This window comes from Mojavia sp., assembly GCF_059505145.1.
In genome coordinates this window covers 1-57,671 of sequence record NZ_JCACKA010000036.1, presented here as the reverse complement: position 1 = coordinate 57,671, position 57,671 = coordinate 1, and the positions used below count along the sequence as shown (strand labels likewise).

The following is a 57,671-nucleotide window of genomic DNA, read 5'->3' as shown; positions in this document are numbered from 1 at the left end:
TACAGCAAAATGCGATTGCCTGATTTGTTGCACATGTGATACCAGTAATGCCAAGTTTGCCGATAGAACCGTACATGGCAACTAGCAATGTTTTTGGTGGTAAAAGTTGTGCTGAGCTATTAAGTAGTCCCTCCTCAGTAATGTGGGTTTGGGCATACGTAACTATTCCGTCATTTAGATCTCCAATGACAAGCCACGGGATAGTACCGTTCACATAGAAACGTGGATTAGTTCTCTTGGGGGTTCCTCCACTACCCCAGTTGCCGAGATCCTCAAGCGGAGTCATGATCCACCCATCTGGAAGCTCACTCATGCTTCAATCTCCTCACCCAACTCCTCTAGAATTTCCTGCAATTCTGTCAGAGCAGCTTCCAGTTCACTCATCGCTTCTTGTACAAGCAACTCTGGTTCGGTGAGTTTGCTATTATTCTCTTCGTTTTCATCCTTAAGCCAAGCAATATACAAGTTTTCACCGCGTTTGGCGATCAAATCACGGGTAAATCTTCTAAAACGCCCTTGCTCGCCAGTATCTACACGCTTGGCAAGACTTTCTGGCATACCAAGAGGGTCATCGCCAAAGGCAACTTCAAACTCGGCAAAGTGCTTACGTGTAAGTTGAGTTCGCTTGCCAAACTGCGATATGTTAGTACGCAGATCGTATACCCAAACTTCTTGGGTATTACCGTTTTCTTTTTTACCACGTGTGAAAAACAGCACGTTAGTCTTAACACCTGGAGCATAAAAAATACCACTTGGTAGGCGCAAGATGGTATGTAGGTTGCACTTTTCCATCAATTCAGTGCGAATCTGCTTACCGACATTGCTGTCAAATAACACACTGTCTGGAAAAACTGCCGCAGCACGACCACCAGGCTTGAGACCACCATAAATGTGTTGCAGAAAGCAAAATTGTTTATTACTGGTAGAAAAAGTGAAGTCTTTGCGAGTAGGTAGACCACCCCCTTTCTTGGAGCCGAAAGGTGGATTGGTAAGGATCAGCGTTGCTTTCGGCAATGCTTCTCCCTCTGGCGAAAGCGTATCGCCGTAGCGGATACCTGCCCCTTGCGGGTCAAACTCTAGCCCATGCAGCATTAGATTCATTAAAGCCAGACGGTGCGTGTCCTGCACATGCTCCATACCGTAGAAGGTATTGCTACGGTACTTGCGTTGCTGTTTTTCTGTCCAGATATCCGGGTCACTGTTTTCGCGTATGTAGCGATTGGCGGCGATTAAAAAACCGCCTGTTCCTGCTGCGGGGTCTTGAATAACATCCTTCAACGTAGGGCGCATAACATGCACCATACTATCGATCAGCGGACGGGGTGTAAAGTACTGACCAGCACCGGATTTCTTTTCATTAGCGTTCTTCTCCAGCAGCCCTTCATACACGTCGCCCAATCCTTCTTGCCGGGCGCTATACCAGTCAAGCTTGTCAATCTCAGTAACTAGTGTAGAAAGTGTATTGGGCTTGTTGATAGAGGAATTGGCGTTGGCAAAAATTTCTTTAACAAGTGTGGAACCGCGACTACCAAGGTGGATCAACAGCAATTTGTAAAAATCCAGACGCTCATTTGCTGCCTTGCCTTCCAGATCGTCCCACCGATAACCCTCTGGAAGCAGGTTTTCAGTGCGGGTCTCTTTCGCCATCTTCAGAAACAGCAGGTACGTCAGTTCAATAACGTATTGGTGATACGTCACGCCATCATCTTTGAGGACGTTACAGAGATTCCAGAGCTTGGCAATTAGGTCGTAGGTCGTGGTACTCATAAGCGAAAATTTATCTTACCCCTAAGGGGTATCTGCTGCGTCAACTATTTTTCCAGCAGTTTTTGTGATGGCTTTCGATGACACTTAATCTTAGTTACAAATCACTATATTGCCGCCATTTCTCTGAATTTGTAAACAGAGTGAATCTATAATAATTGTTTCTCGTAGTAGCAATCGCTCGTGACCTTGTAGAAACAGTTCGCTGCAACGTTATTATCGACTGGACACATAAAGCGTTTAACTACATTTCCGCCCATTAGTCAAGCTTTTACTTCGGAAATACGACATCCACCAGAAAAGCAGGAGAAAGCGATGGTGACAGTGCTGCAACAGGCAGAATTGCTGTGTAAAGATTGGGCTGCGTGAGGGGGCAAGAGTGCGATCGCCCCAGTAAAAATATAAGGATGTCAACACACGAAAAATCGTTGGTGTTTATATTGGCGATCGCAGTTGTGAAGGAGCAAAAGGTACTTATCCAATTTAACTGCTAACTTATGATAAATGTCGTATAACCATACAAAAATCACAGACTGAACCGATCTAGGAAAGCAATTGTCTCTTCTCTTCTAAACTCCTTTAAGCATAAATCTTTATTTATACTAAACTTCTATAACTTTAATTCCAGACTAAAATTACCGAACAATATCTTGCCCAATTCCTTAAAATCTGACCCAAACAGCTGGGATACAGTAATCTTCGCCTTCTCGCACACAGGAATAATCAACTTCACCAAATGATAAGGTTGACTTTGATTTCTTGTTGAGGCTATCCTCAACGATTCCATGATTCCCCCTAAATCTCCCAATAACTTCACATCCTTTCCAATTGCTTGTTCAAACACTAACAAAATCAATTGTAATTTTCGGGTTAACTCAATCGGGATGGGTTTATATCCTAATTGGGGAGTAAGTGTAATTAATTCGCTAATTCCTTGAATATTAATTTGATATTTCTCTATTTCCTCTTCGCCTTTAATTTCCTGTCCTAACCACCCGTAACAACGAGAGCAAAATCCCGCAGGTGAAAGCCTAGCCATCACAGGTAAACGCGAACCACAATGAGGACATTCTTCTATTAATCGCTGTTTGTGAATCAAACAAAATTCTACATCCTTAAATGACCATAATAATGGTTCATAAATAGTTTTGTTCTCCTGCTTCCACTCTTGCCAACAACAAGGACACCAAGCGCGATAGTTCCGAAATAACCCCTTGTCATAAATCATTCCTTTCCAGCTTAAAAGGGTCAAAAAGCGTAAATCCTGACGCATTGTTAACTCTTCTAAGACAGTGACTAACTTTCCTGTCATTTCTCGCATTCCGTTGATAGCAGGTTTAGCGTCGCTATTTCCTAATAGGTGACTTAGATTTTGTTCTAATAGCTCAGATTTATCCTCATCTTTGAGAATAAGTGGCGCAATTTCTCCCATAACGAGCTTTTGAGAGCTTAAACAATGCGCCTGCGCTAGACGATGGAGATAGCTACTAAGACTTTCTGCATAGGGAGCTCCCACAGCCACAGGTTCAAGAGAAAATAACCGACTCCGTTGCGGGATTTCTGGAGGTTTTAGGTTCCAATTTTCTGAGTAAATAGTCATCCCTCTGGGATTAACCTAAAGGCTAGTATTTTAGTTTTAACAGCCAAATTTCAGGAATTAGTTTCCGATTCACTTTTAACCTCAATGCCGTAATTAACAAAGAGAGCGGAGACAGATATCTCCAAAGCTGCCGCTAACTTAACAATATTTTTTAACGAAGGGTTACGCTCTCCGTTTTCGATACCTGAGATGTAGTTGCGGTGAAGCCCTGACTTTTCAGCCAGTTCTTCTTGGGATAAATCTAGCTCTCGCCTTCGCCGCCTAATCGCTTTGCCAAAGCGGTACTCAATACTGAAGTGTTTCTGTGTCACAAAACAATACTGAAGCAGTATCGCTGTTAAATCTACCTACTATCAGTGGTTTTTTGCACACTATAAGTGTTATAAAGTTAAGCAGTATAGCATCAGGTAAACAAGTTCCTAACTTTATGGTCTGATTTTGATAGATTCATAAAATCAAGCGCAAAGCGCTTAGTAAGGACTATATGAAAGAGCAATTTGAACAATGGGTTGCTTGCCTTCAAATATCCGAGGCAGGGCAAAAAATTATTGAGAAAGTCCGCACATCTGAACCATCCCGCCGGGTTGGTGGCGGTAGTAAAAATGTTTCGGGACGCTACCCTAGTCGCAAGATGGGAGTCACGATTCAATTTGAGTCTCATCGAGTTGAACTGCCAATTATCTATCAGTTAGAACATGATGAAGATGTTCTAGAATTCTACGATCAACCACCGCAAATTAAACTTGACTATCAAGCAAGTAACGGACGTAGATTAGGCGTTTTACAAACCCCAGATTTCTTTGTCATCCGAACTAATTCGGCTGGTTGGGAAGAGTGTAAAACTGAGCAGGATTTGAAAAAATTAGCAGAGAAAAACCCCAATCGTTACTTTTGCTCTCAAGAAGATAATCAATGGCATTGTCCGCCAGGAGAAGTATATGCTAACCAGTTTGGGCTTTATTACCGCATTCGTTCAGATAGAGAAATAAACTGGGTTCTGCAACGTAATTTGCAATTTTTAGAAGATTACTATCGCTCAGAATCCCTAGCAGTGGAAGAAACAATTGCTCAATCATTACTTGCAATTGTGTCATCTCAACCAGGAATCACTTTAGCAGAACTACTCAATCAGCCAACAGGAGCTAAATCTGACGATATTTACACCTTAATTGCTCAAGAGCAAATCTATTTTGATTTAAATGCTGCACCACTTGCTGAACCAGAAAGATGTCTCATCTTCCGTGACGAACAAACTGCTAGTGCTTATAGATTAATGGTTGAGCAGCCAAGTGTACATCTTCCGGCTATCTCTCCTGTAATCAATCTTGCCACTGGAACACCTGTTAGTTGGGACGGCAAAGGTTTAAATATCATCCATGTTGGCGAAACAGAGGTTATACTTAGCGCAGAAAATAATCAGTTAATTGAACTCAAGAAAGCTATATTTGAGAATCTGGTTCGCCAAGGAAAAATCACAAGTCTCCAAACACCAGAAAAAACAGCTATTAGCACAGAATCTTGGCAGCGATTTTATCAAGCTAGTCCTGAAGACCAAGCAGAAGCTCTTGAACGCTACAGAACTATCGAACCTTACTTAAACGGACATCCCCCAGAAAACGAAACAATACCAGCCCGTACCATTCGTGACTGGAAAGCTAAATATCTAACTGCACATCAAAAATACGGTTGCGGCTACATTGGGCTTTTGTCCCATCGCAGTGTCAAAGGTAATCGTCAGCGCAAGCTGCCGGAAGACACCTTAGCAATTATGGAGAAATTTATTTTAGAAGACTATGAAACGCTTAAACAAAAAAGAATGTGGGAGGTTTACGGGGCTTTAGTTCGAGCTTGCGAACAATCTGGTGTAATTGCTCCGAGTTACAAAGCATTTACTAAAGAAGTAAAACGCCGTACTGGTTACGAACAGACGAAAAAACGCCAAGGTCGGCGTGCCGCTTACCAGCATGAATCCTTCTATTGGGAACTTTCCCAAACTACCCCAAGACACGGCGATCGCCCCTTTGAAATTGGGCATATCGACCATACTCAGTTAGATGTAGAGCTAGTTTGCTCCCGTATAGGTCGCAATCTTGGCAGACCTTGGGCAACATTTTTAGTAGATGCTTACTCACGGCGATTGCTGGCAGTTTACCTAACGTTTGATTCACCCTCATATCGTTCTTGCTTAATGGTGCTAAGAATTTGTGTCAAGCGTCATGGTAGACTCCCACAAATTGTAGTCGTAGATAACGGTACAGAGTTTCACAGCGTTTACTTCGAGACACTACTAGCTACTTTTGAATGTACAAAAAAGCAAAGACCCCCAGCCAAAGCTCGTTTTGGTTCGGTTTGCGAGCGCCTATTTGGAACTTCCAATACTCAATTTGTCCATAACTTACTTGGTAATACACAAATAACTCGTAACGTCCGCCAAGTCACCAAGTTAGTTAACCCTAAAAATCAAGCTGTATGGACACTTGGTTTACTTTATGAATATCTTTGTGCTTGGGCTTACGAAGTTTACGATACAGACGAACATCCGGCACTTTTCCAGAGTCCGAGGGATGCGTTTGCTGCGGGTATGGCGATTGGTGGTAGTCGGATTCACCGCATGATTCCTTACGATGAAAACTTTCAGATTCTTACCCTACCTACCACCTCAGAGGGAAAAGCAAAAGTTCAAGCAGGACGCGGCGTAAAAATTAACTCAATCTACTACTGGTCTAATAGTTTTCGCGATCCGCAAATTGAAAATACCTCTGTTCAGATAAGATATGACCCGTTTAATATTGGTATCGCTTATGCCTTTGTTCGAGGACAGTGGGTACAGTGTATTTCTCAATATTATGCAGAACTCCAAGGTCGCTCAGAAAAAGAATTGAAGTTAGCTAGTGCTGAGTTACGCAAACGCTCCTCTAATCATGGACGACAATCTCAAGTTTCAGCTAAGAATTTAGCAGAATTTTTAGCATCGGTAGAGGCACAAGAAGCTCTACTAGAACAGCGTTCCTATGATGCAGAAGCTAGGGAAGTCTTTAGGGTAATTGAGGGCGGAAAAGCGACAACAAGCCGTAACGAAAAACCAAAGGTTATTCAAGTTCCTTTTGAAAATACTGATACTCAAGTGGCTGAAGATGAAGCAATCGTCCCAGAAACACTTGTAGTGTATGAGGAGTTTTAATTATGACACCAACTACTGGATTTCCGCTTGAACTCCTCACACGACCTGCTCCAGAAAGGCTTGCTTACTTTGAGAATTACACCGTAGCGCATCCTCGACTTAAAGAAGTCTATGAAATTCTCATGCGAACGATTGCCGAACCAGCAGGAGCTTCATTTATCTTTGTTTACGGTGCTAGTGGTGTTGGTAAAACAACTTTGCGACTCCGCGTTGAGCAGAAATTAACAGAACTAGCATTACCTAAACTGGAAAGCGATCGCAGTCGTGTTCCTGTTGTTGGTGTTGAGGCTGTAGCCCCAGAATCGAGAAACTTCAACTGGAAAGATTACTACACACGCGCCTTAATCGCCTTAGAGGAACCCTTAATCGATCACAAGTTTGATTATGGTGTGCGTGGTATCTCTCGCGATAATTTTGGAAAAATTAATGTTGAGTCGAAAGTAGTTGCACCTGCTCTACGCAGAGCTTTAGAAAATGCCCTCATCCACCGTCATCCAGACGTATTTTTTGTAGATGAAGCACAACATTTTGGCAAGATGGCAAGCGGATACAAGCTACAAGATCAATTAGACTGCCTTAAATCTGTGGCAAATATGACAGGCATTTTGCACTGTCTATTAGGAACATACGAACTACTTACATTCCGTAACTTGAGCGGTCAACTCTCACGCCGTAGCGTCGATATTCATTTCCGCCGTTATTGTGCTGACAATTCAGATGATGTACAGGCTTTTAAAAGTGTATTGTTGACTTTTCAACAGCAGATGCCACTTGCAGAGCATCCAGATTTAGTTACTCATTGGGAATATTTTTATGAACGTACATTAGGATGTGTTGGCATACTGAAAAATTGGCTAACACGCGCTCTTAAAGATGCTCTGGATCGGGAAGCAACAACAATCACTCTCAAAGACTTACAAAAACGTGCTTGGTCGGTTGCTCAGTGTCAGAGAATGTTCAAGGAAATTCAAGAGGGCGAACGACAATTATCTGAAACAGAAACAGATATACAAAACTTACGCTCTGCATTAGGACTTGGCGCAAAACCAATTGTGCTACCCGAAGAAACCCCAAAAACTACTCGTCCGCCAGGAAAGGTTGGCAAACGCAAACCTAAAAGAGATCCCATCGGAGTGCAGCAAGATGTTAGCTAGTGTATTAGAAACATACGAATCTTGGGATTTAAAAAAGCTTTCTATTCCATCTCGTAGTCGCTTGTATCAATTACAGCCTGTTGGTATTGGCACTCCATTAGTGGAAAGTTTAACTGGTTATATATCTCGGTTAGCAGAAGCTCATTGTGTTAATCCAGGGGTTTTAATGGAGAAGCAACTCGCAACGCTTGTTAACAAAGAGTATGGAGGTGCCAATTTACACAGAATATATAATTACACTACCGCACTCAACGGTAGCGGTGTCATGGCAAAGGACTTAGTTCAAGCTCTACAGAAATTAACGCTCCGTGACGACTTATGCTTTCTTACTTTACTAACTTGGGACAAACTATTCCCTTCTAGAAATTTACTACGCTCTGTTCGGGCTTGGTGTCCGAGTTGTTATCAAGAATGGTATGAGAAAAAACAATTAATTTATGAGCCTTTACTTTGGTCGCTAGATGTAGTAAAAATATGCCCCTATCACCACCATCAATTAATTTGTGAGTGTCCTCATTGTCATCAAAAAAACACTACGCTAGCTTGGCGATCGCAACCAGGATATTGTTCAAAATGTGGAGAGTGGTTAGGACTGATTCTATCCCAAGAATCAGCTAATAGGAATGCTTTGAAAAAAAATGAGCTAGAGCAGAAAATATGGTCTGCTAAGGCTCTTGGAGAATTAATTGCTGCTACTCCATATTTGAATGATGCTCTATCTCCTACTACAATCGCTCTCACTCTATCGAAGTGGGTTGAGCAAATTGCAGAAGGAAATATAGCTGAATTCGCTCGTCAGATTAATGTTCCCAGAAATACAGTTTGGCTATGGTGTAAAGGTAAAAATTTACCTTCTCTTGAAGCACTGACAAATATTTGTTACTGTTTTGGAGTATCAATTCTAAGCTTTTTGACCGAAGAAAATAATAATTTATCTCTCTCAAAGAAATTGGGAGCAACGGAAGCTAAAACTACATTAAGAACAAGGAATAAGCCATTTAATGCTGAGAGAGTCAAATTCTATTTAGAAGAGCTACTCAAAAATGATGAGTCTCCTCCTTTATCTATGGAGGAAGTTGCTAGGCAGTTAGAAGTTAATAGAAAAACGATTTACAAACATTTTCCAGATTTATGTCGTGCTATCTCTGCCAAGTATGACAGCTATCAGAAAGATTACCATAAGAAAATAATAGAGGAATGCTGCCAGGAAGTGCGACTAGTTGCTTTTGAGCTACATAATCAGGGTAAATATCCTACTGAATCTGCTGTTTCAGAGCTAGTTTCCAGACCAGGGTACTTCCGATACAAAAAAGTTAGATTAGCTCTTAGAGAAGCGAATCGCGAACTTGAGTTATGAAGCTTAAAAATTACCCAGAAATTGGAACCATAACTTTGCCGCCTTCTACTGGAACCATAAGCTTGCCATTGCGGCAAAGTTATGGGTAAAGTCACAAAATTTAATGCGGGATAGTAGTTATTAAGGGATGGAGCTAAGCGGGTTCGAACCGCTGACCTCTGCAATGCCATTGCAGCGCTCTACCAACTGAGCTATAACCCCTTGAGATGCGTTCTCTAGTATGCCTTAATAATTAATAAATTGTCAAGATATTTGACTAAAATCTAATTTATAATTGCTGCCACTCAGAACTAAATACTTAGTTATTTATTTAAGATACTTGAAGCAAATAGCTCATACAATGCCCCATGAGAAAGTACACTACTAACATGGCAGCAGCAGCAAGAGCCACCAATGTACCAGCTAACATGAGTGAGAATTCCTTACTCTCGAAAGCTTTTTCCATTAGGTGCAGCGACCAAGCTACCAGCGCTACATCAAACAACAAAATAGGAATCAACATATTTTTTAATATATATTAATAGTAGTTAATTTATATTAACACTGTTTTTAGGAACTGTCTCTGACCATAGATAGATGTGCATAAAAGATAGCTAATAGTTTAGGTAAGTATTCGTACTGGTACAGCGCGATCGCGTAAATAATTTTTAATTTGGGATACGCTTAATTGCCCATAATGTAAAAGTGATGCCAGTAAAGCGGCTTCTGCCCTGCCTTCAGTTAATGCGGCGTGGATATGTTCACAATTACCTGCGCCACCAGAAGCAATCACGGGAATTTGAACTGCATTAGCGATAGATTTTGTCAGTTCCAGGTCATAACCTGCTTGAGTGCCATCAGCATCCATACTTGTCACCAATAGTTCTCCTGCACCGCGCTTTTCTACTTCTTGTGCCCAAAGTAAGGCATCTTTACCTGTATTTTCTCTACCACCTCGCACGTATACATCCCAACCTGGATTGTTGGGGTCAACTCTTCGTCTGGCATCAATAGCAACAACTATGCACTGATTACCAAAGCGATCGCTCGCCCGATTAATCAAGTCTGGTTCGCGTACTGCCGCAGAATTAATACTAACCTTGTCTGCTCCTGCGCGTAACAAAGCTTTAACATTTTCTAAGGATTGAATACCACCACCCACAGTTAACGGAATAAAGACCTGTTCAGCGGTACGATACACCACGTCAATAATTGTGTCACGGTCTTCATGAGTCGCCGTAATATCCAGAAATACTAACTCATCCGCACCGGCTTCGTTGTAAACCTTTGCCAGTTCTACCGGATCGCCTGCATCCTTGAGGTTGACAAAGTTAACTCCTTTGACAACCCTTCCCGCCTTCACATCTAAGCACGGTAAAATTCTTTTAGATAACATGACAACTTTTTACTCCTGGGTAATTGTCCGGAATTTAAATTTTAAATTGGCGCGTGTCTTCGCAAAAGAAAATTTTCGCATCCCTTGTTGATTCGCACTTTTGTAGACAAAATGGCGCTTACACAGTTCTCAAGTCAAACTAGATAGCTGAATTATGGCGATTATCTCCTCGAAAAAACAGCCTCAAGAACCCAATGGAGAATCAAAGCAGCAAAAGGAGTCGGCAAAAGCCTCTCCCAATCAAGACCTTTTGCAAGCCGAAGCTGCTATTGATGAACAAGGTAAGCAAGAAGAGAGTATTCGACCGCAGCGATTTGCGGATTACATTGGGCAAAAAGACTTAAAAGATGTGCTAGATATTGCCATCAAAGCAGCCAAGTCACGAGGTGAAGTGCTGGATCATTTGCTACTCTACGGGCCGCCAGGATTGGGTAAAACCACAATGGCAATGATTTTAGCATCGGAGATGGGGGTAAACTATAAAATTACTAGTGCGCCAGCACTAGAACGTCCACGGGATATTGTAGGGCTACTGGTGAACATAAAACCAGGGGATATTCTCTTTGTGGATGAAATTCATCGCCTCTCACGGATGACCGAGGAAATTCTTTATCCGGCGATGGAAGATTATCGCTTAGATATTACCATTGGCAAAGGTTCGAGCGCCCGCATCAGAAGTTTGCCTCTGTCAAAGTTTACCTTAGTGGGAGCGACAACTCGTGTAGGTGCTTTAACTTCACCACTACGCGATCGCTTTGGCTTAGTGCAAAAACTGCGATTTTATGAAGTTGATGAACTCACCCAAATTGTACTCAGAACTGCTCAATTGCTTCAAACCCCAATTACAGAAGATGGTGCTACAGAAATTGCGCGGCGATCGCGGGGAACGCCACGAATTGCCAATAGGTTACTGAAGCGAGTACGTGATTATGCGGAGGTGAAAATATCAGGTGAGATTAATGAAAGCGTTGCAGCGGAAGCATTACAACTATTCCAAGTAGATCCATGCGGTTTAGATTGGACAGACCGCAAAATGTTAAGTGTCATTATTGAACAATTTAATGGTGGGCCAGTAGGATTGGAAACAATTGCTGCCGCTACAGGTGAAGATACCCAAACGATTGAAGAAGTCTATGAACCTTATCTCATGCAGATTGGTTATTTAAGCCGGACTCCCCGCGGCAGGATAGCGACAAAAGCAGCTTATAAGCATTTAGGCTTTACTCCCCCTAATGAACAGTTATCCTTGCTGTGATGATTTTAGATAAAAGTTTAGGGCATAGAGCATGGGGCATAGGGCATGGTGGCAGGGGAGAATGATTAATAGCTGGCTTTTAGAAAATTGGTATTACAAGTACAAATCCTGTACCTTTTTTTCCCAATCCCCAGTCCCCAATGCCCTATGCCCAGCGCCCAATGCCCCATTCCCATTACAGATAGACACAGGTAAAGCCAGATGATTCAGTTAATCAGTATTTTTCTCAGTCTGTTGCTTGTGTTTGGCTGGGGTGAACCAGTCATGGCGCTATCCCAACCGCCTAGTATTACACAAGAACAGTTGGAACAAGGCGATGAGTTAGCTAATCAAGCTTTTGCAGCTACGAATCAAGGTGATTTTGTCACGGCAGAAAGTTACTGGACACAGATAATTGAACAATTTCCTACAAATGCAGGCGCATGGAGTAATCGGGGAAACTCTAGAGTAAGTCAGAACAAGTTACAAGCAGCGCTGACAGATTACAACAAAGCCATAGAACTTGCGCCGAATGTTACCGATTCTTATTTAAATCGCGGTACAGCGTTGGAAGGTTTGGGAAAATGGGAAGATGCGATCGCAGATTACAATCATATTCTAGAACTTGATCCCAAAGATGCCATGGCATATAACAATCGCGGCAATGCCAAAGCAGGTTTGGGAAAATGGGAAGATGCGATCGCAGACTACAAAAAATCCTTTGAAATCGCCCCAAATTTCGCCTTTGCCCGTGCTAACTATGCCCTTGCCCTTTACGAAACAGGACAAATCGACCAAGCAATCCGCGAGATGCGGAATATAGTCCGTAAATATCCTAAATTTGCCGATATGCGTGCCGCCCTCACAGCAACCTACTGGGTAACTGGACAAAAAGGCGAAGCCGAAAGTAACTGGGTAGCCGCAGTCGGACTTGATACCCGCTACAAAGATATCAACTGGGTAACAAATATTCGCCGTTGGCCTCCTAGCATGGTGACTGCTTTGGATAAGTTCTTACAAATCAAGTAGAGGCATTAACTATGACTCATTTTGGTATTCTTAGCCCTGGTGCAGCAACTGGCCCACTCAACACCATGCTTCCCTTGGGGCAGGAACTGCAACGCCGCGGTCATCGCGTCACCCTCTTCGGAACACCCGATACTCAACCAAAGGCACTAGCAGCAGGGATAGAATTCCAATCAATTGGTGAGAAAGATTTTCCCGTGGGCGCAACAGCAGAATCTTTCGTAAAGTTGGGAGAACTCCGTGGGCTGGCTGCATTGCAATATACGATTGATTTACTCAAGCAAGTCTCGGCTATTACGCTCCAAGATGCTCCAGCAGCAATTAAAGCCGCAGGTGTAGAAGCTTTGCTAGTTAACCAAAGTTCTGTGGAGGGAGGGACGATTGCTGATTTTCTCGAAATTCCTTTTGTGACCGTGTGCAGCGCCGTAGTGCTGAATCGAGAACCTAGCATTCCTCCCTTTTTTACCACTTGGAAGTATAGTCCAGCTAGATGGGCACGTTTACGCAACGAACTGGGTTACACGTTGGTGAGCCGTATTGCTAAACCACTTGGAGACTTGATAGATGAGTATCGCCGACAGTGGAAATTACCCTTGTACTCTGCTCTTAATGATGGCTACTCTCAACTGGCTCAAATAAGCAATGCACCTGCTGAGTTTGAATATCCCAGGCAGGAACTACCTCCCTGGTTCCATTTCACAGGAAGCTACCACACTTCAGCTAACCGGGTAGCTGTTCCTTTTCCCTATGAAAAATTGACGGGGAAACCGTTAATTTACGCTTCGATGGGAACATTGCAAAATCGTCTGACTTGGGTTTTTGAGACTATTGCTTCAGCTTGTGAGGGATTGGATGCCCAGTTAGTAATTTCTCTAGGAGGTTCCGCAAAACCCGAATCACTCCCAAACCTGCCAGGAAATCCTTTAGTAGTTGAGTATGCACCTCAATTAGAAGTGCTAGAAAAAGCCACCCTCATGATTATTCATGCGGGCATGAATACGACTATGGAATGTGTAAAGAAAGGAGTGCCAATGGTGGCAATTCCAGTTGCTAATGACCAGCCAGGAGTAGCAGCACGTATCGCTTGGACAGGAGCGGGTGAGTTTGTCACACTCAAGAAATTGACTGTCCCCAGGTTGCGAAATGCTGTAAGGCAGGTGTTGACAGAAAAATCTTATAAACAGAATGCGCTCAGGTTACAAGAAGCTACTCACCGTGCTGGAGGAGTGAGCCGAGCCGCTGATATTATCGAGCAGGCTGTATCTACTGGCAAACCTGTTATATCTGGTCAAGCTTAAAGTCAATGGTTCATCGCACAGATTTTGCTCTTTTGTAGCCAGCACTTTAATACTTAAAACATTCCAAGACTAAAGTCCTAACAACTAATACATCCATCAGAATTAATGCAATGAACTAATAGGCTTATTGCAAAAATCCAAATAATACTAAAAAGAACCACAGATGTACGATGCACATCTAGAATCTTAGAACATGGATCGAGGTGATCAACTCACCAATTCTTGTATCTTTCCTGGGCTTAATTCCTGTACATTACTCAACACTACTGCTGCTCCCGCTTTTTTTAGCGTTTCGGCATAAGCATCACGACGCGTCGCGGTTTCTTGCACATGAGGCGGTAAAACACCTACCCCAATCCAAGTACGTTGTGGATGGAGATTGCGTGCTTTCTCAACTGTGTACATATCAGCTACTGTGTCTCCAACATACAAGACAGTAGGCAAACGATCGCCCTCGGCGCTGCGCTCCGCGCAATCGTACCCTTTCTCTAGTAGGTGAACAGTAGCAAAAAGCCCGGTGGGGTCTGGCTTACCTGGTGCATCCTCCATCGCAATCAATACTGGAGACTGCAAGCCTAAGCGTTTTTCTAAGATATAGTTAGCAGAACCACGAGTTGCACCGCTAAAAAATCCCCAAGCAATTCCAGCTTGTGTCAGGTGTTCTAAGTAGCTAGGTTGTAATAATAAGGGTTCATTACAGATATATCCGGTGAAATTATCAGGATCTGTCCCTCGGTAACGAGATTGAAAAAAACTAACTACATTGTTGTAGTCAATTTGCAGTTGTTCACGGGGCTGTCCTTGAGTTTGAAAGTAACGGTAAATTAATTCTTGGGATGCCTCCCAATCATTATTCCAAATGCCTTCAGACTTCAACTGGTCAATGTCTACTGGTGTGGGACGATAAGCTTGAGCAGTAAAATACTCTACAGTATCCGCGAGCGCTCGACGATAAGAACCACTGACATCACGTACAACACCATCAATATCAAAAACGGCGATCGCACTTGGTAAGAATTGTTTGGTCATAGGATAGGGTATTGGGCATGGGGCATTGGGCATAAGGAATAAAGAAGTTTTTCTCTATTCTCTGTTTCCTATAGCTTTTAGATAAGCATTGAGTTTGGGTAACAATTCATCAAGAATTGGTTTGAATCTGCTTAAAAGAAATTATCTCATCCCTTCATAATCTGCCAAATTTCAATTGCTAGCCTCTCAGCAAGTTTATATACTTCTAAATCCTCAAAATCAGGTCTTCTCACACAACTTGTGCTGAAATAATCCTTATGATTCCCAATGACCCATGCCAATCCCCCATTCCCAATAACTATTTAGCCATCTGGTAAGGTATTGCGTTAAAATAAGCGATCGCTGACTTAGTAAGAATGCCTGGATATTCCCGGAGGTGTGATTGACCAAGTTTATTTTGAAAATTCTTTGGTTGGACGAGAACGTTGCTCTTGCAGTTGATCAAGTTGTAGGCAAAGGCACAAGTCCTTTAACCAAGTACTTTTTCTGGCCAAGAAACGATGCTTGGGAAGAGTTAAAGAAGGAACTCGAATCCAAACATTGGATTAGCGACCTGGATCGTGTTGAGCTACTCAACAAAGCCACAGAAGTGATTAACTACTGGCAAGAGGAAGGCAGAAACCGTCCAATGGCAGAAGCCCAGCTGAAATTTCCAGAAGTTGCCTTTACAGGTAGCGCTTGAAACTGCCCAATTAGCCCCCCTGCTGTTCTACAAGTTGCCACAATTTGATGGTCTTGTCCCTGCTGCCGCTAGCAATCAGTCGTGCATCAGGGCTAACAGCAACGGTAGATACAGAGTCTAAATGTCCAGAGAGAGTAGCAATTTCTTCTGCTGTGCTAACCCTCCAGAGTTTAATTGTCTGATCCCGACTGGCGCTAACCAGCATTTCGCCATCAGCAGTGAAAGCCAAGGCTACAACTGACCAAGAATGGCCTAACAGTGTGGTAATTACCTGACCAGTGTTTACCTGCCATAATTTAATAGTGTTATCGTCGCTACCCGTTGCCAAAATTTTCCCATCGGGACTAAAAGCGATCGTTAAAACCGCCCATGCATGACCTGAAAAGATTCCTAACAAGGTGCAGTCTGGGCGGTTTTCAAATTCTTCGCTGCTGATTAATCGAGAGATGTCCTCTGTTGCTTCAAATTCTGTATTCCGGCTAGATTTCAGCAACATATTTGTTGTAGGTAGTTGCCACAGGCGAATTGTTCTATCAAAACTCGTGCTGGCCAAAATCCGTCCTTGAGAAGTAAATGCTACTGAATTCACCTGTAAATGGTGTCCGGTAAGAGTAAAAATTTCTTTACCAGTATTGACATCCCAGAGTTTAACTGTCTTATCCCAACTGCCACTAGCAAGAATCTGCCCGTCAGGACTGAAAGCCACTGCTTTTACAGCGTGTGAGTGTCCTATGAGGGTCAAATCTTCCTGGAATCTATTAATATCCCACAATTTGATAGTTTTATCGTCGCTAGCCGTTGCTAGTATATTGCCATCAGGACTGTAGGCAAGTGATTTCACCGCTTGGGAATGTCCTGATAGGGTGGCTAGCACTTTTTGAGTATTTAAATCCCATATTCTGATGAGTTTGTCATCATTGCCACTGGCTAAAGTTTTACCATCAGGGCTGAAGGTAAGGGCATTTATCCCAGCAGTGCTAGGAAGCCCAATTAATGTATGTATGCATTGCCACGGGGAATTGTGGATGTGGAATTTTGAACCGCCGATAAACGCAGATGCACGCAGATAATTATCCGAATTGATCGTTGGGTAATTATATGTATCTGCAATCCCCATTGCTTGCATAACTTCATCAGCCGATTGAAAACGTCGGCTGACCGAATTTTGCAGCAGCTTGTTAAGGATTTGTGTCAGGCGATTGCTGATGCTATTTGGCAGAAAATCTTGCCAAGCCCAGCAATCATTAGCCACATCAAATAAATCAAAGGGAGGAATCTGGGCTAGTAGGGAAATGCAAGTTACACCCAGACTGTAAAGATCGCTGGCGAAAATTGCTTTTCCTCTTACTTGTTCGGGTGCAATATATTCTGGGCTACCGATGCAGTTTTCAGTTGTTAACTGGTCAATTTCATTGGCAAGTTTAGCTGCACCAAAATCAACTAAAACTAAATCTCCAGAGGATTTGCGAATAATATTTTCTGGTTTAATATCGCGGTGAATAATGTTGCGATCGCTAATAAATTTCAGAACTGGTAATAAATTTGCTAAAAGTTGCCAAATTTGATTTTCACTAAAAGTTCCTTCATCTTCCAATAGAGTAACTAAATTACTGCCTGCGATAAACTCGTGTACTAAGTAGTAGTGGGTATTTTCTTGGAAGTGTTCCAGTAAAGCAGGAATTTGAGGATGTTGACCTACTACTTTTAGCTGTTGCGCCTTTTGTACAAAGGTTTCTGGTGTTTGATTTTGGCGTGACAATTGTTGCACAACACAAGGAACTGGGGGAAATTGATTTTCATCTACAGCGAGGTAGGTTTTGCAGAATCCCCCTTTGCCAATCAGCTGAAGTAAACGATAACGGTTTTGTATCAGCATTTTCCTGCCAAAGTTATCAGCCAGATTAGATTCAGAACTTACGCACTCAGATCCCCCAACCCCCTTAGAAAGGGGCAGCCCTGCGCCCTTGCGGGTTAAGCGACTCCCTCAGTGGCGTGGCTTTAGACGTTCCCCCCTTTTTAAGGGGGGATCGGGGTTTCAGGCTTGAGTGCGTAAGTCCTAAGATTTAACATAAATGTAGTAATACTAATTTCGATATAACTGTAGCTTTCTTACGTCCTCATCTTTCTGCTAGTTACCGTCCAATACTCTCGATGGGGGCAGGTTAAGGTAGGTAAATCATGAACACCACACCCAGAAAATCAAAATTCCCTCAGCTAAAAGCAAAACAGAACTGAACAATGGTGACCACAGCAACACCCGCAGAAATGAGAGTCTTACTTGAGAACATTAGCTGGCAGACATTCAAAACTATGCTGGCTGAGATGGGTTCAGAACGCAAAAATAGACTTGCTTATGACAATGGCACAATAGAAATTATGACTCCACTCATGCCGCACGAAAACTCAAACCGTCTCATTGAGGTTTTTGTTGGTGTACTGTGCGAAGAGTTGGGATTGGAAATTAAAAGGACTGGATCTCTGACATTAACGCGGGATGATTTAGAACGTGGGGGAGAGCCAGATAGCAGCTACTACATCCAAAACGAATTTTTAGTTAGAGACAAGGAAAATATAGACTTGGCTTCTGACCCACCCCCAGACCTTGTGCTAGAGGTCGAATACTCCAGATCTAAAATCGACAAGTTGCAGCTTTATGCCTCAATGGGAATTCCTGAATTTTGGCGCTACAACGGCAGTGTGTTGCAAATTTATAGACTTGAAGGTGGACAATATTTAGAAGTCCAAGTTAGCCCTATCTTTACGTCTGTAGCAGTGAGGGAAATTCCTCGATTTATTCAAGAGAGTAAACAGAATGGAGAAATCACTACAACCCGTGCTTTTCGCACTTGGGTTAAGGGGCAAATTTCTGGTTCAGTCAAGGAGTAAGGCTGTTAGGTTGATACTCTCCTGTGCTTAAAATTCATTATTTAATCAAAAAAACTAGCGATCGCATACGTAATACAGTGTTTTTTAGATAATTACAGTATCAGCACTTTAGTGCTTTTTGATTGCTAAAGTGCTAACTACCTACAAACTAATCAGTTCTGTTGATGTTACTTATCTACAGGAAAATCAACAACTATTGGCGGAAAACTGCTTTGTCCGTTTGGTTGAGTTTTGACTACTGGTTGTGGATGCAAAGGTGTTGGTAATGCCTCACCTTGCTTGCCAGTTTGATTCCATAAAATCATTGATAGTAGCCCATCTACCAAGCCGTTAGTGCTGCCATTACTACCACCAACAAGGATATCTGGAATTAGACGAACATTGCGATCGCCGATAATTTGCATTAGCTGCATTGCGGTATAACCTTGTGTTCCCAAGGCTTCCACACCAGTACGGTAGGTTTCAGCTTTGGCATTACCTGTGGCCCGAATACCTTCAGCTTCAGCAATTGCTCGCAGTTTTGTAGCCTCTGCTTCACCGTTAGCGTGCTTAATTGCTGCTTGCGCTTTTAAGTCGGCAATCTGCACATTCTGCTCTGATTTCACCATTTCTTGCTGAATATCAGCCAGCGCCGTTTCTCTAACGAGTTTTTGCCGTTGAGTTTGCGCTACTTGCTGAACTTCATAAGTCTTGCGCTGTTCTTCAGCAATTTTCCGGTCTGTTTGTGTCTGCATGAGCGTCGCCGGTGGCAGAATATCACCGATTAGGGTGTCGATCGCTTGCACGTCATAAGCCCGCAACGCTATTTTAATATACTCCGCAGCCTCTACTTGGCGTTCGCTCCGGGCAGTAAGAAAATCTAGTACAGTATAATCTTGCGCGGAGTTGCGGAAGTAATTACCAATAGTTGGTTCTAATACATGGTCTACTAAATTTTGCATCGAACCTACGCGAGAAATCACCTTCGGAGCATCCAATGCACCCACATGGATAATTTGCGCTACTTCTAAATCGAAGGCAAACCCGTCGCGCGATCGCACTGTTAAGGAAGCTAGTTGAGCATCATAACTATGGCGTTCAGTGCGACCTGACCAGTTTAAAACTATGTTAGTGGTTGGCACTAATTCAATCTTCATGATCCGCGAATTGATCGGGTGCTTCCCAGGATAAAGTGGTTCCACCCACACACCCTTATGTCCTTGATTAACCAAGTTTCCATGGGTAAAGGCTGCACCGCTGACATCTTCTTGGGCTTTACCCACGAAAGAAATTACTACCCCCACATATCCAATGGGAATTTCTGTCATCGGCACTTGCTCAACCTGGACAAACCAAGGATTCAAGTTCCAAGAACCAGAAAGCAATATCTGCTCTTGCAAACCCCTTCGTCCACCACCATCAATGAATTTCTGACCACTCTGGAAGTTATCGTGTCCAGGAATTATTGGGCCTGCAAGCTCACCAGCCGGAATTGGCAGACCATCGAGCGTAGTAACGATGCCAACTTTGTCAGAGTTAACACTGTACACCCGCAAATGTTCTGGATTCATGCCATGACCAGTGGCATTCGACGCCATGATGACTTTAAACAGGGCGGTGTTGATGCGGTACGTACCAGCCGTGAGAAAACCCATCTGACGACCTTTTTCCCCACCTTGGGTAAGGAATTTTCGGGCATCTTGGAAATTATCACAATCAACGATTTTGCCTAAAATGCGTTCTGGCGGGTTGGATGCACCATCTGCTGCCACAATCAAGGCAATTTCACCTTGGGGTACAACGACTACATGCTCCTTGCGAACCGAGTATTGCCAAGGCCAATAGCCCCAATGCCAGCCAGGAGCCAGAGTATCTGCCTGCAAGCCAGCTTCACCGTTCAAGGCAATCAGCCTTCCTGCTGGCAGTCCGCGCCCAGATAAGGTAAATTTTCTAACTACAATGCCAACTTCACGTTCGCCAATAACCACCAGTCCGCCAAAGAACAGTGGGACAAATATGACTACACCACCCACCAAAATAATCGGGATGAGTCCCCCAGGTGACAGTTGCATTGCCTGATATTGAGTACTGTTGGTTGGTAACTGGGCAATGATGGGTTTTGTCTGTACAGATGGGACTGATACTGAGGCGATATCTTTTGTTGTAAATGTTTTTACGTCTTTTACATTAGTAGCACTAGCACAATTCACACTGCTAGCTATTGCTAATGCTGCTACTACAGATCCGGCAAAACGACCTAATTTATTTTGTTTCCGCTTACCAAGGGAAGTTGAAGAACTTTTCATAAATTGTGCCCTTTTGGGCAACTAATTATCTAAATTAACACTTCACTTGGACTGGACTAAATTTCTTAAACTTGGTGTAATTTTTTTAGCAATATAAATAAATATTATTTAGGGTGGGCTATTTGTCCACCCTAAAAAGTTGAAGCACAGTAGAAAATTTTAGACCAAACCGCCAGCTGCTTGAAACCGAGCGCGGGCGCGTTTGAAGGCTTGGGTCGCCTGGATTTGTGCTTGGCGATCGCCTGGTGTCACCTGATTGAGACGTGTTTGTGCTTGGCTGTAAGCAGTACGAGCTTCTTCTAAGTTAATGGTATCGCCACGTTCAGCGCCGTTCACCAGGATTGTGACTTCATCTTGTTCAACTTCAGCAAAACCGCCTAAAAGGGCGATCGCTTGCCAATCCTGATTTTTGCTGGCACGTACTCGCAGCACACCAGTATCTAGAGCAGTCAAAAGTGGTGCGTGTCCACTCAGGATACCTAACTGACCAGTAGTGCTAGGCAAAACTACTTCTTCAGCTTGGGCATCCCACACTGTTTTATCTGGAGAAACTACACGAACGGTTAGTGTCATATATGATGTGTCAGTTGTCAGTTGTCGGTTGTCAGTAGTCAGTCGCCAGTTGTTCAAAACTATTGACCACTAACTACTGACGACTAACGAATTAGCCTTTGATTTTTTCAGCTTTGGCGATCGCTTCGTTAATATCGCCCACCAAGTAGAAAGCTTGTTCTGGTAAAGCATCTAACTCACCAGACAGAATCATTTGGAATCCTTTGATGGTGTCTTCCAACTTGACATACTTACCAGGAGAGCCAGTAAATACTTCTGCCACAAAGAACGGCTGGGACAAGAAGCGCTCAACCTTCCGCGCTCTTGCTACGGTGAGACGGTCTTCTTCAGATAATTCATCTAAACCAAGAATGGCGATGATGTCTTGGAGTTCTTTATAACGTTGCAGAGTTGCCTGTACAGCACGGGCAGTGCTGTAGTGTTCATCACCAACAATGCTGGGCTGCAACATGGTAGAGGTTGAGCCTAATGGATCAACTGCGGGATAAATTCCCTTAGATGCCAAGCCACGAGACAACACTGTTGTCCCATCCAAGTGAGCGAAGGTGGTTGCAGGCGCGGGGTCAGTCAAGTCGTCCGCAGGTACGTACACTGCCTGAATCGAAGTAATTGAACCCTCTGTAGTCGAGGTAATCCGCTCTTGTAATGCACCCACGTCGGTTCCTAGTGTGGGCTGATATCCCACAGCAGAAGGCATCCGACCCAATAGCGCGGACACTTCAGAACCTGCTTGTACGAACCGGAAGATGTTGTCAACAAACAGGAGTACGTCCTGCTTATTTGCATCACGGAAGTATTCTGCCATTGTCAAGCCAGACAGACCTACCCGCATTCTAGCTCCGGGTGGTTCGTTCATCTGACCGTACACTAGAGCAATCTTCGACTCGTTGAGGTTATCATTGTTGATTACCCCAGATTCAATCATTTCATTGTAGAGGTCATTGCCTTCACGGGTACGCTCACCCACGCCAGCAAAAACGGATACTCCACCGTGCTGAGTAGCGATGTTGTTGATCAACTCCATCATGATCACGGTCTTACCAACACCTGCACCACCGAACAGACCAATCTTACCGCCGCGTCGATAGGGAGTTAGAAGGTCAACAACTTTAATCCCAGTTTCAAAAACGGAAGGTTTGGTTTCTAGTTCAGTGAATTTAGGAGCATCGCGGTGGATAGGTAAAGTTGCCTCAGCATTTACAGGCCCTCTATTATCTACGGGTTCGCCAAGGACGTTGAAAATCCGACCCAAGGTGGCTTTACCAACTGGCACGTTAATCGGAGCGCCAGTATCGACCACTTCCAGACCACGCACTAAGCCATCGGTGGAGCTCATCGCAACAGCCCGCACCTGGTTGTCGCCCAGCAGTTGCTGTACTTCGACGGTCAGGTTGATTTCCTGTCCAGCTTCGTTGGAGCCTTTGATGGTCAAAGCGTTGTAGATTTGCGGCAATTTCCCGCCGGGAAACTTAACGTCTACAACCGGACCAATGATTTGAGTAATGTAACCGATGTTTGTTTTTTCTGCGGTGGTGACCATGCTGAGCCTAATGATTGAAGCTATATTTCAGATAGGGTCGTAGAAGACATAATATGAAGTAATGTCACCTTTCAGATTAACACTGAACGACCCCACTCTCCGCCATAAATTGATCCTTAAGAGTGGTGTCTGGGGATCAAAATCAGGCTAAGTTTAAAATTAGCTGCGATCGCCTCCGGCACTGCGCTCCGTGCAATCATCTCAAAATCAAAAACTGCTGGGTCTGATGATATCTAAACACGGCAAGCGCAAAATACTAGAGGTCGTTAACTACCTCAACTGCGACTTTAGCTTTATCTTGCTATTTGTATTTCTGACATTTTCCAATCCGGGCGAAGGTCTCTAAGATAAAGATAGGTACAGAAAACTGCTGTCAGTTTACCCGCTTCATCCTTATCACTCCATCGAGCAATTGCTTATGAATTTCTCGTCAGCGCGACAATATTTTTACCAAGAGATTCAGCAGCCTGACGAGGATATCGACCTGGCAAAAGCTGCTTTATATATTGCCCAAGAAGAATATCCCAACCTTGACCCCGAAGAATACCTTAATGCCTTCGACACAATGGCAGCAGAACTACAAGAACGGTTGCCTTCTTCACGGTATCCGCTGCGGGTGATTCAAAATATAAGTAGTTATTTATACGATGACTTGGGATTTGCTGGCAATCAAACAGACTACTACGATCCCCGCAACAGCTTTTTAAATGATGTGATTGATCGGCGCTTAGGGATACCTATTACTTTAGCGCTAGTCTACTTGGAGGTATCCCGCCGAATTGATTTTCCAATGATGGGTATCGGGATGCCAGGGCATTTCCTGATTCGTCCGAATATCTCAGATATGGAGATTTTCGTTGATGCATTCAATCGCGGTGAGGTTTTATTTACACAAGATTGCCAGGAACGGCTTTCTCAGATGTTTCAGCAACCTGTGCAGCTAAAACCAGAATTTTTAGCTCCGGTAAGCCATCGGCAATTTTTAGCACGGATGCTCACGAACCTGAAATATATTTACCTGAAAAAGCAAAATTTGGAAAAAACTCTAGCAGCAGTTGAGCGAATTTTGCTGCTGTTTCCTGGGGTGGGCTTAGAATTGCGCGATCGCGGTCTGATTTACTATCAACTTGGTCATTATCCACAAGCTGCTGACGACTTGCAAAGTTATCTAGCTAAGGTTCCTGATGCTGATGATGCAAGCGCAATTCGGCGGCTACTTGCTGAGTTGAAGAGAAAGTAAAAAATTCAAAATTTAAAAATCGGAATTTTCAAAATTGACAACATTAACGAAGTCTTTGTTGTACTTCCTCTGCTACTCGTTTGAGGCGGCGCAGTTGGGCTTGCATATCTTGTTTTGTCCAAGATGCTGCAAAGGTATTAAAACCCCAACTGATTAAGGGGTTGGGAATTTCAAACTCAAACCTATTCAGCAGGCTTGTTCCCTTCTCGATTGGTAGACATTCCCAGCGATCGCGCCCTTTGAAAAATCCCTGAAACTCCCACACGACTAAACCCGGTTGCCTTTCTACAACAACACTCTTGAGAGCCGGTTGAATTACAGGAATTTGAATCAAAAAGCGGCTTTGACTGCCAACATCGGTACTCCAAGTTCCGCCCACAGGTTCACAACGGAGTACAGGGTTAAGCCAGCGATGCATGAGAGTTAAATCGGTAAAACAACGCTCTACCACTGTAGCTGTGGCATTAATTTGAATCGATTGTTCCAAAACTTGGGGCATTCTACATTTTTAATGCTGTTGCTGCAATTAGATTAACGCAAAATTAAGCGCTGCCATTACATTACATCAATACGACAATTTACTAGATTGTAAAAATCAATAAACTTGTATAAGTTAGATAAAGATCTAAAGGTACAACAGATAAAATTACAATTTTTCCTGTCTGCTTCTGCTTTCTTCACTGCTGGCAGAATTACTAAATGCAAGAGATACTAGGAGCTTTCATTCACAATTGAGATGAAATTTTATCTTTACCTAGCTTTTACTTCTTTATTTTTAGTTTTGAATTTTAAGATATGTCTAAACATAAAAATTAATATCAAATATTTTATAACAAATAGCATTTTGTAATAATTAATTAACATAACAAAAAAATATTTAATAAATTCAAAGATTGCTCTTAATCAGAATGATATATATCTTTTTCCTGGTAAATTGTTAGGCAAAACACTAGTGAACTTACGGGGGCACGATTGCATACAACAATCTACTCCAGAAGCATCTTAAGTGTTAACACCCAACAATAAACCTTAATTCTGAACAACCATGAACACAGCTTGGCCAGGAATAACCCAGGTAATAGAAGTGGGTTTGTCGATGAGGGTGCAACAATTTTTGGCACAATCGCCCAACCTACCACCCTATCAACCAGGGATAAAGCAGGGAATTGCTGATGTACAAGGCATTGTTGAACAGATCCTTCTGTTTACACCCCGTTTGCTAGGGGCAACGGCAATTTTGCTAGTAGGTTGGTTGATTGCTGCGATTGTGGCTGTAGTAACACGGAAAATCCTCAACCGCACAAACATAGATAACCGCATTGCTACAGGAGTGACTGGTCGTAACGATGTTCCTCAGGTGGAACAATTAATCTCCAGCTTAGTCTTTTGGGGCATTATTCTGTTGACTGCGGTAGCGGTTTTACAGACTTTAGGACTGGAGGTAGCCTCTCGACCACTCAATAATTTTCTCGATCAACTTGTGGGCTTTTTACCAAAGTTGGTTGGTGCAGGAATTCTTTTGGGTGTTGCTTGGTTATTAGCTACCATTGTGAAGATTGCAACGATACGCGGACTCCAGGTATTGAGGCTGGATGAACGTTTGAATCAAGAAACACAGGATGGTACACCTGGACTCAATCAGTTGTCTTTAAGCGAAACGATTGGCAATGCGCTTTATTGGTTCATCTTTCTACTTTTTCTCGTCCCAGTTCTAGATACTCTGGGGTTAAGGGAGGCGCTACAACCAGTAAAAGCTTTAATAACACAGATTCTTTCAATTCTGCCAAACATCTTAGCAGCGACACTAATTGCTGCTGTCGGCTGGTTTATAGCTAATATAGTTTGCCGAATTGTTACCAACTTATTGTTAACCACTGGAATCGACCATTTGGGTAGCCGTTTTGGACTGTCTTCATCTGTAGGGGGACAATCTCTGTCGAATATTGTCGGCACGCTTGTCTATATTTTGATTTTAATTCCAGTTGCGATCGCCGCGCTCAATGCTCTGAAAATTGAGGCGATTTCAGTTCCAGCGATCGCCATGCTGCAACAAATTCTGAATGCTCTACCTGCAATTTTTACAGCCATAGCAATTCTGATTATTGGCTATTTCGTGGGGAGGTTTGTTTCGGATCTGGTCACGAGTATCCTCACCAGTTTTGGTTTCAATAACATTTTTGCTGTGCTGGGTCTGCCATCACCTAGACAAACAGCCGTATACACACAAGCAGGCGCACCAGTATCAACACCAACCCGTACCCCATCAGAAATTGTCGGGATTATCGTCTTAGTGGGCATTATGCTGTTTGCGACAGTCGCAGCAGTAAATATTCTCAATATTGCCGCGCTGACAGCCTTGGTGTCCGGGATTTTGATTATATTTGGGCGGATTTTATCGGGATTAATCGTATTTGGCATTGGTTTGTTCTTGGCAAATCTGGCTTTTAGCATCATTACCAGTTCTAATAACCCCCAGGCAAGGATTTTAGGACAGGTGGCGCGGATTGCCATTATTACCCTAGTCTCAGCAATGGCACTGCGGCAGATTGGCGTTGCCAGCGATATTGTGAATTTAGCATTTGGGCTTTTACTAGGTGCGATCGCCGTTGCTATTGCTTTAGCCTTTGGTCTTGGTGGTCGTGATATTGCCCGCGAACAAGTCCGAGAGTGGCTAGATTCTTTTAAAAGCAAAGGGTAAAAGTCAAAGTTTTGTGGCACAGTTTTACCTATAAATCAGAAAGTGCAGTTGCAAGCATCAGAAGTGTAGGCAATATTTTGGCAATTCTGCTTGAGAAGTTGAAAGCCAAAGCTTTGAGCTTGGATATTAAGCGTAAAAGTGGCATTCCAAGTTCAAAGCTGAAATTTTGAATTTTGCGCTTCAAGCTCAATTTTTGGAGTTCTCAGCCCAAAGTTTCAAGTTTTGAGGGCGATATCTGACAACAAGATGCTCCGCTTCTATGCATTATTTGCTAAATTTCATTTTGTAGAGCAATTCGTCTTTAATGCGGCTGAGAATTGAGGCCTCATCCAAGGTTGCCAAAATCTTACTGATGACTGCCTTTGGCCCATCAGGCCCCCAAGTTGCGCCATTGGCTAAATAAGCTTTGGTCACTTGTCCAATACCGTAAGAAGAAACACCAGCTACGCCGGCTTGAGTTACCGCCACTGAGATATAGGGGCCAATGGCAGCACCAGCCGTAGCTGATGCAGAGATACCAAGTAAAGTTTTCAACCCACTTAAACCTAAGTTAGCTAGTAGTTCACTAACACCAATACCGCCCATACTCAAGGCAATTTTTTGGAGTAATTTTACAGCACCAGCTTCGGTCATTGGAATGCCGTAGAGTTTAGATAAACCTAAAATTAGAAAAATATCAATAACAATACTACTAAGTATATCTACTACAGTTACAGGATTAAGAGCGATCGCTAATGCCTTAGTCATTACCGCTTTCCAAATTAGCTCATTAGCATTCTGTTCCCGAATCATCAGTTTTCGCTGTACCAATTGCTCATTCACGGTATCGGCATAAAGCATTGTGTTGAGAGCAACCAAAGCTTTACCCTCACGGTGCAGAATCTCTAGAATTTTGAGCTTCAGTTCATCGATTTGGGCATTACCTGTCCGTAATTGTAACCCCCTGCTACCATCAGGGCGCAGAATCGCCGTTTTCACTAATGGTGATGCCGCTGCCATGACAATTTCTAGAGGTGAGAGTAACTCTTTAACCCGTTCATCCCGGATTTTGTGGTAAATTGCCATCCGGTCTGCTTCTGGATACTGGTCTACTTTGTTAAACACCAAAATTATCGGTTTACCAGCTTCCCGCAACTGAGAAAGAGCAACCTGTTCTACCTTAGTCATGTCACCAGCAATCACAAACAAAATTAAATCTGCCTGTTTTGCTACCTGTTCAGCTAATGCTGCACGGGTATCTCCATCTATTTCGTCTAACCCAGGTGTATCAATTAATTCCACCTGAGATTGACCAACTGCTGGCAGGGTTACTCGTAAAGCACGTTCCGTTTTGCCAATCGCCTCTTCGTTAATACTCCAATTAACGCTTTGTGCTGCACGAGTCACCCCATGCAAAGGCCCAGTTTCAAACACTGGTTGCCCAACCAAGGCATTGAGTAAGGAAGATTTACCGCGTCCTACCATCCCAAAAGCAGCAATCTGCACCACCATGCGGTCTAACTTCCCCAACATCATTTCCAAATCAGTAATCTCTGTCTCTAAACCATGCTTTTCCTGGGGAGTGAGGTCGAGATTGGCTACCAATCTTCGCAGTGCTGTTTGTGCTTGTTTGTAGTTGAGTTCCGTCTGAATGTCTTCAAAACTGAAAATTGCACTATCAAGTTCTTCCTCCCAGTTTAGGGAAGTAGCATCAGTGTTGGACGAATCACTCTGATGCGGATCAGGCAAGGGCAATGTCGAATTCATACGGATTTTGGTTATGTGATGGATGTGAGATATGAGATAGACCTCGTTTCTTATCCTAGTGATTTTTAGCAGGAGATTCGAGAGATAAGAGACCAGAACTTACGCACTCAGATCCCCCAACCCCCTTAGAAAGGGGCAGCCCTGCGCCCTTGCGGGTTAAGCGACTCCCTCAGTGGCGTGGCTTTAGACGTTCCCCCCTTAAAAAGGGGGGCTAGGGGGGATCGGGGTTTCAGGCTTGGGTGCGTAAGTCCTAGAGACAAAGGGGACAGCTAATGATTAATGACAAGCAAAAAGTCATACACTGAAAAATGCATCTAGTAGCGTTAGGATCTTGACTAAATTATCTGTGCGGAAAATAGTTATTGCCGGTAACTGGAAAATGTTCAAAACTCAGGCAGAGTCCCAGGATTTTTTACAGGGATTTCTGCCCTACTTGGAGGAAACCCCCCAAGAGCGAGAAGTTGTATTGTGCCCCCCATTCACTGACTTAAGCATTTTGTCTAAGAGTTTGCATGGTAGCCGTATCCAACTTGGGGCACAAAACGTCCACTGGGAAGAAAATGGAGCCTATACTGGTGAAATTTCTGGCCTCATGCTGACAGAAATTGGCGTGCGCTTTGTAATTGTCGGTCATAGTGAACGACGGCAATACTTTGGCGAAACGGACGCGACCGTAAATCTACGCCTAAAAGCTGCCCAAAAGTATGGTCTTACTCCTATTTTATGTGTAGGCGAAACCAAACAACAACGAGATGCAGGGGAGACTGAATCACTGATTACCACCCAGTTAGAAAAAGACTTGGTAGATGTCGATCAAAATAATTTAGTGATTGCCTACGAACCAATTTGGGCAATTGGCACAGGAGACACTTGTGAAGCAACAGAAGCAAATCGGGTAATTGGCTTAATTCGCAGCCAATTAACTAATCCCAATGTTTCAATTCAATATGGTGGCTCAGTCAAACCCAACAATATTGATGAAATCATGGCTCAACCAGAAATTGATGGTGTGCTAGTGGGAGGAGCAAGCCTGGAACCTGAAAGTTTCGCCAGGATTGTGAACTATAAGTAACTTTTGGGACAAGGGGAAACAAGAGGATCAAGGAGCAGGGGGAAGTTTACCCCATCTCCCCATCTCCCCATCTCCCTATCTGTCCAAAAAGGTAGATTATATGCATAGTGAGTTGATAATTCGGGGTCGCTGTTTCCAATGGGGAAAGCAGACTTATCTAATGGGCGTGTTGAATGTGACGCCTGATAGCTTTAGTGATGGTGGCGAGTTTAGTACTACTACTGCTGCTGTAGCACAAGCGCAAGCACTGGTAGCATCTGGTGCTGACATTATTGATGTCGGTGGTCAATCAACTCGACCAGGCGCAGAGCAAATAACTCTTGCAGAAGAAATGGAGCGAGTGGTACCTGTAGTGCAGGAGCTACGGCAACACATTTCAGTACCGATTTCTGTAGATACAACTAGGGCATCTGTGGCTAGGGCATCTGTAGCTGCTGGTGCGGATTTAATTAATGATATTTCTGGTGGTACGTTTGACTCCGAAATGTTACCAACAGTAGCCGATTTAAGTGTGCCTATTGTGTTGATGCACATTCGAGGCAACCCACAGACTATGCAAAAACTAACTGATTATCAAGATTTAATAGCAGAGATTAATAGTTTTTTAGCAAAGCAAATTGCAGCTGCAATTACTGCGGGCATTGAACAGCAGAAAATGATCATTGATCCTGGTATTGGCTTTGCTAAGAATCATGAGCAAAATTTAGAAATTCTTCGCCGCTTACGGTCATTCAAAGCGCTCAACTGTCCTATTTTAGTAGGAGCATCCCGTAAAAGTTTTATAGGTAGGATTCTTAATCAGCCAGATCCGAAAGCACGAGTTTGGGGCACAGCTGCGGCGTGTTGTGCTGCCATTTTTAATGGCGCTGATATCCTCCGGGTTCATGATGTTAAAGAAATGCGCGATGTGTCATTGGTTGCTGATGCATTGTTTCGGCATAGTTAAGACTATACAGTTCCATTCTCAGAACTATTGCCATTAGTTTCACTACTTACAGCGTCACCCAGCATTTGATCTAGCGCTCCATCTGATATGCTTGGGTTGAGAAAGACTATTTTGGCATTGGAACTAGCACCAAGTTTATGGCTTGCTTCTACTTGTTCTTGCGCTACCAGATACCTGAGAATTTCTCTAGTTTCTGGTCTAGCAGTGACAGCTTCCGAAAGTATCCGAATTGACTCTTTAGTTGCTTCGGCTCTCTTAATTGCAGCTTGTCGTTCTCCTTCTGCTTCTGTAATAGCTGCTTGCTTTCTAATTTCAGCAGCTTGTTGTTCTGCCATTGATCTTTGAACACTCTCTGGGGGTGTGATGCTTTGAATATCTATCCGAATAATGTTCACTCCCCATTTTTTACTGGTGTCATTTACAATCTGCAACAGTGATTGGTTCATTTGATTTCTGGCAGAAATGGTTTCCGATAATGTTCTCTCAGCAATGTGGGCACGGAGTTCAACTGTTACGAGGTTAGCTAGAGCCACTTGCATATCGTCAACCTTATAGAAGGTGTCCTCCATGCTAATAATTTGCCAGGTGACAACACCATCAACCTCTAAGTAAACGTTATCTTTAGTGATTACCTTCTGAGGCTTGATATCTAAAATCTGCTCTCGTGTGGTATCTTCCATCACAATTTGATCGACCAAGGGCACAATGAAGTTTAGTCCGGGATTAAGTTTTCGATGATACCGCCCTAATCTTTCTACTAGAGCTACATTGCCTTGATTAATCAGTTTTGCAGATCCTAAGGCATAACCTATAAGCGCTAAGACTATAGCAATGATTGGCTCCATATATGCTCCTATTTAACTTTTGGGGAATTTAGTTTAATGGACATGGTACTACCTTGTCCTAACTATGTCCTAACTATAAGTCTAATGTTTTGAGTTTGTAATTTTATGAACACCAGCAACATCAAGTTACAAGTCCAACGCGACTTGTGCGTTCTTGTGTAGGTAAGGCAGTTTGTGAGAATGCAATCGTTATTAAAGCACCTTGATTACTTACTTGCAAGGTCTACTTTCGTAATTAACTTTACTCACATTGCCTACTTAACTTTAGGTAGAATAACAGACTCCCCCAATCATAATGCTTGTTTGGGTTGCAAGCCAGTTGAGGCTTTGCACATTACTTTTGTACTATTTTGGCAAGTGTGGCAGCGTGCGATCGCTACTTCGGATTTTATAAATAATACTTTTCAAGCACAATGCACAAAAGTACTCGTACTTATCTATAGATTTTTAAGATTATGTGTATTACTGTGGTACAGGTTGCTTTACTTGGCTAAACTATATATTGCTTGCATTTATTTATACTATACGACTTATGTGAGTTGAGGCTGAAAGAACACAGTCTCGTTCATAGAGCTAGAGCTTACAATTAAAGCGAAGGCTAAAACCTTTGATATTGCTGGGGAATTTTTAACTCACATAAGGCGTACATTTTAGTCAATTACCAAACCCAGCCAAGGTTTTATACTTCCTGGCAAATCAGAATTAAGCCGTAAAGGTAATTGAGGCGTAGAAAGAGATTGAGCGTAGTCTGATGTCAGAAATGGTTGGTAAATGCCTGCTTCTGGTGTTAGTTGTTTAGTAAATGCTAATGTGACACCACGAATCAATTGGCGTAAAGAATTAGTTTCTTCGCCTCGCTTTTCTTTAATAAGAGTAGTGGCTGCACTTCCAGAATAGGCGGGATCGCTAATACTCAAGTGAGTACCACCAATGGCAGTAATCAAATACTTTGGGCCTTGCAGTTGGGCGAAAGGGGCTATTTGATGCTTCAAGGCTGGAGTTAAAGCGTCTTCGGTTGCGCTTAATATTAATGTTGGGTTAGTAACTTGAGCTAGGCCATTTTTACCGAAGAGTTTGCCAACCACAGGATTGAAGGCGATCGCACTCTTAACCCGCTCATCTTGTAACTGTAGTTTCTTCTCTTTTAAAGGAGCGGCTGCACACTGCAACCAATCGCCAGGCGCTTCGTTAAAAGAAAGAGAAGTTTGACAGAATTGTCGTAATTCCTCTAAGTTTACCTCTGCACCGGCTAAAGCCAAGGCTGTATAACCACCCAAGGAATGACCAATAACAGTTACTTTCTCAGTGTTAAATTTTCCCTGAAGTTGCCCTGATTGGGTGTTCAGTTTCGCTAGTTCATTAAGCAAAAAGCTGATATCTTTTGGCCGTTCAATAAATTCGGTAGCCGGAAGCAGTTTCGCCAAATTAACTGGTTCTGAGGCTGTAATGTTGGCGTTAATATTGCTATCTGGATGTTCAATTGCAGCAACAGTGATGCCGTGAGAAGCTAAATGACGCGCTAAATAGCTAAAAAATCTGCGGTTGGCACCAAGTCCGTGGGAAATAACAACAAGTGGTGCTTGTGTGTCACCACGACTCGAATAAATGTCTACAGGAATAATCCGTTTCCGTTGTTGGTCTCTTAGGATAAGTGTTTGCTGTTGAACTGTGTTTTTGCCGCTCGCAGCTGGATCGAATTGAGGCTGAAAGGATGTATTAGTTTTGACAGCTAACTCTCGTTCAAGTAGAGTACCAAGAGCTTGGCTTTGCAGGTAGTTGCCGTTGAATTCTACGGCGAGTTGAACCGCTTTAGTTGCGTCTACGGTGACATTTTCCTCTGGGTAGGCTTGCAAAAAGCCAACAACACTCAAACCGTTAATTTGTCGTAGCGAGAGGTTAAGTGCTGCCTGGAGGCTGTCTACTGTACTACCTGGTATTGCCGCTCCTAATGATGCGACTAATTGTTTGCCTTGTGGCGATCGCACTAATTCGTCAATGAATTTATCTGCAAAAGCTGGATCTACTTGTAAACGCCGATTCAGTAATTCTCGCACTTGGGGAGTTAACAAAGAGCCAAAAATTTCCAGATTTTCTGGTAGTTTCCCTGTTTTAGCAAATTTTTCTAAGTCAGCGATCGCTAGCGACTGCTGAAATGGGCCTAAGCGGATAGTAACCTTTTCTGCTGCTAAAGTTGCGGGTATTTGTCCAGCCCAACTTAAAGCAATGGTCATGCCGCATAGTAACCCTTGCACCCAGGAAATTTTACGCTGCTGCTTGCCAAACCGAAATTGCATCTTAGCCATTAGTTATTAGTTACAGTAGTTCATAACTCATAACGTTGACTGGCCAATATCCGGTTTTGTTGCAGTCTGGGGACAGAAATGATTAACAGTGCCCCCAGCTTATAGTCACATCTAAAATCCGGTGAATAAAGTTCTGAGAATACCTAAGATCGAGCCTATAGGATTGAACAGAACACCGAGGGTATCACCAGTTCTAGCTGTACCATTGCGGCTGACTACCACCACATCATTATTGCGGAGTATAGGATTGGTTTGCTCGTTGATTCCTTTGGAGAAGTCAACTTGCACTACACGTTTAGTTACAGAACCATTGGGGTTAAGACGAATCAAATCTACTGCACCACTTTTAGCTCTAGCATCATTAAATCCGCCAGCAGCTAGTAATGCTTGGTTTAATGAACTATTTGGTTGAATTTCTACAGTTCCTGGCCTTTTAACTTCCCCGACTACACCAACTTGGATTCTTGAGGGAGATAAAGTAGTCGTAGCTAATTGAGTAGCTTCTGCTGGGTTAATCTCAGTTGCAGTCGGAATTACAATCGTATCTCCGTCTTGCACAATCACGTCTTGGTTAACATCACCACTTTGTAAGAGTTGCCAGAGATTAATATCTATAGCTTGTTCTGAACCAACTCTTGTAGGGCGGCGAAGCTTGAGACTACGAATATCGGCTTGTGGCGTAATCCCACCAGCTAATTGAATTGCCCGCGTTAGAGTTGGCAAACCGCTGCCGGCAGCTCCCCCGTCTTGTCCAGTCGTTGCTCCTGAGGTAACAAGATATGAACCTGGACGGTTTACTTCACCAATTACTGCTACTGTACGGGGTCTGCTAGGATCGGCGGCAAAGTTAGCTGCAAACAAATTCCGTGCTTCTGCGACGTTGAAGTTAGTTGCAGTCGGCACAACAATGGTATCGCCATCTCTTAAGGTAATATCCTGCCCTATCCTACCTGTTTGGATGAGTTCCTTCAAATTAAGTGAGACCGTTTGCTCACCGCTACGTCCAAGTTTACGGCGTAATTGAACTTGGGTAACATCTGCTGCCAAGGTCACACCTTGAGCTGTTGTTAGTGCTGCCAATACAGTCGGGTATTGTACACCTGGATTGTTTCCAGCGCCTCCTTGCAAGCTTAGAGTGTAAGCCCCTGGACGTGTCACTTCACCTGCAACAAAAATATTAATCGGACGAGGTGATAAAAGGTTCACTGAAATCAACGGACGTTTTAAAAAGCGAGAGTATCTTTGAGCAATTTCGTCAGCAGCTTGTTCGGTTGTTAGCCCCAGAACTGATATGCTACCGATTAAAGGTAGATTGATCGAGCCACCAGGGGGAATTTGGTATTCTCCCGTATATTCCGGCACTTCAAATACATTTACACGTATAAGATCGCCGCCGCCTAATGCATAATTTGTATCTATTGATGTAGTAGCTGGGGCTATCTGAGTAGTAGGCGATACTGGAGTTCTATTAGGTGATCCTGGTTGAGCAGAGCCAGCAGATGGCACAGCGAGATTGACAGCCGTTAACAAAGCCACACCCATGGTTGATTGGGTAAGGAATTTCAGCAAACCTATATTAAGCATATTTACCCAAAGCTCTTAAACTATGATTGCTAAAGTACTGTCTAAACATTCTAATCTTGACTATACGGAATTATTTAAGTTTCCCAACATTCTTATTTTCTTAGAAAAACTTGATTTTCCGGAGGAGTATTTATTGATGGAATTTGAAATTTTAGTAAAGTTAATTTAAAGCTTAATCCGCTTCGATACAAGAAGATTACAAAGTTCATTGTGATTATACTTACATTTTTTGCTAGAGGATCAAGGAATATGAGCTTAAATATCATTTTTCTAGATAATATTATCGCAAAAAATAGTCGCAGAAGTAGAACCGGAAATAATCTGTACTTCTTGGCCACTACTTCAACATAATTAGGTATATTTTGAGTTGCAAAGCTCTTCGGTAACTAAACTAGTACCGCTGCGCGGAATTGGTAATTAGCTTTTCGCAAGGTTTTCAGACATTTACAATAGGTGGTTTATTTACGCCGTGCTGTACTAGTGAAGTGAATTATTTTTTTGTTGGATCTGTTGGATAAAAAACTCTTCTAGAGAGGTACGGGACAAGTTCATAGTAATAATTTGCCCTCCCATTAGGCGAAGACTTGATAAAAAATCATAGTAATCATCTTGTAATGTACCTTGCCAAGAACCATCAGAGTTAAAAACTAAACTGGGTAACCATTGTTTGAGAATTTCGCCGTCACCACCTTGACCTTTAACATGATATGTGCCAGAGCTTCCTAAGAGTTCGTTGAGGGAACCAGTACAAATTAATTCACCTTGAGCAAGGATAGCAACGCGATCGCAAACTTGCTCAACTTCACTGAGAATATGACTATTGAAAAAAATTGTTTTACCTGCTGCTTTTAGCTTTAGGATAATTTCCCGCATTTGGTAGCGTCCCACAGGATCTAAACCAGACATTGGTTCATCTAGAAATACCAATTCTGGATCGTTAATTAGCGCCTGTGCCATACCGACACGTTGTAGCATACCTTTAGAGTATCGCCGCATCTGCTTTTTACGGGTATCGAACGAGGATAAACCAACTAATTCCAGAAGTTGGGGAATGCGTTGGCGTTGTACCCTGTGGGGAATTTGGAATAGTCCAGCGGCTAGCTGCAAAAATTCCCAACCGGTGAGATATTCATATAAATACGGATTTTCTGGTAGGTAGCCGATGCATTGTTTGACACTGCGATCGCCTAATGGTTTACCTAATAATAATCCTCGCCCAGAACTAGGGCGAATGATTCCCAGCAATAGTTTTAAAAGCGTGGTTTTACCAGCACCATTCGGGCCTAGCAACCCAAAAGTTTCCCCTTGGTAAACGGTTAAAGAACAGCTTTTAAGAGACAGAACTTTTTGATTCAGCCAAAAGCCAGTTCGATAAACTTTCCGCAACTCAGAAGTTAGGACTACTGGCGGAGTGTCTCTAGTATTCAGTAGAGCATCGGGCGCGTCTGCAACAGACTTCATCTTGGTTTAATTATCAATTAGCAATTACTAACTACCAAAGTCACACTTAGCTGTAACTCGGTATTAAATACAGGTTACCCAGTTGATAGCAATAACAAACACAACTAAGTGTGGCAATTATCGGCAACTGGGTAGCTAATTGATACACACAATGACTTTACAAAACTCCCTTAGAACTAGGAATCATGCCAGCACGACGGGGGTCTATCTCCACCGCTATCCGCATTGCTCTGGCAAACGCCTTAAATGTTGCTTCAATGATGTGATGGGAATTTATACCATCTAACTGACGAATGTGCAATGTCATTTGGCTGTGGTTCACTAATGCTACAAAAAATTCGCGTACCAGTTGGGTATCATAGTTTCCTACCCGCTGTGTAGGGATCTCTAAACCGTAACTGAGGTGGGGGCGACCAGAAAAGTCCAGTGCTACCTGAACTAATGCCTCATCCAGCGGCGCGAGGAAATTCCCAAAGCGATTAATACCCTTCCTATCACCTAGAGCTTTACTAAAAGCCTGCCCTAAAGTAATACCCACATCTTCGTTGGTGTGGTGGTCATCAATTTCCCAGTCTCCCTGTGCTTGGACATCCAAGTCAATCAGCCCGTGGGAAGCAATTTGATGCAGCATATGATCCAAAAATGGAATGCCTGTTGCAGCCTTACAAATCCCTGTACCATCGAGGTTGATAGTGACTTGTATATCGGTTTCGCCGGTAGTGCGATGGACAGTGGCAATCCGCAGGTTTGGAATTGACTGGTTGTGGTGTGAATTAATTTGGTAATCGCTGATTTGCATAGTTAATGGATACTAGGGGCTAGGGACTAGAGACTAGGGACTGGGGACTAGGAAAGAGTGCAGGGATAACTCACAGTCATTTCCTCTTTTCTGCCTCTTCTTCCCAATACCCAATCCCCAATCCCCAATTTCCTTACATTCCCATGATTTCATATCCTGCATCCACATATAGGACTTGTCCTGTAATACCACTGGACAGGTCACTACATAAAAAAGCCGCAGTATTGCCTACTTCTAATTGAGTTACTGTGCGTCGCAGGGGCGCAACTTGCTCGACATGATGAATCATATCTAAAATTCCTCCTACCGCGCTTGATGCCAAAGTACGGATTGGCCCGGCGGAGATGGCATTGACTCGGATATTTTGTGGCCCCATTTCAGCAGCTAAGTAACGTACACTTGCTTCCAATCCTGCCTTAGCAACACCCATGACGTTATAGTTAGGAATTGCCCTGACGCTGCCTAAATAGCTGAGGGTGAGGATACTTCCTCCTTCTGTCATCAAAGGTTTAGCTGCACCACTCAATTGCACCAGTGAGTATGTGCTAATTTGTAGCGCCGTGTTAAAGCCAGCGCGTGATGTTTGGCTAAAATCACCACTTAAATCATCTTTATTGGCAAAGGCCAGACAGTGGACGAGGATATCTAGTTTTTCCCACTTATTGCGGATTGTTTCAAAAGTAGATTGAATTTGTTCGTCGTTTTGGACATCACAGGGAAGAAATAAGCTGGGGTTAAGGGGTTCTACCAATTCAGCAACTTTTTTCTCCATCTTGCCTCGTTCATCTGGCAAGTAGGTAATACCTAAGTTAGCTCCGGCTTTGTGTAGTTGTTGAGCGATCCCCCAGGCGATCGAGCGGTTATTTGCAATACCTGTGACAAGGGCATTTTTTCCAGTCAGATTTAGCATAGCAATTGTTAATGTGAACAATCATTAGGAGCATACTAGAATCTGAGGCTAGTTTGTCTTTGTTTTTTACAGGATTTGTAAAAATGATTATTGGTAAGACAGTTTAATACAATAAAATTACTGATTAATCCTTTATATATTCTCAATTTATCTTGATTTTGTCTTTAAAAAACCTTTTTAATACAGCTAATTTAAGCCATATTCAAGGATTAATCACTAAAAATATCAAAAATTATGTATCATTATAAACAAATAACTATAAAGCATTAATTTTGAGTATAGGAAAGTACAGAAAGGTTGACGGTGCTTTATTGATTTTTCAGGTGTATTCTTAGGTAATCAGTTTTTGTTTTTCCGGCATTGGGTAGGGGAAGGGAGATGATCGTGACACAAGATAAAGCCCTAGCAAATGTTTTCCGTCAAATGGCAACCGGAGCTTTTCCGCCGGTTGTGGAAACGTTTGAACGAAATAAAACGATCTTTTTTCCTGGCGATCCTGCTGAACGAGTTTATTTTCTTTTGAAAGGTGCTGTTAAACTTTCCAGGGTGTACGAGGCAGGAGAAGAAATAACAGTAGCACTGCTGCGGGAAAATAGCGTTTTTGGTGTGTTGTCGCTGCTAACGGGAAACAAGTCGGATCGGTTTTACCATGCCGTTGCATTTACGCCTGTAGAATTACTGTCAGCTCCAATTGAACAGGTGGAGCAAGCACTCAAGGAAAATCCAGAATTATCAATGTTGATGCTGCGAGGTTTGTCTTCGCGAATTTTACAAACAGAGATGATGATTGAAACTCTCGCTCACCGAGATATGGGTTCCAGGTTAGTGAGTTTTTTGTTAATTCTCTGCCGTGATTTTGGGGTTCCTTGCGCTGATGGGATCACAATTGATTTGAAGCTATCTCATCAGGCGATCGCTGAAGCAATCGGTTCTACTCGCGTTACCGTCACCAGGTTACTTGGAGATTTGCGAGAAAAAAAGATGATTTCCATCCACAAAAAGAAGATTACTGTGCATAAACCTGTTACTTTAAGTAGGCAATTCACTTAAAAGCAATTGGGGGAAGCAGAGGTGACACGTATTGTGTTTTTAGAAATGGCACTAACATGGAGGTAAATCTAAAAAATTGAGTAAATTCGGCTATTGCCAATCCCTCGTCCCCCACAAAAAATGGTTGAAAGTAGTAGGCTGTATCTGGAAGCATTTCGGTAGCTGAAGATGACCACCGGGTACATCCTCATCGCAGCAATTTTAATTTTGGGAGGCATGCTTGCCACCGTGGGTGATCGTATCGGCACACGGGTTGGCAAGGCGCGCCTCTCACTCTTTAAGCTACGCCCTAAAAATACGGCTGTACTAGTAACGATTTTTACTGGAACTTTAATTTCGGCATCAACTTTAGCAATTTTATTTGCTGCTGACGAAGGGTTACGCAAGGGAGTCTTTGAGTTAGAAGATATTCAAACAGACCTCAGGAACAAGCGTGAACAGCTAAAAACCACGGAAGCTCAGAAAAGCCAAGTAGAGGGTGAACTTAACCAAGCAAGAAAGGAGCAAGTAAAAGCTCAACGAGACTTGCAGGCAATTAATCAGTCTTTACAAGCAGCTAATGCCAAACAACAGGCAACGCAAGCCCAACTCAACCGTACTATTTCTCAACAAGCCCAAACGCAAGCTCAACTCCAGCGCACTCAAAGCGAATTAGACCAAGTTGTAGCTCAATATCAAAAAGCAATAGCTGAACTTCAAAGCGTTTACGATCAAAGAAAGGCATTGCAGGCAGCAGTTGAACAACTCAAAACAGAAAGGCAACGACTGTACGCTGAAGCCAAAAAAGCCATTGATGAAGCCAAAACAGCTATTGAAAAACGCGATCGCGAATTAGCCAACAGGCAAGAAGCTATTGAACAACGGGATCAAAAGATTGCCAGTCTCGATCAACTAATTCAAAAGCGCAATGCCGAAGTTGCAGCAAGGGAGCAAGTAATTGCCAAACGGGAATCTCGCCTTAGAGAATTGGAAAGGCAGCAGAACTATCTAGAACAAGAAGTGGCGAGACTGGAAAAATATTATCAGTCGTACCGGGATCTGCGTTTAGGTAAGCTTGCCTTGGTTCGCGGTCAAGTTTTGGCTGCTGCTGTTGTTCAGGTTAACCAAGCTGCTGCGGCTCGTCAGGCAGTTATGCAACTGCTACAAGAAGCCAACCGGAATGCTAACCTCGAATTAACTGAACCTGGGGAAAATAGCGTAAATAATCTAGAGTTGCTGCATATTACCCAAGATAGAATTGAGCAATTAGTCAAGCAGATTGATGATGGACGAGAATACGTGATGCGAATTTTCTCTGCTGGTAATTACGTCAGGGGAGAAAAGCAGATAGAATTTTTTGCAGATACAGCGCGAAATCAACTAGTCTTTTCAGGGGGACAGGTATTAGCTACAACTACTGCCGATCCCAAAACCATGACATCTTACCAACTACGGCAACGACTGGATCTGCTGATTTCTGCTTCCCAATTTCGCGCTCGTAATGCTGGAATTATTGAAAATGTGCAAATAGATGGTACTTTTCTTCGCTTTGTTTCCCAACTGAGGCAATCCGATCAACTTATAGAAATCAAAGCGATCGCGGCAGAAGATACTTATACAGCGGGGCCACTAAAAGTCAAATTAATAGCAATAATCAACGGGCAAGTTGTTTTTAGCACCTGAAAAACAACCAACATATATTAGCAGGGTTTAATGAGCTTCTGATTATCTAATATCATTTCATAGCAACTTTAAATACGTAGTTTTGTTTGAAATTAAGTTAACAGCTTTTTGATAAAAACTTTGGATTCAAAATAAATATAACTTGGAGATGATAAATTGCCAGAAAGCTGAATAAGAAATTCGTTGTTACATTTTGAATTGTGAATTGTGAATTACTTATGACTCTCCGTGAATTCTCACCGACACAACCAGTCATTTTAGGCTTTGATCCCGGTCGTGATAAGTGTGGTTTAGCGGTATTAGGACTGGATCGGCAACTGCATTATCATCAAGTTGTATCTGCAAGCGAGGCGATCGCTACGATTGAAAAGCTACGTCAGAAGTTTCCTATTTCCTTGATGGTAATGGGCGATCAAACTACCGCCAAGCAGTGGAAAAAGCAACTACGGCAAGAATTAGCAGAGCCGCTGAATATTGTTTTAGTGGATGAGCGCTACACTAGCTTAGAAGCACGCGATCGCTATTGGCAGATGCATCCTCCTAAAGGACTAACAAAATTATTACCACAGGGCATGCGGCAACCACCACGACCAATAGATGACATTGTTGCCATTCTTTTAATTGAAAGATATTTAAGTCGCCTAGCTGGTATAAGTTCTGAATCTTGATTGCTGAATTTGATGTCAGCAATAATTTGCTAACTATCTCTATTTGTTAGCTTCTACTGACAAATGGCAAATAATTAATCATTAAAGTTCAGCTCGAATAGTAAAGGCATAGTCTCCTCCTGGCTCTAATTGATAATCTTGTTTTTCCAAGAAGCGACCTAGGGGTTCTTTAATTAAGGCGCGACCTTGGGAAGGCTTCACAGACAGTTCTCCCCGGCTAAAATGCCATTGGAACTGCCACTCATATTCACCCGCACTCACTTCGCCCTCAAGAAGGCCGTGTTGCCAAGATTGGCGGGTAATCCTGACACGGGCGATGGTTTCTGGCAGACGTTTAGCACTCACAATGCTGTATAACAAGTTTGGAATAAAAGCTAACCGCGTAGGCTAATTCATTTATTACCAAACATAGCTTAAATCTAGAAACTGACAAAGTGAGTATTTGTAGGTTAAGCCAAACGGCTGAAGTCGCAGCGACACAGACTAAGTATGGTCAACCACAAAAAGGGTATGGAATTTAATCAATCGTAGGTTGGGTAGAACGAAGTAAACCCTTGATATTTCCAAACCTTTTTACGGTGAAGTGTACTCAGTTAGCTTCCACAGACTAGGGGAATTTAGACTAGAACAACAAGAGTGTTTTTCCCTATTGATTCTGAATTTCGCAATTTTGTTATGAGTCTTTGTTCGGTTGTTAGCCACTTGTAGAAGCAGCGATAGTTGAGTAGCAGTATTGTTACCAAGCTCTTTAAGTAGGTTAAAAGTTATGACACAATTAAACATCCAACCCCAAGAATATGAGTCATAAAACAATCTTGAAAAAGCTGGAAGCTGACCTTTATTCGTGAAATAAACAATTAATTTATATTAAGTCTAAGCTCAACGACTGAAGTCGCTACAACGTAGAAAAAATCGAATACCCTATCTTTTTTAGAGTGACGTTGACTACGGAGTAGACGAGGCAGTGCGACTACTCCCAGCTTGAAATATTTGTTGAGCAGTTAAATTCAACTCTGGAAAAGTTGGTGATTGAATACGATCTGTACCCCTAAATTGAGTAACTTGGTATTCATCCTCAACTAAAAAATAAATAGAGATACTAGGTTGTTTGGGATTGCCGATAAACTTACGAGCGCCAAGCGCAAGATAATCTACAATCCAATATTCAGGTATACCTATTTCTTCATATTTACCAACTTTGGTGTGATAGTCATCCCGCCAATTATTACTGACAACTTCAACCACTAGAGGAATTGATGTACCGTAAATTACCGTCGATTCTTTTTTCCAAAATGGCTCATTAATAAGATTAGCTTGGTTGATTATTAGCACATCTGGCGAGTAAGCTGATTCATTTTCGGGAGGCTTGACTAGTGCGGTTTTAGGTATGATATAGGGAAGACCTGATTGATAGCATTGCACACTCAGTGCTATAGATAAAAATCCTGTAACCTCTTCATGACCTCCCAACGGTTGTGGCATTTTAACAATTACTCCATCATGCAGCTCATAGCGTTCACCGTCAGGTTTCCAGTGGGCGAATTCTTCAAATGTTAGTAGTTTGCGTAAGGGTTGAATCATTTTTTAACCTTAGACTTTCTACTGGTATAAATAGGTTGGTGTAAATATTTATTGTTAAGTCCAAGCAGAAAGCAGAAATAGAGAGGGTTTTAGTAGCCCTTACGTTTGATGGCATAATTCTGTTTATTTGCCCGTTTCTGCTTCCGACTACTATTTGATTTTTAAAATGCACTTAATTATGGCTATACCCACCAAAACTCGGATATGGTGGACACTCCATTTGATGATTCATGATAAAATTAAACCTCATGAATTTTTCAGATGGCGATGCGGTTAGAGATGATGTATGCAGATAGCTAATTACATTCGTCATCAAACCACCCACCATCAACAAAAATCCCTAATTTCTGATTGGAAAATTATCTAATTTATCAAGCCTGCAAAAGCAGGCTTTGTTCTTTTAGTCGCAACTTTAGTCTTTCGGCTGTTCTAATAATTTTGCCAACTGATTAAAGAAGCATACGAATTTGTGATATCGAATGGGCAAATTATTACCAAGTTCTAATAATCTTGCCAACTGATTAAAGAAGCATACAGCGATGCCTTTTTCTTAGGCATCGCGGATTTTAGATAACATCTAAAATCCTAAATCGATTTACCGATTTACTGCTGCTGCTTCTCGCGCCGCAGCTGCTTGATCAGGATGGATACCTAAGCGTGTGAGATTAATCCGGCCTTTATTGTCAATCTCACGGACTTTGATAATCACTTCATCGCCAACTGCTACTTCATCCTCAACTTTGCCAACCCGGTAGTCAGCTAGTTGAGAAATATGGATCATGCCTTCTTTGCCAGGCAGAAACTCTACAAACGCGCCTATGGGTATAATTCGAGTCACGCGACCGACATAGACATCCCCTTCATGGAGCTTGCGGGTCATACCTTGGATGATATTACGGGCTTTTTTCGCCTTGCTCTCATCTACAGCGGAAATCGTTACGGTGCCATCATCTTCGATGTCAACTTTTGCACCTGTTTCCTCGGTGATGCCCTTAATTGTCTTGCCTCCAGGCCCAATGACCAGACCGATCATGTCTGGATCAATCTTAATAGTCAACAGACGTGGGGCGTATGGTGAGGTTTCTGTGCGCGGTTGCTCGATGGTTTGGAGCATTTTGTCCAAAATGTGCAAACGAGCTGATTTGGCTTGGTGGATGGCTTGGGCAATGATATCTAAGGACAAACCAGAGATTTTCATGTCCATTTGCAAGGCAGTAATCCCGGTATCTGTACCGGCTACTTTAAAGTCCATGTCGCCCAGAAAGTCTTCAATTCCCTGAATGTCAGTTAGGACGCGCACTTCTTCGCCTTCTTTAATCAGACCCATGGCTGCACCACTAACAGGCTTGAGAATTGGCACACCAGCATCCATTAAGGCAAGGGTGGAACCGCATACTGAACCCATTGAAGTGGAACCGTTGGAAGAAAGTACTTCCGATACAACGCGAATTACGTAAGGAAATTGTTCTTTAGGTGGTAGCACAGGTAACAGTGCTCGTTCTGCTAGTGCCCCGTGACCGATTTCACGTCTACCTGGGGCGCGCATCGGCTTAGTTTCGCCAACTGAGAAGGGCGGGAAGTTGTAATGATGTAAGTAGCGTTTAGATTGGTCTGTTTGCAGGTCATCGTTGAGGTTTTGGGCATCTCCAGGAGTACCAAGGGTACAGGCAGATAATACCTGGGTTAGTCCCCGGTTAAATAAGCCGCTGCCATGAACTCTTTGAGGTAAGACACTAACTAGGCAAGAAACGGGGCGCACTTCATCTAGTTTGCGACCATCAACGCGAACGTTGTCTTCGATAATTTGACGGCGCATGAAGTGTTTGGTAATGTCTTTAAAAGTATTACCAAGTGCCTTGCTATTTGCGGTTGCAGCAACACGGATAGGGTCTTCTTCAGGAAGTTCAGCGATCGCAGCGGCAATGTTTTCTTTAACAACATCCAAAGCGGCATCGCGTTCTGGCTTCGCTAATTCAAATTGCGCCAGGATTCTTTTAATCTCATCGCTAGCGCGATCGCGGATAAAGTTTTCTAAAGTAGAATCTACCTCTGGGGGCACTTCTTTCACAATTTCTAGACCTAGTTCTGCGACTAAATCTTGTTGTGCCTTGATTAAGTCCCTTACTGCTTCATAGCCAAAATCAATCGCTTCGATAATATCTCGTTCTGGCAACTGATTGGCTCCCGCCTCTACCATGATTACGCCTTCTGGTGAACCTGCTACTACCAGATCCAAATCTCCAGCTTCAATTTCTGCGTAGGTAGGATTAATCACAAAATCATCACCTACTAAGCCTACCCGTACTGCTGCCATTGGGCCGTTAAACGGAATCTGGGCAATCAGGGTAGCAATAGAAGCACCAGTAACCGCCAGTACATCGGGTGGTACTTGCTCATCCATCGACAGTGTTAGGGCAATAACTTGTAAGTCATCCCGCAACCATGAAGGGAACAGCGGACGCAGGGGACGGTCTATCAAACGGCTGGTGAGAATTGTTTTTTCTGGTGGACGACCTTCACGCCGCATGATTCCTCCAGGAATCCTACCCGCGGCATACAATCTTTCTTCGTAATCTACTGTGAGGGGAAGAAAATCAATGCCTTCTCTGGCTTGCGATCGCGTAGCCGTCACCAAAACAGCTGTATCCCCTGATTGTATCAAAACCGACCCACCAGCCTGGGGAGCCAGTAGGCCAACCTTCAGTCGAATATCCCGTCCGTCGAAGGATATTGACTTATCAACTTCTGTCATTCAGTTTTTTTTCCTTCTCTTTCGCTATTCTCTCTCTGTGGCAATCCTAACATTTATGCACTATGGCTGGCTTGGGCTACATACAAAGATAAACAACTTTGTCAACGCAAAGCACGATACATTGTTAGGGCGTCTATCATCTGCCCATCTGCTAGCTTGACTGCTTGCGGAATGCGCCCAATCGTCTCAAATCCTAATTTTTGCCACAGTGTAATTGAAGGTATATTAGTTTCAAAGACCAAATTAAACATTACCGCCTCGTAGCCAAGGCTAGCTGCTATTAAAAGCATAGCTTCTCCCATAAATTTGCCTATGCCCTGACCTCGCAGCTGTGGTTGTACAATAAAACCAGCGTTACAAATATGGCTACACCGACCGGGAAAGTTTGGTTTCAAGTAAAATGCCCCTAACACTTCTTTGGATCTTTGTGTAGTGCCTGGTTCAATTTTCCTAACAACAAAGGCATCATGACTCAACCAGTAAGCCGCAAATTCTGCTTGAGATAGAGGTTGCTCGTGAGGATAAGTTCTACCTTCAATAATTACTAGATTTAGTAATGCTCTAACTAACTCCTGCTCTTGAGGATGTATATAATCTAGTTCTACTACAATGTCATTTTTTATAACTTCATGAAGAGGCAATTTCATGATTAATATTTTTTTAGAACACTTCATTAGTCAAGATATTTATTATATAAGAAATTTGGCTATATCAAATGTTGACAATTAGCAAATGGCATCAAAAGTGAATTTATAGCTTTACTGATTAATACTTCATCTTGGCAAATATATAAATAGTTGAAAAATGGCAATTTTACACGGTATTTGGTTACAAAAAAATCAAGATAGTTGTTTATTCATTTGGGGAGAAACTTGGCGTTCGTCAAGAGATAACTTTGATTCTAGTGCTTCTGGAGATATACAATTACATCCATTGGCAATGACATCAATAGAATTGAGTGAGTGGTTGCGATCGCGGAACATTAAAATTGCCAATTTAATCGAGCAACCCCAAGTGGCTTTAGGTGCTAGGCGAACCTCGAAAGGAGAAACTAAGCCAACACGCTCAAATACAAGTGTTAGAGAAGTAATACCAACACACTCCCAAATAATTGCTCTACCTACTGATATCTCAAATAGCGAGCAACAAGGCACAACAGCGATTTTTCCAATACATTCTGCCGCTGTAGAGACGCAATTAAAATCTTCACTACCAACAGACTCATCACCATATCTTCACCCTTGGCGAGTCGAGGGTTTTTATCTCAATCCTGCCACAGCAATAAAATTTCTTTCTTCTCTTCCTCTAAGTACAATTAGCGACGAGGATAGTTTTTTAGGAGGAGACTTGCGTTTCTGGTCGCAGGTCGCCCGTTGGAGTTTAGATTTAATCTCAAGGTGTAAGTTTTTACCAACAATTCAACAATCTGCTGATTCGATAGTTGCTAATTGGCAAGTACTTTTAGATAGTGCTGTCGATGGTACAAGGTTGGAAAAGTTTTCCCAGTTAATGCCATTGGCTTGTCGCACTTATCAGCAAGAATCAGGAACTCAGGAATTTTCCCAATCTCCACTATATATAGAGTTACCCTTACCACCTGAAGAATTACTTTTGAAATTTCTCAACAGTACCATAGATGCTCAAGTACGAGAAATGATTGGTTCCCAACTGCCAATTGAAACCAGAGTCATGGCATCTCTACCATCTGCGGTGCGGCAGTGGTTGCAAGCTTTAAGTAACGTATCTAACACAGTCAACGCTGATCCAATTGAAGTAGAACGGCTACAGGCGGTACTAAAGTCTTGGACTATGCCGTTGCAGTACCAGTTGACTCATAAAGCTTTATTTCGTACCTGCTTGCAATTACGTTCTCCAGATGATGGAAAAACAGATTGGACATTGGCATATTACCTGCAAGCGGCAGATGACCCAGAGTTTTTGGTTGATGCAGCAACTATTTGGCAGCACCCAGTTGAACAATTAGCTTATCAAAATCGCACCATCGAACAACCCCAAGAAACTTTTTTACGAGGTTTGGGGTTAGCTTCCCGACTGTATCCGCCACTAGCAGCTAGCTTAGAAACAGAAAATCCCGAATCTTGCAGTCTTAACCCCATGCAAGCATACGAATTTATCAAGTCTGTTGCTTGGAGGTTTGAAGATAGTGGTTTAGGAGTGATTTTGCCTCCGAGTTTGGCGAACCGTGAGGGATGGGCAAATCGTTTGGGTTTAAAAATTACTGCCGAAACGCCAAACAAAAAACAAGGGCGCTTGGGATTGCAGAGTTTGCTGAATTTTCAGTGGAAATTGGCAATTGGCGGACAGACTATTTCTAAAGCTGAGTTTGATCGGCTGGTAGCGCTGAATAGCCCACTGGTAGAAATCAATAACGAGTGGGTGGAGTTACGTCCTCAAGATATTAAGACAGCTCAAACCTTTTTTGCCTCTCGTAAAGACCAAATGGCGCTTTCCTTAGAAGATGCTTTGCGCTTGAGTACTGGGGATACCCAGGCAATTGAGAAATTACCTGTGGTGAGTTTTGAGGCATCTGGGGCATTACAAGAGTTAATTGGGGCGCTAACAAACAATCAGGCGATCGCGCCTTTGCCAACACCAAAAAATTTTCAAGGACAGTTGCGACCTTATCAACAGCGAGGTGCGGCTTGGCTTGCTTTCCTAGAACGTTGGGGCTTGGGTGCTTGTCTGGCCGACGATATGGGACTGGGAAAAACCGTGCAGTTCATCGCTTTTCTTCTACACCTTAAAGAACAGGATGCATTGGAAAAACCAACTCTGCTAGTTTGCCCAACTTCTGTTTTAGGGAACTGGGAACGGGAAGTTAAGAAATTTGCTCCTACAATCAAAGTTTTACAGTATCACGGTGATAAACGCCCCAAAGGTAAGGCGTTTACAGAAGCAGTGAAAAAGCATGATTTAGTCGTGACTAGTTACTCATTAATTCACCGAGATGTCAAATCATTGCAAAGTGTTTCTTGGCAAGCAATAGTTTTAGATGAAGCCCAGAATGTCAAAAATTCTGAAGCCAAGCAGTCACAGGCAGCCCGACAATTAGAAGCAACATTTCGTATAGCTTTGACTGGAACACCAGTAGAAAATAGATTGCAAGAACTATGGTCTATTTTAGATTTTCTCAATCCTGGGTATTTGGGTAATCGGCAATTTTTTCAACGACGTTTTGCCATGCCGATTGAAAAGTATGGTGATGCAGCTTCTTTAAACCAATTGCGCTCATTAGTCCAACCCTTTATTTTGCGGCGACTGAAAACAGATCGTGATATTATTCAAGACTTGCCAGATAAGCAAGAAATGACAGTATTTTGTGGTCTTACTCCCGAACAAGCTACACTTTATCAAAAAGTGGTGGAACAGTCTTTAGCTGAGATTGATAATGCAACTGGACTACAACGACGAGGCATGATTTTAGCTTTACTAATCAAGCTTAAACAAGTCTGCAATCACCCAGCCCAATATTTAAAAGAAACGACGTTAGACAAATATCATTCAGCTAAACTTCAGCGTTTAGATGAAATGCTAGAAGAGGCTTTGGCAGAAGGCGATCGCGCTTTAATTTTCACCCAATTTGCTGAATGGGGCAAATTACTCAAACCACATTTAGAAAAACAGCTAGGGCGCGAAACTTTGTTTTTGTATGGTGGCACTAGTAAAAAACAACGTGAGGAAATGATTGACCGTTTTCAACACGATCCTCAAGGGCCACCAATTCTGATTCTTTCATTAAAAGCTGGTGGTGTAGGGTTAAATTTAACTAGAGCAAATCACGTCTTCCATTTTGATAGATGGTGGAATCCCGCAGTAGAAAATCAAGCCACAGACCGAGTATTTCGGATTGGGCAAACCCGTAATGTGCAAGTACATAAATTTGTCTGCACTGGCACATTAGAAGAAAAAATTCACGACATGATTGAAAGTAAAAAACAACTAGCTGAACAAGTCGTAGGCGCAGGTGAAGAGTGGTTAACTGAACTAGATACAGACCAACTCCGTAATTTACTATTACTTGATCGTAGTGCAGTAATTGAAGAGGATGAAGGATAAACTGTGCCATCATGTCGAACCACTTTGCTCACGGTTATGCCTTGTTAATTGGGGTTGGCAGAACAGCCGAACCAAAATAGTCATTGCCTGTCACAGTCAAAGATGTGCAAGCGCTGAAGACGGTGCTAATCGACCCAAATTTGTGTGCTTATTTGGATGATTCAGAACATATTCGCTTATTACAGAATGAGCAAACAACACGCAGCGCAATTTTGGATGGATTAACGTGATTACAGGAAAAAGCTGCTGGCGATCGCAATGCAACAATTGTAGTTTTTTACTCTGGTCATGGGTGCTTTGACTTAGCAAGCCAGTGTTATTATTTGCTGCAACATGACTTCAAATCCTCAGATATTGCTAACAGCGCCCTATCTGCCCAACAATTTACTCAAGCCTTGCGGCAGATTCAGGCAAAACGGTTGTGGGTAGTAATTGATAGTTGTCATGCAGAGGGTATGGCGACTTCTAAAGGCGAACTACCTGCTGATTTTATCGCCACGGCATTGCCCAAGGGGGTAGTGGAGGCACTAAAGCAGGGCGAAGGACGGGCGGTGTTTACCTCCTCCAGGGGTAATCAGGTTTCCTGGATACGTCCTGATGGAAGTATGAGCCTCTACACTTATCATCTCATTGAGGCATTGCAGGGAGCCGCCAATCAACCAGGGGATACCAAAGTCATGCTCTCAAACTTGATCAATCATTTGGGTAAAACTGTGCCAGAAAGCGCCAGAACCCTATGGCAAAAAGAACAAACGCCGTTTTTTGATACAGCAATGGAAGATTTCCCCATTGCCATGTTGCGGGGAGGGAAAGGACTACCAAATTCAACCCCAGACTCGCCTAAAATTATGACCGATCAAGAAGTAGTAACACCTGCACTCGCAAGAGCAAAACGAGCATTGGCAATTTTGGAAGAACAAGCCGCTTCCTATGGAATTCGGATTCCAGTGGATTTGCAAATTGAATTGGAAGAAAAACGCCGTCAGGTAATGGAATTACAGTCTCGGCATAAAAAACAGGATTAGATTAAACAAACATATCCGATAATGTTTAGACTTCTTGCAAAAGTCCAAAAAAAATAATTAACCGCCAATAAACGCAGATAAACGAGGCAGCGCATTGCGGGGTTTCCCCCCGTTGAAGCAACTGCCGTACCGATAAAATCACTTATGCAAGAGGTGTATTGTTCTTGTTCCGAGTTCCAAACACCAACTTTCGAGTTCCAAAAACAAACTGCCGAGTTTTGAACACAAACTTCCGAGTTTTGAACACAAACTTCCGAGTTCCAAACACGAACTTCCGAGTTCCGAACACAAACTTCCGAGTTCCAAACACGAACTTCCGAGTTCCGAACACCAACTTCCGAGTTCCAAACACGAACTGCCGAGTTCTGAACACCAACTTCCGAGTTCCAAACACGAACTTCCGAGTTCCAAACACCAACTTCCGAGTTCCAAACACCAACTTCCGAGTTCTGAACACGAACTGCCGAGTTTTGAACACGAACTGCCGAGTTTTGGGGATGCCGTGAAAAAATTATACAATCTTGTAAGATGGGCATCTTGCCAACCCTGGCACTCAGATAAGCTAGAGAGGTTATCCCACAAGCATTAATTGAATATTTTGTTATTTGCAAGTCCCTTAGATTTATTTTTTATATAACTCTATGGATGATCAAGAAGCGCTACAGCGAACTCTCAACCGTGCCCGTCGCGCCCTTCAGATATTAGAGGAAGAAAAAGCTAGTTATGGAATTCGAGTTCCAGTGGATTTGCAAATCGAACTGGAGGAGAAACAAAAAGAAGTTACTAGCCTAGAGGCGCGATTGAGCCAGTTACAGGGAAAGCGCACGCTAGCTGTGCCTGATAACCTGCCCCGCTATAACGATGTATTTGTGGGACGAAAAGCAGAAATTGCCCGTTGTATGGAAGCACTTTCACCAGAGGAACGGGGTTGGGGTGTGGCGATCGATGGTATTGGTGGTATGGGCAAGACAGTGTTGGCCCTGGAGGTAGCACACCTTGCTCGTAAGCAAGCACTGTTTGATGCCTACCTGTTTGCTTCTGCCAAGACTACCTGGCTCTCAACTGAGGGAGTGCGGCAAGAAACGCTCGCTCTATCTTCTCTTGATAGCTTCTGCCGAGAATTTGCCAAAGGCTTAGGGCAGACAGATATCGTCAAAATGACTGATTCCACCGAACGCCGCTGCGCCCTTTTAGATGCCCTACGGGGAAGGCGCGCCTTGCTGATTTGGGACAACCTGGAAACGCTGAATACAGAAGAACGCGAGATGATTGCTGAGTTTCTGCGGAAGCTGCCCACCCCCAATAAAGCTATTATCACCAGCCGCCGCCGTACAGGGGAAAGCGCTCTCACCATCCGCTTAGACCGTCTCTCAGAAACAGAAGCTTTAGAGTTAATGCAAGCGAAGGGACGAGCATACCCCCGCCTAGCCCAAGAACTAAATGCAACCAAGTCAGAGATATTGACCGCTTTATATGAAGCTGCTGGTGGCAATCCCCTAGCGCTTGATTGGACGCTGGGACACGTGGCACACAAAGGTTACTCTATCAGCGTTGCTCTAGAAAGGTTGCGGAATGCTGCCAACTCCGCCGACCTCTACGGCTTTCTATTTGCCGATGCTGTCCAAACTCTCACTAAAAATGACCGCACAGTGCTGTCTGCCCTAGCTGTATTCCGAACACCCGCAACAACAGCAGCACTGGCAGATGCTACAAATTTACTCCTCACGGAAATCCAAGTTGCTGTTGAGCGGTTAGTCACTTTATCTTTGGTGAATGACTTGGATGGCGAACGGTTTGGGTTGCACCCCCTTACCCGCACCTATATTCAAGCAGCTATGGACGAGACAGATACCATAGAGACACAGCCTCTAGCGGGTGGAATTCACTTTGACTCTGCTGCCCAACGCGAAGTTCTGCACTACTGGGTAGACTACGCCCAGAAGTATGGGGGTGACGACAAAGATGCTTATCAGACCCATGACAAGCTAGAAGCTGAGTGGCAGAATCTAGAGGGCGTGGCGACAACCTTGCGGGAGATGGCTGGTATCCCCGGTACACTCAAAGACCGACAGGCTGCCCAGATGCTCATTGATTTGGAAAACACTTTGTTTAACTTCCTCTTCTTTCGAGGTTACTGGGATGAGGTGGTGCGCTTGGGTGAGTGGACATATCAGGCAGGAATGGCGCTGAGTCACTGGAGCGATGCTGGCCGGGGAGCCTCTCATATTGTCTGGATTTACTACAATCGCGCAGAGACAGAGCGGGCAGCAAGTTGGGCGGCTCAGATGGCAGAGGTGATGGAACGGGGCGTTAGCCGTCGGGACAGGGCTATTGCAATTCGGTTCCAAGGAATAATTGCAGATCAACGCCAGAACTGGGCGGAGGCGGAGCGGCTATACCAGGAGGCGTTAGCAATTTACCGAGAGTTGGGGGAGGAAAAGGATGAGGCGATCGCCCTCAACGATCTGGGATTAGTTGCGCGATCGCAGGGACAATATAATCACGCCGAGTCCTACTACAAGCAAGCATTGGCGATAGAAGAAAAGCTGGGAGATAAAGAAGCACAAGCAAATTATTGCGGCAACTTGGGACTTCTTGCCCTTGACCGCAACCGCCCTACAGAAGCCCGTTCTTGGTACAGGCGTGAGTTAGGGCTGGCGCAGGAATTGAAGCAACAAAACTTAGTGGCTAGCGCTCAATCGGGGCTGGCGCAAGTTCTAGAGAAAGAGGGGCGCTACGCAGAGGCGCTACCCTTGGCACACGCTGCCCTAGAAATCCGAGAGCGCCTGCGCGCTCAGAACTTGGAGTTTTCACGCCAATTGGTCGAGCGGTTGCGGCACAAGGCGGGGATAGAATAATTCGTAATTACAGCCTTTCCCCTTTCCCCTTAGTAAGTAGTAGTGCAAAATTAATATACATTTGTCATTGCGAATGAAGCGAAGCGAAATGAAGCAATCGCAAGGGTTTGGGATTGCTTCGCTACATTTCATTTCGCTCGCAATAACATAAATAATTTTGCTGAACCACTTATTGAAACCCCTTCCAGTCTCTAATTTTGAACTTTGATATTGATTATGACTAATTACACTTTGCAAGCAAGTCGTGAATGGTGGTCACAACGGTGGCTAGATTTATTAGATTCTTATCGTTTTAAAAAGCGTTTAGAACGTGCGAGAAACTATGCTCGTCAAGGTAATGTACTGAGCATCGAATTTAAAGGTGCAAAAGTATTGGCTAGGGTACAAGGTAGCGAAGTAGAACCTTATAAAGTTTCTCTCTCCCTCGATCCATTTAGCGATGAACAATGGGGTTATGTCATTGAAACTATGTCCCAAAGAGCGATTTTTGCTGCCAAACTTTTAGCAGGAGAAATGCCACAAAATATCGAAGAAGTATTTACAACAAATGGGCTTTCTTTATTTCCCTTTACTCTGTCAGATATCCACAGCAAATGCTCTTGTCCTGATAAAGCAAACCCATGTAAGCATGTTGGAGCAATTTATTATCAGTTAGGCGATCGCTTCAGCGAAGACCCGTTTGTATTATTTCAATTGCGCGGACGTACTAAAGAGCAAATTCTCAGCGATTTACGCAAATTACGTAGTGGCAAGATAGAAGTTTCTACAACGGAAACATCTCAGGTTTCACAGCAAATTACTAATAATGAATCCGCAGTCAGGCTTGATTCATTCTGGCAGTACAATGAGCCGTTAGAGTCTTCTCTAGTAGTAATTGCGCCTACGGTTAGCGAGACAATACTCGATGTATTAGGCCCTATTCCCTTAGGCAAGGAAGAGGAAAATGCGGGAAATTTGACTTCAGGCGATGTAGTAATGAAGTATTTGCAAACTGTTTACCAAGATGTGAGGCAGAAGGCTGTTTTAGCAGCAATGAATTTAGGAGAAAGTTAAATCAGCAATTGCATACTCTTAACCCACAGTTTTGTAGTTTAGTATTGGCGATCGCAAACTTATTTTTTAACATCCAAGTAAACAGTTCAAGCCCCTTACTGTCCAAACTCCAGCCTTGCTTGCTCAACCAAATCTGCTGTCACAACTTCTTGCTTTGCTTGACGAGCTAGCTGCTCAATTCGCGCTTTCGCTTGAGTGCGGGCAAAGAAAGGGATATTTTTTAACTTTGCTTTAGCTTCAACTGTCCATTGCAAAGTGCCTGGAAAATTTGAATCAGTCATAGACAGTACTCCTTCATTCAATAACTATTTTTAATAACAACAGCTATGCCAATCTACCAATAGAAATTAACAAGCTGCATCTTTTAAATCTGTCTATTATAAATCTGATTGTGTCATATTAAAGCGCAATGGTATAGTTCAAAATCTAATACCAATTTGAAAAAGAATACGACAGATGGGTAGGGAGCCACTTTGTTCGGTCGCCAGACTTGTAGACACCCGGAGGGTGGTGAGACAGCGCTGCGGGAGGGTTTCCCTCCGCAGGCGACTGCGAACCCAAAGGGCTTCCCGCAGGGTAGGATGTGGCGTTGCACAACAATGTTGTGCCCTTACGAATAATTTATTAATATGATGTCCGGCAAATCACCCTTAATATGTCATTGCGAGTGGAACAAAGCGAAACGACGCAATCCCCAGGTTTTTGGGATTGCTTCCTTACGGTCGCAATGACGGTTATTTGAAAAGACATAATATGAATTGATATAAGGTTGGTAGAACTGAATATTATATTGATATAAGGTTGGTAGAACTGAATATTATTAAGTCATAAAAAAGCTCTTGTTTTTACACAAGAGCTATAAAGCATTTGATTGTCAGTGATGAAAGAAATCTTTCAACCTAGTCAAGTTCGTTCATGAACATTACTGGTTCATTCTCACGGTCAATACCTTTCTCAAAACCACCTGCTGCTGCTCTAGCGCGACCAGCGTGCCACAAGTGACCAATGAGGAAGAAGAAACCTAAAACGAAGTGAGAAGTTGCCAACCACGCACGAGGAGATACGTAGTTGAAGGAGTTGATTTCGGTAGCCACACCACCTACCGAGTTCAAAGAACCCAGAGGAGCGTGAGTCATATATTCAGCAGCGCGACGAGCTTGCCAAGGCTGAATATCGTTCTTGATTTTTTCTAAGTCAAGACCGTTGGGGCCACGTAGAGGCTCCAACCAAGGGCCACGGAAATCCCAGAAACGCATGGTTTCACCACCGAAGATGATTTCACCAGTTGGAGAGCGCATCAGGTATTTACCTAGACCTGTGGGGCCTTGTGCAGAACCGACGTTAGCACCTAAGCGTTGGTCACGGATCAAGAAGGTCAAAGCTTGTGCTTGAGAAGCTTCAGGACCCGTAGGGCCATAGAATTCACTGGGGTAAGCGGTGTTGTTGTACCAAACCATACAGGAAGCAATAAAGCCCATCAGGGACAGAGCGCCCAAGCTGTAGGAGAGGTAAGCTTCACCAGACCAAATGAACGCACGACGCGCCCAAGCAAAAGGTTTGGTGAAAATATGCCAGATACCGCCAGCAATACAGATGAAAGCAACCCAGATGTGGCCGCCAATGATATCTTCCATGTTATCAACGCTGACAATCCAACCTTCGCCGCCAAAAGGAGACTTGATTAGATAGCCAAAGATAACAGCTGGGTTCAGTGTCGGGTTGGTAATTACCCGAACATCACCACCACCAGGGGCCCAGGTGTCGTATACGCCACCGAAGAACATAGCCTTCAGCACCAACAGGAGCGCACCGATTCCTAAGATGATCAGGTGGAACCCGATGATGTTGGTCATCTTGTTCTTGTCTTTCCAGTCGTAACCAAAGAAGGAAGAATACTCTTCTAAAGTTTCTGGGCCACGGACGGCATGATAAATACCGCCGAAACCTAGCACAGCTGAGGAAATCAAGTGGAGTACACCAACAACAAAGTAGGGGAACGTGTCGATGACTTCGCCACCAGCACCAACACCCCAGCCCAAAGTAGCGAGGTGAGGTAGCAGGATTAAGCCCTGCTCATACATGGGCTTTTCAGGGATGAAGTGAGCGACTTCAAACAAAGTCATTGCTCCAGCCCAGAAGACAATCAAACCAGAATGGGCAACGTGAGCACCAAGTAGTTTGCCAGATAGGTTAATCAAACGAGCGTTACCAGACCACCAGGCAAAACCTGTTGATTCTATGTCTCGGCCACCGCCCATGACCGCAGGTCTATTAGAGAGCGTTACCACGAGGTAATACCTCCTCAGGGAATACAAATTGTTCGTGGGGTTGATCTTGAGGAGCCATCCAAGCACGGA

General features: G+C 43.3%; 45 protein-coding genes, 1 tRNA gene and 1 pseudogene (1 of these 47 running past the window's edge). 20 read left to right on the top strand and 27 right to left on the bottom strand.

Annotated features, from left to right (window positions below):
• From AC5JL8_RS06570 to AC5JL8_RS06555, 4 genes are all read right to left on the bottom strand, one after another.
• Positions 1-313 carry the 5' portion of a restriction endonuclease subunit S gene (locus AC5JL8_RS06570; RefSeq protein ID WP_495878978.1) on the bottom strand. 1,352 nt of this gene lie to the left of the window's left edge, so only the first 313 of its 1,665 coding nucleotides appear in the window; its start codon is at positions 311-313; its stop codon lies beyond the left edge, outside the window.
• Positions 310-1,647, bottom strand: coding sequence for an HsdM family class I SAM-dependent methyltransferase (locus AC5JL8_RS06565; RefSeq protein ID WP_495878977.1), 1,338 nt, complete (start codon positions 1,645-1,647; stop codon positions 310-312). The genes AC5JL8_RS06570 and AC5JL8_RS06565 overlap by 4 nt, the downstream gene beginning before the upstream one ends.
• Positions 1,648-2,374: 727 nt before the next feature.
• Positions 2,375-3,364 carry a TniQ family protein gene (locus AC5JL8_RS06560; protein ID WP_495878976.1) on the bottom strand — a complete coding sequence of 330 codons (990 nt, stop codon included), beginning with the start codon at positions 3,362-3,364 and terminating at the stop codon, positions 2,375-2,377.
• Positions 3,365-3,414: 50 nt separating this feature from the next.
• Positions 3,415-3,675 (bottom strand): helix-turn-helix domain-containing protein, encoded by a 261-nt coding sequence (locus tag AC5JL8_RS06555; RefSeq protein ID WP_495878975.1) that lies wholly within the window; start codon positions 3,673-3,675, stop codon positions 3,415-3,417.
• A gap of 173 nt (positions 3,676-3,848) precedes the next feature.
• On the opposite strand from AC5JL8_RS06555, the gene AC5JL8_RS06550 reads away from it, so the two are divergent.
• Genes AC5JL8_RS06550 through AC5JL8_RS06540 form a run of 3 tightly spaced genes read left to right on the top strand, consistent with a single transcriptional unit; the run spans position 3,849 to position 9,056 of the window.
• Entirely contained in the window at positions 3,849-6,545 is a 2,697-nt protein-coding gene (locus AC5JL8_RS06550) for a TnsB C-terminal domain-containing protein (RefSeq protein ID WP_495878974.1), read from the top strand.
• Between the two features lie 2 nt (positions 6,546-6,547).
• Positions 6,548-7,699: an ATP-binding protein gene (locus tag AC5JL8_RS06545; protein ID WP_495878973.1), complete on the top strand. Its 1,152-nt coding sequence runs from the start codon at positions 6,548-6,550 to the stop codon at positions 7,697-7,699.
• Entirely contained in the window at positions 7,689-9,056 is a 1,368-nt protein-coding gene (locus AC5JL8_RS06540) for a TniQ family protein (protein ID WP_495878972.1), read from the top strand. The genes AC5JL8_RS06545 and AC5JL8_RS06540 overlap by 11 nt, the downstream gene beginning before the upstream one ends.
• Before the next feature lie 128 nt (positions 9,057-9,184).
• Here the strand turns inward: AC5JL8_RS06540 and AC5JL8_RS06535 are convergent.
• The 3 genes from AC5JL8_RS06535 to hisF form a co-directional block, all read right to left on the bottom strand.
• A tRNA-Ala gene (locus tag AC5JL8_RS06535) sits at positions 9,185-9,257 on the bottom strand.
• Between the two features lie 109 nt (positions 9,258-9,366).
• Positions 9,367-9,558 (bottom strand): hypothetical protein, encoded by a 192-nt coding sequence (locus AC5JL8_RS06530; RefSeq protein WP_495878971.1) that lies wholly within the window; start codon positions 9,556-9,558, stop codon positions 9,367-9,369.
• A gap of 99 nt (positions 9,559-9,657) precedes the next feature.
• The gene (gene hisF, locus AC5JL8_RS06525; RefSeq protein ID WP_495878970.1) at positions 9,658-10,431 is read right to left on the bottom strand and encodes an imidazole glycerol phosphate synthase subunit HisF; all 774 of its coding nucleotides are present in this window, start codon (positions 10,429-10,431) and stop codon (positions 9,658-9,660) included.
• A gap of 154 nt (positions 10,432-10,585) precedes the next feature.
• On the opposite strand from hisF, the gene ruvB reads away from it, so the two are divergent.
• The 3 genes from ruvB (at position 10,586) to AC5JL8_RS06510 (ending at position 13,989) form a co-directional block, all read left to right on the top strand.
• Positions 10,586-11,686: a Holliday junction branch migration DNA helicase RuvB gene (gene ruvB, locus AC5JL8_RS06520; protein ID WP_495878969.1), complete on the top strand. Its 1,101-nt coding sequence runs from the start codon at positions 10,586-10,588 to the stop codon at positions 11,684-11,686.
• Positions 11,687-11,887: 201 nt separating this feature from the next.
• On the top strand, positions 11,888-12,694 hold the full coding sequence (locus tag AC5JL8_RS06515) for a tetratricopeptide repeat protein (protein ID WP_495878968.1): 807 nt from the start codon (positions 11,888-11,890) through the stop codon (positions 12,692-12,694).
• 11 nt (positions 12,695-12,705) lie between these two features.
• On the top strand, positions 12,706-13,989 hold the full coding sequence (locus AC5JL8_RS06510) for a glycosyltransferase (RefSeq protein WP_495878967.1): 1,284 nt from the start codon (positions 12,706-12,708) through the stop codon (positions 13,987-13,989).
• 207 nt (positions 13,990-14,196) lie between these two features.
• On the opposite strand, the gene AC5JL8_RS06505 is transcribed toward AC5JL8_RS06510, so the two are convergent.
• Positions 14,197-15,018 carry a TIGR01548 family HAD-type hydrolase gene (locus AC5JL8_RS06505; RefSeq protein WP_495878966.1) on the bottom strand — a complete coding sequence of 274 codons (822 nt, stop codon included), beginning with the start codon at positions 15,016-15,018 and terminating at the stop codon, positions 14,197-14,199.
• Positions 15,019-15,400: 382 nt separating this feature from the next.
• Here AC5JL8_RS06505 and AC5JL8_RS06500 point away from each other — a divergent pair, with 382 nt between their 5' ends.
• Positions 15,401-15,700 carry a 30S ribosomal protein PSRP-3 gene (locus AC5JL8_RS06500; protein WP_045870192.1) on the top strand — a complete coding sequence of 100 codons (300 nt, stop codon included), beginning with the start codon at positions 15,401-15,403 and terminating at the stop codon, positions 15,698-15,700.
• Positions 15,701-15,710: 10 nt separating this feature from the next.
• Here AC5JL8_RS06500 and AC5JL8_RS06495 read toward each other — a convergent pair whose 3' ends face one another.
• Positions 15,711-17,576 (bottom strand): protein kinase domain-containing protein, encoded by a 1,866-nt coding sequence (locus AC5JL8_RS06495; RefSeq protein WP_495878965.1) that lies wholly within the window; start codon positions 17,574-17,576, stop codon positions 15,711-15,713.
• 362 nt (positions 17,577-17,938) lie between these two features.
• On the opposite strand from AC5JL8_RS06495, the gene AC5JL8_RS06490 reads away from it, so the two are divergent.
• The gene (locus tag AC5JL8_RS06490) at positions 17,939-18,586 is read left to right on the top strand and encodes a Uma2 family endonuclease (protein WP_495878964.1); all 648 of its coding nucleotides are present in this window, start codon (positions 17,939-17,941) and stop codon (positions 18,584-18,586) included.
• 167 nt (positions 18,587-18,753) lie between these two features.
• On the opposite strand, the gene AC5JL8_RS06485 is transcribed toward AC5JL8_RS06490, so the two are convergent.
• The 3 genes from AC5JL8_RS06485 to atpD all read right to left on the bottom strand — a co-directional run bounded on the left by AC5JL8_RS06485 (position 18,754) and on the right by atpD (position 22,984).
• Positions 18,754-20,871, bottom strand: a complete 2,118-nt coding sequence (locus AC5JL8_RS06485) for an SPFH domain-containing protein (RefSeq protein WP_495878963.1) — start codon at positions 20,869-20,871, stop codon at positions 18,754-18,756.
• A gap of 159 nt (positions 20,872-21,030) precedes the next feature.
• Positions 21,031-21,444 (bottom strand): ATP synthase F1 subunit epsilon, encoded by a 414-nt coding sequence (gene atpC / locus AC5JL8_RS06480; RefSeq protein ID WP_495878962.1) that lies wholly within the window; start codon positions 21,442-21,444, stop codon positions 21,031-21,033.
• A 91-nt stretch (positions 21,445-21,535) separates the two neighbouring features.
• Positions 21,536-22,984, bottom strand: coding sequence for a F0F1 ATP synthase subunit beta (gene atpD / locus AC5JL8_RS06475; protein ID WP_495878961.1), 1,449 nt, complete (start codon positions 22,982-22,984; stop codon positions 21,536-21,538).
• A 418-nt stretch (positions 22,985-23,402) separates the two neighbouring features.
• On the opposite strand from atpD, the gene AC5JL8_RS06470 reads away from it, so the two are divergent.
• Entirely contained in the window at positions 23,403-24,224 is an 822-nt protein-coding gene (locus AC5JL8_RS06470) for a SirB1 family protein (protein ID WP_495878960.1), read from the top strand.
• Positions 24,225-24,267: 43 nt separating this feature from the next.
• Here the strand turns inward: AC5JL8_RS06470 and AC5JL8_RS06465 are convergent, their stop codons facing one another.
• On the bottom strand, positions 24,268-24,723 hold the full coding sequence (locus AC5JL8_RS06465) for an SRPBCC family protein (protein WP_495878959.1): 456 nt from the start codon (positions 24,721-24,723) through the stop codon (positions 24,268-24,270).
• Positions 24,724-25,269: 546 nt separating this feature from the next.
• Here AC5JL8_RS06465 and AC5JL8_RS06460 point away from each other — a divergent pair.
• Positions 25,270-26,922, top strand: a complete 1,653-nt coding sequence (locus tag AC5JL8_RS06460) for a mechanosensitive ion channel (protein ID WP_495878958.1) — start codon at positions 25,270-25,272, stop codon at positions 26,920-26,922.
• A gap of 264 nt (positions 26,923-27,186) precedes the next feature.
• Here the strand turns inward: AC5JL8_RS06460 and AC5JL8_RS06455 are convergent, their stop codons facing one another.
• The gene (locus AC5JL8_RS06455) at positions 27,187-28,668 is read right to left on the bottom strand and encodes a GTP-binding protein (protein ID WP_495878957.1); all 1,482 of its coding nucleotides are present in this window, start codon (positions 28,666-28,668) and stop codon (positions 27,187-27,189) included.
• Between the two features lie 346 nt (positions 28,669-29,014).
• Here AC5JL8_RS06455 and tpiA point away from each other — a divergent pair, with 346 nt between their 5' ends.
• Together tpiA and folP are read left to right on the top strand one after the other, a co-directional pair.
• Positions 29,015-29,740 (top strand): triose-phosphate isomerase, encoded by a 726-nt coding sequence (tpiA, locus tag AC5JL8_RS06450; RefSeq protein ID WP_495879060.1) that lies wholly within the window; start codon positions 29,015-29,017, stop codon positions 29,738-29,740.
• Between the two features lie 100 nt (positions 29,741-29,840).
• Entirely contained in the window at positions 29,841-30,686 is an 846-nt protein-coding gene (gene folP, locus AC5JL8_RS06445; RefSeq protein WP_495878956.1) for a dihydropteroate synthase, read from the top strand.
• 2 nt (positions 30,687-30,688) lie between these two features.
• Here folP and AC5JL8_RS06440 read toward each other — a convergent pair whose 3' ends face one another.
• From AC5JL8_RS06440 to fabI, 6 genes are all read right to left on the bottom strand, one after another.
• Positions 30,689-31,531, bottom strand: a complete 843-nt coding sequence (locus tag AC5JL8_RS06440; RefSeq protein WP_495878955.1) for an SPFH domain-containing protein — start codon at positions 31,529-31,531, stop codon at positions 30,689-30,691.
• A 650-nt stretch (positions 31,532-32,181) separates the two neighbouring features.
• Positions 32,182-33,825, bottom strand: a complete 1,644-nt coding sequence (locus tag AC5JL8_RS06435; protein WP_495879059.1) for an alpha/beta hydrolase — start codon at positions 33,823-33,825, stop codon at positions 32,182-32,184.
• A gap of 120 nt (positions 33,826-33,945) precedes the next feature.
• On the bottom strand, positions 33,946-35,418 hold the full coding sequence (locus AC5JL8_RS06430; protein ID WP_495878954.1) for an SLBB domain-containing protein: 1,473 nt from the start codon (positions 35,416-35,418) through the stop codon (positions 33,946-33,948).
• Between the two features lie 477 nt (positions 35,419-35,895).
• Complete coding sequence (locus AC5JL8_RS06425; RefSeq protein WP_495878953.1) at positions 35,896-36,879, bottom strand: ABC transporter ATP-binding protein; 984 nt, start codon at positions 36,877-36,879, stop codon at positions 35,896-35,898.
• A gap of 157 nt (positions 36,880-37,036) precedes the next feature.
• A complete protein-coding gene (hisB, locus tag AC5JL8_RS06420; RefSeq protein ID WP_495878952.1) occupies positions 37,037-37,678 on the bottom strand; it encodes an imidazoleglycerol-phosphate dehydratase HisB in 642 nt (213 codons plus the stop codon).
• A 133-nt stretch (positions 37,679-37,811) separates the two neighbouring features.
• Positions 37,812-38,588, bottom strand: a complete 777-nt coding sequence (gene fabI, locus AC5JL8_RS06415; protein ID WP_495878951.1) for an enoyl-ACP reductase FabI — start codon at positions 38,586-38,588, stop codon at positions 37,812-37,814.
• 378 nt (positions 38,589-38,966) lie between these two features.
• On the opposite strand from fabI, the gene ntcA reads away from it, so the two are divergent.
• The 3 genes from ntcA to AC5JL8_RS06400 all read left to right on the top strand — a co-directional run bounded on the left by ntcA (position 38,967) and on the right by AC5JL8_RS06400 (position 41,968).
• The gene (gene ntcA / locus AC5JL8_RS06410; protein ID WP_010998529.1) at positions 38,967-39,638 is read left to right on the top strand and encodes a global nitrogen regulator NtcA; all 672 of its coding nucleotides are present in this window, start codon (positions 38,967-38,969) and stop codon (positions 39,636-39,638) included.
• A gap of 168 nt (positions 39,639-39,806) precedes the next feature.
• A complete protein-coding gene (locus tag AC5JL8_RS06405) occupies positions 39,807-41,300 on the top strand; it encodes a DUF3084 domain-containing protein (protein WP_495878950.1) in 1,494 nt (497 codons plus the stop codon).
• Positions 41,301-41,518: 218 nt separating this feature from the next.
• Complete coding sequence (locus AC5JL8_RS06400; RefSeq protein ID WP_495878949.1) at positions 41,519-41,968, top strand: pre-16S rRNA-processing nuclease YqgF; 450 nt, start codon at positions 41,519-41,521, stop codon at positions 41,966-41,968.
• An 81-nt stretch (positions 41,969-42,049) separates the two neighbouring features.
• Here the strand turns inward: AC5JL8_RS06400 and AC5JL8_RS06395 are convergent, their stop codons facing one another.
• The 4 genes from AC5JL8_RS06395 to AC5JL8_RS06380 form a co-directional block, all read right to left on the bottom strand.
• A complete protein-coding gene (locus tag AC5JL8_RS06395) occupies positions 42,050-42,313 on the bottom strand; it encodes a DUF3146 family protein (protein ID WP_495878948.1) in 264 nt (87 codons plus the stop codon).
• A gap of 600 nt (positions 42,314-42,913) precedes the next feature.
• Positions 42,914-43,549, bottom strand: coding sequence for a Uma2 family endonuclease (locus AC5JL8_RS06390; RefSeq protein ID WP_495878947.1), 636 nt, complete (start codon positions 43,547-43,549; stop codon positions 42,914-42,916).
• Positions 43,550-44,144: 595 nt separating this feature from the next.
• Positions 44,145-46,301: a polyribonucleotide nucleotidyltransferase gene (locus AC5JL8_RS06385; RefSeq protein ID WP_495878946.1), complete on the bottom strand. Its 2,157-nt coding sequence runs from the start codon at positions 46,299-46,301 to the stop codon at positions 44,145-44,147.
• A gap of 101 nt (positions 46,302-46,402) precedes the next feature.
• Positions 46,403-46,948, bottom strand: coding sequence for a GNAT family N-acetyltransferase (locus AC5JL8_RS06380; protein WP_495878945.1), 546 nt, complete (start codon positions 46,946-46,948; stop codon positions 46,403-46,405).
• A gap of 157 nt (positions 46,949-47,105) precedes the next feature.
• Between AC5JL8_RS06380 and AC5JL8_RS06375 the strand changes: the two genes are divergently transcribed.
• The 3 genes and pseudogenes from AC5JL8_RS06375 to AC5JL8_RS06365 all read left to right on the top strand — a co-directional run.
• A complete protein-coding gene (locus AC5JL8_RS06375) occupies positions 47,106-50,378 on the top strand; it encodes a sll1366 family intein-prone helicase (RefSeq protein ID WP_495878944.1) in 3,273 nt (1,090 codons plus the stop codon).
• An 83-nt stretch (positions 50,379-50,461) separates the two neighbouring features.
• Complete coding sequence (locus AC5JL8_RS06370) at positions 50,462-50,608, top strand: hypothetical protein (protein WP_495878943.1); 147 nt, start codon at positions 50,462-50,464, stop codon at positions 50,606-50,608.
• A gap of 18 nt (positions 50,609-50,626) precedes the next feature.
• A pseudogene (locus tag AC5JL8_RS06365) lies at positions 50,627-51,403 on the top strand (caspase family protein); the annotation flags it as partial.
• On the opposite strand, the gene AC5JL8_RS06360 reads toward AC5JL8_RS06365, so the two are convergent.
• Complete coding sequence (locus AC5JL8_RS06360; protein ID WP_495878942.1) at positions 51,400-51,939, bottom strand: hypothetical protein; 540 nt, start codon at positions 51,937-51,939, stop codon at positions 51,400-51,402. The pseudogene AC5JL8_RS06365 and the gene AC5JL8_RS06360 overlap by 4 nt on opposite strands.
• Before the next feature lie 105 nt (positions 51,940-52,044).
• On the opposite strand from AC5JL8_RS06360, the gene AC5JL8_RS06355 reads away from it, so the two are divergent.
• Both AC5JL8_RS06355 and AC5JL8_RS06350 read left to right on the top strand, forming a co-directional pair.
• A complete protein-coding gene (locus tag AC5JL8_RS06355; RefSeq protein WP_495878941.1) occupies positions 52,045-54,261 on the top strand; it encodes a tetratricopeptide repeat protein in 2,217 nt (738 codons plus the stop codon).
• A gap of 216 nt (positions 54,262-54,477) precedes the next feature.
• Positions 54,478-55,314 (top strand): SWIM zinc finger family protein, encoded by an 837-nt coding sequence (locus tag AC5JL8_RS06350; RefSeq protein ID WP_495878940.1) that lies wholly within the window; start codon positions 54,478-54,480, stop codon positions 55,312-55,314.
• A gap of 95 nt (positions 55,315-55,409) precedes the next feature.
• On the opposite strand, the gene AC5JL8_RS06345 is transcribed toward AC5JL8_RS06350, so the two are convergent.
• Positions 55,410-55,595 carry a PCP reductase family protein gene (locus AC5JL8_RS06345; protein WP_495878939.1) on the bottom strand — a complete coding sequence of 62 codons (186 nt, stop codon included), beginning with the start codon at positions 55,593-55,595 and terminating at the stop codon, positions 55,410-55,412.
• A gap of 618 nt (positions 55,596-56,213) precedes the next feature.
• The gene (psbC, locus tag AC5JL8_RS06340) at positions 56,214-57,602 is read right to left on the bottom strand and encodes a photosystem II reaction center protein CP43 (protein ID WP_495878938.1); all 1,389 of its coding nucleotides are present in this window, start codon (positions 57,600-57,602) and stop codon (positions 56,214-56,216) included.
• Positions 57,603-57,671 lie beyond the last annotated feature (69 nt).

Excerpts from the sequence above, each read along its gene's own strand:
- AC5JL8_RS06565 (WP_495878977.1), bottom strand. The coding sequence starts at position 1,647 with ATGGCGAAAGAGACCCGCACTGAAAACCTGCTTCCAGAGGGTTATCGG.
- AC5JL8_RS06560 (WP_495878976.1), bottom strand. The coding sequence starts at position 3,364 with ATGACTATTTACTCAGAAAATTGGAACCTAAAACCTCCAGAAATCCCG.
- AC5JL8_RS06550 (WP_495878974.1), top strand. The coding sequence starts at position 3,849 with ATGAAAGAGCAATTTGAACAATGGGTTGCTTGCCTTCAAATATCCGAG.
- AC5JL8_RS06545 (WP_495878973.1), top strand. The coding sequence starts at position 6,548 with ATGACACCAACTACTGGATTTCCGCTTGAACTCCTCACACGACCTGCT.
- AC5JL8_RS06540 (WP_495878972.1), top strand. The coding sequence starts at position 7,689 with ATGTTAGCTAGTGTATTAGAAACATACGAATCTTGGGATTTAAAAAAG.
- AC5JL8_RS06530 (WP_495878971.1), bottom strand. The coding sequence starts at position 9,558 with ATGTTGATTCCTATTTTGTTGTTTGATGTAGCGCTGGTAGCTTGGTCG.
- hisF (WP_495878970.1), bottom strand. The coding sequence starts at position 10,431 with ATGTTATCTAAAAGAATTTTACCGTGCTTAGATGTGAAGGCGGGAAGG.
- ruvB (WP_495878969.1), top strand. The coding sequence starts at position 10,586 with ATGGCGATTATCTCCTCGAAAAAACAGCCTCAAGAACCCAATGGAGAA.
- AC5JL8_RS06515 (WP_495878968.1), top strand. The coding sequence starts at position 11,888 with ATGATTCAGTTAATCAGTATTTTTCTCAGTCTGTTGCTTGTGTTTGGC.
- AC5JL8_RS06510 (WP_495878967.1), top strand. The coding sequence starts at position 12,706 with ATGACTCATTTTGGTATTCTTAGCCCTGGTGCAGCAACTGGCCCACTC.
- AC5JL8_RS06505 (WP_495878966.1), bottom strand. The coding sequence starts at position 15,018 with ATGACCAAACAATTCTTACCAAGTGCGATCGCCGTTTTTGATATTGAT.
- AC5JL8_RS06495 (WP_495878965.1), bottom strand. The coding sequence starts at position 17,576 with ATGCTGATACAAAACCGTTATCGTTTACTTCAGCTGATTGGCAAAGGG.
- AC5JL8_RS06490 (WP_495878964.1), top strand. The coding sequence starts at position 17,939 with ATGGTGACCACAGCAACACCCGCAGAAATGAGAGTCTTACTTGAGAAC.
- AC5JL8_RS06485 (WP_495878963.1), bottom strand. The coding sequence starts at position 20,871 with ATGAAAAGTTCTTCAACTTCCCTTGGTAAGCGGAAACAAAATAAATTA.
- atpC (WP_495878962.1), bottom strand. The coding sequence starts at position 21,444 with ATGACACTAACCGTTCGTGTAGTTTCTCCAGATAAAACAGTGTGGGAT.
- atpD (WP_495878961.1), bottom strand. The coding sequence starts at position 22,984 with ATGGTCACCACCGCAGAAAAAACAAACATCGGTTACATTACTCAAATC.
- AC5JL8_RS06470 (WP_495878960.1), top strand. The coding sequence starts at position 23,403 with ATGAATTTCTCGTCAGCGCGACAATATTTTTACCAAGAGATTCAGCAG.
- AC5JL8_RS06465 (WP_495878959.1), bottom strand. The coding sequence starts at position 24,723 with ATGCCCCAAGTTTTGGAACAATCGATTCAAATTAATGCCACAGCTACA.
- AC5JL8_RS06460 (WP_495878958.1), top strand. The coding sequence starts at position 25,270 with ATGAACACAGCTTGGCCAGGAATAACCCAGGTAATAGAAGTGGGTTTG.
- AC5JL8_RS06455 (WP_495878957.1), bottom strand. The coding sequence starts at position 28,668 with ATGAATTCGACATTGCCCTTGCCTGATCCGCATCAGAGTGATTCGTCC.
- folP (WP_495878956.1), top strand. The coding sequence starts at position 29,841 with ATGCATAGTGAGTTGATAATTCGGGGTCGCTGTTTCCAATGGGGAAAG.
- AC5JL8_RS06440 (WP_495878955.1), bottom strand. The coding sequence starts at position 31,531 with ATGGAGCCAATCATTGCTATAGTCTTAGCGCTTATAGGTTATGCCTTA.
- AC5JL8_RS06435 (WP_495879059.1), bottom strand. The coding sequence starts at position 33,825 with ATGCAATTTCGGTTTGGCAAGCAGCAGCGTAAAATTTCCTGGGTGCAA.
- AC5JL8_RS06430 (WP_495878954.1), bottom strand. The coding sequence starts at position 35,418 with ATGCTTAATATAGGTTTGCTGAAATTCCTTACCCAATCAACCATGGGT.
- AC5JL8_RS06425 (WP_495878953.1), bottom strand. The coding sequence starts at position 36,879 with ATGAAGTCTGTTGCAGACGCGCCCGATGCTCTACTGAATACTAGAGAC.
- hisB (WP_495878952.1), bottom strand. The coding sequence starts at position 37,678 with ATGCAAATCAGCGATTACCAAATTAATTCACACCACAACCAGTCAATT.
- fabI (WP_495878951.1), bottom strand. The coding sequence starts at position 38,588 with ATGCTAAATCTGACTGGAAAAAATGCCCTTGTCACAGGTATTGCAAAT.
- ntcA (WP_010998529.1), top strand. The coding sequence starts at position 38,967 with ATGATCGTGACACAAGATAAAGCCCTAGCAAATGTTTTCCGTCAAATG.
- AC5JL8_RS06405 (WP_495878950.1), top strand. The coding sequence starts at position 39,807 with ATGACCACCGGGTACATCCTCATCGCAGCAATTTTAATTTTGGGAGGC.
- AC5JL8_RS06400 (WP_495878949.1), top strand. The coding sequence starts at position 41,519 with ATGACTCTCCGTGAATTCTCACCGACACAACCAGTCATTTTAGGCTTT.
- AC5JL8_RS06390 (WP_495878947.1), bottom strand. The coding sequence starts at position 43,549 with ATGATTCAACCCTTACGCAAACTACTAACATTTGAAGAATTCGCCCAC.
- AC5JL8_RS06385 (WP_495878946.1), bottom strand. The coding sequence starts at position 46,301 with ATGACAGAAGTTGATAAGTCAATATCCTTCGACGGACGGGATATTCGA.
- AC5JL8_RS06380 (WP_495878945.1), bottom strand. The coding sequence starts at position 46,948 with ATGAAATTGCCTCTTCATGAAGTTATAAAAAATGACATTGTAGTAGAA.
- AC5JL8_RS06375 (WP_495878944.1), top strand. The coding sequence starts at position 47,106 with ATGGCAATTTTACACGGTATTTGGTTACAAAAAAATCAAGATAGTTGT.
- AC5JL8_RS06360 (WP_495878942.1), bottom strand. The coding sequence starts at position 51,939 with ATGCCCATCTTACAAGATTGTATAATTTTTTCACGGCATCCCCAAAAC.
- AC5JL8_RS06355 (WP_495878941.1), top strand. The coding sequence starts at position 52,045 with ATGGATGATCAAGAAGCGCTACAGCGAACTCTCAACCGTGCCCGTCGC.
- AC5JL8_RS06350 (WP_495878940.1), top strand. The coding sequence starts at position 54,478 with ATGACTAATTACACTTTGCAAGCAAGTCGTGAATGGTGGTCACAACGG.
- AC5JL8_RS06345 (WP_495878939.1), bottom strand. The coding sequence starts at position 55,595 with ATGACTGATTCAAATTTTCCAGGCACTTTGCAATGGACAGTTGAAGCT.